52 protein-coding genes and 1 pseudogene (1 of these 53 cut by a window edge) are annotated in these 50,367 nt (G+C 38.2%); 31 read left to right on the top strand and 22 right to left on the bottom strand.

Going from position 1 to position 50,367, the window contains the following annotated elements:
- Window positions 1-147: 147 nt before the first annotated feature.
- The 5 genes from IQ247_RS04835 (at window position 148) to IQ247_RS04815 (ending at window position 6,955) form a co-directional block, all read left to right on the top strand.
- Window positions 148-1,395 (top strand): 50S ribosomal protein L11 methyltransferase, encoded by a 1,248-nt coding sequence (locus IQ247_RS04835; RefSeq protein WP_228059479.1) that lies wholly within the window; start codon window positions 148-150, stop codon window positions 1,393-1,395.
- A gap of 605 nt (window positions 1,396-2,000) precedes the next feature.
- Window positions 2,001-3,014, top strand: coding sequence for an ISL3 family transposase (locus IQ247_RS04830; protein WP_228059478.1), 1,014 nt, complete (start codon window positions 2,001-2,003; stop codon window positions 3,012-3,014).
- 1,370 nt (window positions 3,015-4,384) lie between these two features.
- Entirely contained in the window at window positions 4,385-4,690 is a 306-nt protein-coding gene (locus tag IQ247_RS04825) for a hypothetical protein (RefSeq protein WP_193917567.1), read from the top strand.
- 214 nt (window positions 4,691-4,904) lie between these two features.
- Window positions 4,905-6,680: a flavin monoamine oxidase family protein gene (locus tag IQ247_RS04820; protein ID WP_228059477.1), complete on the top strand. Its 1,776-nt coding sequence runs from the start codon at window positions 4,905-4,907 to the stop codon at window positions 6,678-6,680.
- A gap of 98 nt (window positions 6,681-6,778) precedes the next feature.
- Window positions 6,779-6,955: a DEAD/DEAH box helicase gene (locus tag IQ247_RS04815; protein WP_193917563.1), complete on the top strand. Its 177-nt coding sequence runs from the start codon at window positions 6,779-6,781 to the stop codon at window positions 6,953-6,955.
- A gap of 29 nt (window positions 6,956-6,984) precedes the next feature.
- On the opposite strand, the gene IQ247_RS04810 is transcribed toward IQ247_RS04815, so the two are convergent.
- From IQ247_RS04810 to IQ247_RS04770, 9 genes are all read right to left on the bottom strand, one after another.
- Window positions 6,985-7,242, bottom strand: a complete 258-nt coding sequence (locus tag IQ247_RS04810; RefSeq protein ID WP_228059476.1) for a hypothetical protein — start codon at window positions 7,240-7,242, stop codon at window positions 6,985-6,987.
- 373 nt (window positions 7,243-7,615) lie between these two features.
- Entirely contained in the window at window positions 7,616-8,929 is a 1,314-nt protein-coding gene (locus tag IQ247_RS04805; RefSeq protein WP_265579664.1) for a transposase, read from the bottom strand.
- A 158-nt stretch (window positions 8,930-9,087) separates the two neighbouring features.
- A complete protein-coding gene (locus IQ247_RS04800) occupies window positions 9,088-10,944 on the bottom strand; it encodes an asparagine synthetase B family protein (RefSeq protein ID WP_193917560.1) in 1,857 nt (618 codons plus the stop codon).
- A gap of 59 nt (window positions 10,945-11,003) precedes the next feature.
- On the bottom strand, window positions 11,004-11,330 hold the full coding sequence (locus IQ247_RS04795) for a PqqD family protein (RefSeq protein ID WP_193917558.1): 327 nt from the start codon (window positions 11,328-11,330) through the stop codon (window positions 11,004-11,006).
- Window positions 11,331-12,143: 813 nt separating this feature from the next.
- Complete coding sequence (locus IQ247_RS04790) at window positions 12,144-12,281, bottom strand: hypothetical protein (protein WP_193917556.1); 138 nt, start codon at window positions 12,279-12,281, stop codon at window positions 12,144-12,146.
- 224 nt (window positions 12,282-12,505) lie between these two features.
- Window positions 12,506-12,604, bottom strand: a complete 99-nt coding sequence (locus IQ247_RS33540; protein ID WP_375341212.1) for an AbrB/MazE/SpoVT family DNA-binding domain-containing protein — start codon at window positions 12,602-12,604, stop codon at window positions 12,506-12,508.
- 43 nt (window positions 12,605-12,647) lie between these two features.
- Window positions 12,648-12,932, bottom strand: coding sequence for a carbamoyltransferase C-terminal domain-containing protein (locus tag IQ247_RS04780; RefSeq protein ID WP_322745423.1), 285 nt, complete (start codon window positions 12,930-12,932; stop codon window positions 12,648-12,650).
- Window positions 12,933-12,951: 19 nt separating this feature from the next.
- Window positions 12,952-13,374, bottom strand: a complete 423-nt coding sequence (locus tag IQ247_RS04775; RefSeq protein ID WP_193917554.1) for a type II toxin-antitoxin system VapC family toxin — start codon at window positions 13,372-13,374, stop codon at window positions 12,952-12,954.
- On the bottom strand, window positions 13,374-13,595 hold the full coding sequence (locus IQ247_RS04770; RefSeq protein WP_193917552.1) for a hypothetical protein: 222 nt from the start codon (window positions 13,593-13,595) through the stop codon (window positions 13,374-13,376). Before IQ247_RS04770 ends, IQ247_RS04775 begins: the two co-directional genes overlap by 1 nt.
- Window positions 13,596-13,652: 57 nt before the next feature.
- On the opposite strand from IQ247_RS04770, the gene IQ247_RS04765 reads away from it, so the two are divergent.
- Window positions 13,653-13,829 carry a hypothetical protein gene (locus IQ247_RS04765; RefSeq protein ID WP_228059474.1) on the top strand — a complete coding sequence of 59 codons (177 nt, stop codon included), beginning with the start codon at window positions 13,653-13,655 and terminating at the stop codon, window positions 13,827-13,829.
- 259 nt (window positions 13,830-14,088) lie between these two features.
- Here IQ247_RS04765 and IQ247_RS04760 read toward each other — a convergent pair whose 3' ends face one another.
- Window positions 14,089-14,418 carry a carbamoyltransferase C-terminal domain-containing protein gene (locus IQ247_RS04760; protein ID WP_193917548.1) on the bottom strand — a complete coding sequence of 110 codons (330 nt, stop codon included), beginning with the start codon at window positions 14,416-14,418 and terminating at the stop codon, window positions 14,089-14,091.
- Window positions 14,419-14,509: 91 nt separating this feature from the next.
- On the opposite strand from IQ247_RS04760, the gene IQ247_RS04755 reads away from it, so the two are divergent.
- Together IQ247_RS04755 and IQ247_RS04750 are read left to right on the top strand one after the other, a co-directional pair.
- Window positions 14,510-14,752, top strand: a complete 243-nt coding sequence (locus IQ247_RS04755; RefSeq protein ID WP_193917547.1) for an antitoxin family protein — start codon at window positions 14,510-14,512, stop codon at window positions 14,750-14,752.
- Window positions 14,752-15,165 (top strand): type II toxin-antitoxin system VapC family toxin, encoded by a 414-nt coding sequence (locus tag IQ247_RS04750; RefSeq protein WP_193917545.1) that lies wholly within the window; start codon window positions 14,752-14,754, stop codon window positions 15,163-15,165. The genes IQ247_RS04755 and IQ247_RS04750 overlap by 1 nt, the downstream gene beginning before the upstream one ends.
- 58 nt (window positions 15,166-15,223) lie before the next feature.
- On the opposite strand, the gene IQ247_RS04745 is transcribed toward IQ247_RS04750, so the two are convergent.
- Window positions 15,224-15,478 (bottom strand): carbamoyltransferase C-terminal domain-containing protein, encoded by a 255-nt coding sequence (locus tag IQ247_RS04745; RefSeq protein ID WP_322745419.1) that lies wholly within the window; start codon window positions 15,476-15,478, stop codon window positions 15,224-15,226.
- A 254-nt stretch (window positions 15,479-15,732) separates the two neighbouring features.
- Between IQ247_RS04745 and IQ247_RS04740 the strand changes: the two genes are divergently transcribed.
- Window positions 15,733-16,623 carry a hypothetical protein gene (locus tag IQ247_RS04740; RefSeq protein ID WP_193917543.1) on the top strand — a complete coding sequence of 297 codons (891 nt, stop codon included), beginning with the start codon at window positions 15,733-15,735 and terminating at the stop codon, window positions 16,621-16,623.
- A gap of 140 nt (window positions 16,624-16,763) precedes the next feature.
- Here the strand turns inward: IQ247_RS04740 and IQ247_RS04735 are convergent, their stop codons facing one another.
- A complete protein-coding gene (locus IQ247_RS04735) occupies window positions 16,764-18,494 on the bottom strand; it encodes a lasso peptide biosynthesis B2 protein (protein ID WP_193917541.1) in 1,731 nt (576 codons plus the stop codon).
- Window positions 18,495-18,642: 148 nt separating this feature from the next.
- Here IQ247_RS04735 and IQ247_RS04730 point away from each other — a divergent pair, with 148 nt between their 5' ends.
- The 9 genes and pseudogenes from IQ247_RS04730 to IQ247_RS32355 form a co-directional block, all read left to right on the top strand.
- On the top strand, window positions 18,643-18,891 hold the full coding sequence (locus tag IQ247_RS04730; RefSeq protein WP_193917539.1) for an element excision factor XisH family protein: 249 nt from the start codon (window positions 18,643-18,645) through the stop codon (window positions 18,889-18,891).
- A gap of 223 nt (window positions 18,892-19,114) precedes the next feature.
- A complete protein-coding gene (locus tag IQ247_RS04725) occupies window positions 19,115-19,294 on the top strand; it encodes an element excision factor XisH family protein (protein ID WP_322745422.1) in 180 nt (59 codons plus the stop codon).
- A gap of 380 nt (window positions 19,295-19,674) precedes the next feature.
- Window positions 19,675-20,649, top strand: a complete 975-nt coding sequence (locus IQ247_RS04720; RefSeq protein ID WP_193917536.1) for an RNA polymerase sigma factor — start codon at window positions 19,675-19,677, stop codon at window positions 20,647-20,649.
- Window positions 20,650-21,183: 534 nt separating this feature from the next.
- The gene (locus tag IQ247_RS04715) at window positions 21,184-22,650 is read left to right on the top strand and encodes a hypothetical protein (protein ID WP_193917534.1); all 1,467 of its coding nucleotides are present in this window, start codon (window positions 21,184-21,186) and stop codon (window positions 22,648-22,650) included.
- Window positions 22,651-23,249: 599 nt separating this feature from the next.
- Complete coding sequence (locus IQ247_RS04710) at window positions 23,250-24,593, top strand: hypothetical protein (protein WP_228059473.1); 1,344 nt, start codon at window positions 23,250-23,252, stop codon at window positions 24,591-24,593.
- Between the two features lie 68 nt (window positions 24,594-24,661).
- Window positions 24,662-24,835, top strand: a complete 174-nt coding sequence (locus tag IQ247_RS04705) for a hypothetical protein (RefSeq protein ID WP_193917530.1) — start codon at window positions 24,662-24,664, stop codon at window positions 24,833-24,835.
- Window positions 24,836-24,964: 129 nt separating this feature from the next.
- Window positions 24,965-25,153 carry a DEAD/DEAH box helicase gene (locus IQ247_RS04700; protein ID WP_193917528.1) on the top strand — a complete coding sequence of 63 codons (189 nt, stop codon included), beginning with the start codon at window positions 24,965-24,967 and terminating at the stop codon, window positions 25,151-25,153.
- A 120-nt stretch (window positions 25,154-25,273) separates the two neighbouring features.
- Entirely contained in the window at window positions 25,274-25,999 is a 726-nt protein-coding gene (locus tag IQ247_RS04695; protein WP_193917526.1) for a hypothetical protein, read from the top strand.
- 64 nt (window positions 26,000-26,063) lie between these two features.
- A pseudogene (locus IQ247_RS32355) lies at window positions 26,064-26,271 on the top strand (IS4 family transposase); the annotation flags it as partial.
- Window positions 26,272-26,723: 452 nt separating this feature from the next.
- Here the strand turns inward: IQ247_RS32355 and IQ247_RS04690 are convergent.
- Window positions 26,724-28,610: an asparagine synthetase B family protein gene (locus IQ247_RS04690; protein ID WP_193917524.1), complete on the bottom strand. Its 1,887-nt coding sequence runs from the start codon at window positions 28,608-28,610 to the stop codon at window positions 26,724-26,726.
- A gap of 525 nt (window positions 28,611-29,135) precedes the next feature.
- Here IQ247_RS04690 and IQ247_RS04685 point away from each other — a divergent pair.
- Window positions 29,136-30,332, top strand: a complete 1,197-nt coding sequence (locus IQ247_RS04685) for a hypothetical protein (RefSeq protein WP_193917522.1) — start codon at window positions 29,136-29,138, stop codon at window positions 30,330-30,332.
- A gap of 223 nt (window positions 30,333-30,555) precedes the next feature.
- The gene (locus IQ247_RS04680) at window positions 30,556-30,954 is read left to right on the top strand and encodes a hypothetical protein (RefSeq protein WP_193917520.1); all 399 of its coding nucleotides are present in this window, start codon (window positions 30,556-30,558) and stop codon (window positions 30,952-30,954) included.
- Window positions 30,955-31,119: 165 nt separating this feature from the next.
- Here IQ247_RS04680 and IQ247_RS04675 read toward each other — a convergent pair whose 3' ends face one another.
- Window positions 31,120-32,802, bottom strand: a complete 1,683-nt coding sequence (locus tag IQ247_RS04675; RefSeq protein ID WP_193917518.1) for a lasso peptide biosynthesis B2 protein — start codon at window positions 32,800-32,802, stop codon at window positions 31,120-31,122.
- Between the two features lie 476 nt (window positions 32,803-33,278).
- Between IQ247_RS04675 and IQ247_RS04670 the strand changes: the two genes are divergently transcribed.
- From IQ247_RS04670 to IQ247_RS33535, 6 genes are all read left to right on the top strand, one after another.
- The gene (locus IQ247_RS04670) at window positions 33,279-34,712 is read left to right on the top strand and encodes an FG-GAP repeat domain-containing protein (protein ID WP_228059472.1); all 1,434 of its coding nucleotides are present in this window, start codon (window positions 33,279-33,281) and stop codon (window positions 34,710-34,712) included.
- Entirely contained in the window at window positions 34,684-35,388 is a 705-nt protein-coding gene (locus IQ247_RS04665; protein WP_193917516.1) for a hypothetical protein, read from the top strand. The genes IQ247_RS04670 and IQ247_RS04665 overlap by 29 nt, the downstream gene beginning before the upstream one ends.
- A gap of 133 nt (window positions 35,389-35,521) precedes the next feature.
- Entirely contained in the window at window positions 35,522-38,716 is a 3,195-nt protein-coding gene (locus IQ247_RS04660) for a TIM-barrel domain-containing protein (RefSeq protein ID WP_193917514.1), read from the top strand.
- A gap of 483 nt (window positions 38,717-39,199) precedes the next feature.
- On the top strand, window positions 39,200-39,385 hold the full coding sequence (locus IQ247_RS04655) for a hypothetical protein (RefSeq protein ID WP_193917512.1): 186 nt from the start codon (window positions 39,200-39,202) through the stop codon (window positions 39,383-39,385).
- 153 nt (window positions 39,386-39,538) lie between these two features.
- A complete protein-coding gene (locus IQ247_RS04650; RefSeq protein ID WP_193917510.1) occupies window positions 39,539-39,748 on the top strand; it encodes a hypothetical protein in 210 nt (69 codons plus the stop codon).
- An 87-nt stretch (window positions 39,749-39,835) separates the two neighbouring features.
- A complete protein-coding gene (locus IQ247_RS33535; RefSeq protein ID WP_193917588.1) occupies window positions 39,836-40,039 on the top strand; it encodes a type II toxin-antitoxin system VapC family toxin in 204 nt (67 codons plus the stop codon).
- Between the two features lie 140 nt (window positions 40,040-40,179).
- Here IQ247_RS33535 and IQ247_RS04640 read toward each other — a convergent pair whose 3' ends face one another.
- The 3 genes from IQ247_RS04640 to IQ247_RS33530 all read right to left on the bottom strand — a co-directional run bounded on the left by IQ247_RS04640 (window position 40,180) and on the right by IQ247_RS33530 (window position 41,250).
- Complete coding sequence (locus IQ247_RS04640) at window positions 40,180-40,449, bottom strand: Txe/YoeB family addiction module toxin (protein WP_193917508.1); 270 nt, start codon at window positions 40,447-40,449, stop codon at window positions 40,180-40,182.
- The gene (locus IQ247_RS04635; protein WP_193917506.1) at window positions 40,442-40,696 is read right to left on the bottom strand and encodes a type II toxin-antitoxin system Phd/YefM family antitoxin; all 255 of its coding nucleotides are present in this window, start codon (window positions 40,694-40,696) and stop codon (window positions 40,442-40,444) included. The genes IQ247_RS04640 and IQ247_RS04635 overlap by 8 nt, the downstream gene beginning before the upstream one ends.
- 467 nt (window positions 40,697-41,163) lie before the next feature.
- Window positions 41,164-41,250: a DUF4351 domain-containing protein gene (locus tag IQ247_RS33530; protein WP_193917586.1), complete on the bottom strand. Its 87-nt coding sequence runs from the start codon at window positions 41,248-41,250 to the stop codon at window positions 41,164-41,166.
- 368 nt (window positions 41,251-41,618) lie between these two features.
- Between IQ247_RS33530 and IQ247_RS04625 the strand changes: the two genes are divergently transcribed.
- Complete coding sequence (locus tag IQ247_RS04625) at window positions 41,619-41,846, top strand: type II toxin-antitoxin system Phd/YefM family antitoxin (RefSeq protein WP_193917504.1); 228 nt, start codon at window positions 41,619-41,621, stop codon at window positions 41,844-41,846.
- On the top strand, window positions 41,843-42,226 hold the full coding sequence (locus tag IQ247_RS04620) for a type II toxin-antitoxin system VapC family toxin (protein WP_193917502.1): 384 nt from the start codon (window positions 41,843-41,845) through the stop codon (window positions 42,224-42,226). Before IQ247_RS04625 ends, IQ247_RS04620 begins: the two co-directional genes overlap by 4 nt.
- Before the next feature lie 388 nt (window positions 42,227-42,614).
- On the opposite strand, the gene IQ247_RS04615 is transcribed toward IQ247_RS04620, so the two are convergent.
- The 5 genes from IQ247_RS04615 to IQ247_RS04595 form a co-directional block, all read right to left on the bottom strand.
- Window positions 42,615-42,938, bottom strand: coding sequence for a type II toxin-antitoxin system RelE/ParE family toxin (locus tag IQ247_RS04615; RefSeq protein ID WP_193917500.1), 324 nt, complete (start codon window positions 42,936-42,938; stop codon window positions 42,615-42,617).
- Complete coding sequence (locus tag IQ247_RS04610) at window positions 42,938-43,192, bottom strand: type II toxin-antitoxin system ParD family antitoxin (protein WP_193917498.1); 255 nt, start codon at window positions 43,190-43,192, stop codon at window positions 42,938-42,940. The genes IQ247_RS04615 and IQ247_RS04610 overlap by 1 nt, the downstream gene beginning before the upstream one ends.
- 223 nt (window positions 43,193-43,415) lie before the next feature.
- Entirely contained in the window at window positions 43,416-43,556 is a 141-nt protein-coding gene (locus IQ247_RS04605; RefSeq protein ID WP_193917496.1) for a hypothetical protein, read from the bottom strand.
- A 238-nt stretch (window positions 43,557-43,794) separates the two neighbouring features.
- Entirely contained in the window at window positions 43,795-46,041 is a 2,247-nt protein-coding gene (locus tag IQ247_RS04600; protein ID WP_193917494.1) for a GumC family protein, read from the bottom strand.
- A gap of 245 nt (window positions 46,042-46,286) precedes the next feature.
- Complete coding sequence (locus tag IQ247_RS04595) at window positions 46,287-46,997, bottom strand: metallophosphoesterase family protein (RefSeq protein WP_193917492.1); 711 nt, start codon at window positions 46,995-46,997, stop codon at window positions 46,287-46,289.
- A 174-nt stretch (window positions 46,998-47,171) separates the two neighbouring features.
- On the opposite strand from IQ247_RS04595, the gene IQ247_RS04590 reads away from it, so the two are divergent.
- The 3 genes from IQ247_RS04590 to IQ247_RS33325 all read left to right on the top strand — a co-directional run.
- Complete coding sequence (locus tag IQ247_RS04590; RefSeq protein WP_193917490.1) at window positions 47,172-47,957, top strand: class I SAM-dependent methyltransferase; 786 nt, start codon at window positions 47,172-47,174, stop codon at window positions 47,955-47,957.
- A 5-nt stretch (window positions 47,958-47,962) separates the two neighbouring features.
- Window positions 47,963-49,429, top strand: a complete 1,467-nt coding sequence (locus tag IQ247_RS04585) for a hypothetical protein (protein ID WP_193917488.1) — start codon at window positions 47,963-47,965, stop codon at window positions 49,427-49,429.
- Between the two features lie 280 nt (window positions 49,430-49,709).
- Window positions 49,710-50,367 carry the 5' portion of an O-antigen ligase family protein gene (locus IQ247_RS33325; RefSeq protein WP_193917486.1) on the top strand. 650 nt of this gene lie beyond the right edge of the window, so the window shows 658 of its 1,308 coding nt (coding positions 1-658); its start codon is at window positions 49,710-49,712; its stop codon lies off the right edge, out of view.

Raw genomic sequence — 50,367 nt, 5'->3', positions numbered from 1 at the left:
CGCTGACTCCCTCTCTATCAATCCTGCGGATTGAATTGGTCGGAGGTCGCGTTAATTTTAACCGCCTTATATCTCACCACTGAACGGAGTACCGTTTCAGTGGGAGGCTTACGGCAAAATAGCTAAATTAGAGAAACGCGCGTTATCATGAAGCCGAACAGGTGTATAGTACCAAGATTGATGAATCAACTTTCTCCCCATACCCTACTGCAACGAATTCCCGAAGTTCAAGTAAGGATCGATTCTAGCAATTACGCCCAGATTATCACAAAGGATAAAGTTATTGCTTGCGGCACGCACGGGTTAGCCGTTCTGAATATTTTTGCCCAACCGATTTCTATGAAGCAAGCCTTGTCCAAGTTAGAGGAGCTAATTCTTGGGGCGCAGGATTGGATGAATTTAACCAGTACAATTTTGCAGCTATATCGGGCGGGAATTTTGGTAGAAGAAGGAATAATATCACCGACGCTGAGAACAGATCCCTATGGATTTGACGCTCTTGGTATTCATATTGCCATGTTAAATGATCGCCAGCGCACAGCCACTTATTTAGCAGCGATTCGGGAAGTTGTGCGTCCTGGAGATGTAGTGGTAGATTTGGGAACGGGGACGGGTGTATTAGCCATTGCTGCTGCTTGTGCGGGTGCAAGCCGCGTTTATGCTATAGAAGCAAGTAAGATTGGGAAATCGGCTCAAGCAATCTTTGAGGCGAATGGCTTGGCAGATAAAATTACCTTAGTACAAGGTTGGTCTACCCAAGTTAGTTTACCAGAAAAGGCAGATGTGCTGATTAGTGAAATTATCGGTAACGAGCCGTTGGGAGAGCAAGTATTAGAATTCACCTTGGATGCTCGCCAGCGACTGCTCAAACCCAATGCCCGGTTGATACCCAGTCGATTAAAAATTTACAGTTTGGCTGTCACCATTCCTGAAGCCGAGTTGCAGAAGCGGAAAGTCACCAGGAGCGCATTGTCAAATTGGCAGTCATGGTATGGAATTGATTTTAGTTTCTTAGAGACAGTTGCCCAAATTTCCCCCTATGCGTTTCATCTAAAACCCTATTTAGCTAAAAACTGGGAAACGTTAAGCGAACCTATAATGCTGGCTGAAATTGATTTGCAGCTTGTAAGTAGTTTGGCAATTGATACCACCACAACTGTAACAGCTAGCGCTGACGGGCGATTGGATGGGATTCTGGTTTACTTTGAATTAGAACTAGGTCCCACAACTATTCTTTCAACGGCTCCCACTCAAGCAAGTGAAGATGGTCACTGGCGCAGTCCGGTTTGGTTATTAGCGCCATCGCGTAATCTAGAGAAGGGAGAATTGTTTAGCGTCAGTTATAGAAACAGGGTAGCTGGAAGTCCGAATCAAGTTAGTGTAGAGTTTCCATAGACGGGAGCATCCAGTTCCTCTCAGCTAGAGACTAACGGGTAGGAAAAAGCTAACTTTAAGCAATCTACCTTTTCTGGTACGCCAATTTCGCCTTCTCAGTTGCTCTAACCAACGCAGGAACCCAACTAATAACTACTGTTATCATCCCTATTTTCAATCCTTTGCCAAAAGGGCGATGATTCTTGAGGTTGCTTTCGTAGGATGCAAGTAGTTGGAAAAATTAAATTCATCGATGGGGGGAACAGAGAATGGGGAACAAGAAAATAATTTGTGTAAATAATTTTGTTGAGGTAATTATTGAGCTATAAAAAAGCCTCTAACTCGATAAATTGGCTCTTCCGTACTTAGTGGGCTAAAATATTAAATAATAACCAAAAGATAAGTAATATTTCATAAATTATGAAGAGTTTAATGACTAAGTTATTAAATTTACCGCTTAATCATAGTAGAAGATAATAAAGAAATAGAAGGAACATTAATCTTATCCGTAAAAGTGGAGAACAAGACAGCACTTTGCCCACGATGTGGTAAGAGTAGTCATCATCTTCATGAAAATAAAAGATATTTAGTAAAAGATTTATCAATGAGTAATAAACAAGTCCTGTTTGAGAGTAAATCGACGCAGATTTAAGTGTAAAAATTGCAGAAAACCTTTTAGTGAAATCTTAGATTTTGTAGGGAATAAGAAAAATTTTACTCACAGATATGCAGAAGCTATTACTCAACAAGTTATTCATAGTGATATTAAAAATGTTGCTAAAAATAATAAGTTAGCGGCAGAGGAAGTCGAATCAATGCTCAAAAATATAGCAGAAAAAATTCTACCTATTCATGTAAATAAATTGCGTATATTAGGAATAGATGAAATTAGTTTGGTTAAAGGGCAAGGAAAATTTATCGTCGTTTTAGTAGACTTAGAAACTCATAAATTAATCGCGTTAGTTTCAGAGAGAAAACAGTCACAGGTCGAGAAAGTGATGCGAACATGGGGGGAAAAAGTTTTATCTCAGATAGAAGAAGTAAGTATGGATATGACTGGTAACTATAAATCATTAGTGAAAAAACTCTGTCCGAATGCTGAGGTAACAGTAGACAGATTTCACGTTACAAAAATGATTCATGAAGAGTTAAATCAGGCAAGAATTGAGCAAAAGACAGCAGCTAAATCACTAAACGAATCGGAAAGAGTTAAATTATTTGATAGTTTAAAAGGCAGCAAATATACATTGTTAAAAGCAGAAGACAAGCTATCTAACCGACAAAAAGAAAAATTAGAAAAAGTTAAAGAAGCTTCTCCACTGGTGAGAATTATGCACTCCTTAAAAGAAGAGTTCCATGTCGTTTTTGAGAATAGCAAAAATTGGGCAGAAGGGACATTAAAATTAATTGATTGGTTAAGAAAAGCATCACCTTACTATCCCAAAAGTGTCGCAACAATTAAACGGTGGTTTGCTGAGATAGTAGGATACTTTGAAAGAAGAACAACTAACGGGATAGTTGAAGGGATTAATAACAAATTAAAGCTACTTAAACGCTGCGGATTTGGGTTTAGAAATTTTAATAATTTTGAAATCCGGGCTTTGCTATTTTGGCATTTTCCTAAAAATTTAGCCCACTAAGTACGCTAGAGCCATTTCTCCTTGTTAATTTTGCGCCAATAAGCTCTACCTTGTCGTAAGTATAATTTCGGAGAGCGATGGGTTCGTAAATAATGTCCAAAGACCTGGAATATTTTTCTACGCAAACCATGTTTCCACCACTCCAGCCAATAAAACTCGCCAAATCGCAAACCAGGGTCGCCACCAAATCCTGTTATTCATGATTGTTTCCTAATTAACTAAATTTTTCAATTGTGAAGTCATGATTGAATGACAAAAGCGTCTGAGGAAGGCTGTCACTTCCTTATGAATGTAAAGAAACATTCTGTTTCTTAGAAGAGGGATAGAGATAATCTTGATATTGGTGCCATTGCAGCCAAAAATCTTTGCAACCTCGCCGTTCGGAGATTGGAACTATTTGATTACCCACCATAAACCTCAAAGTAATGAACCGTATCTATTGTTATACGTAAGGGGCGCGAGTGCTTTCTTAGCTTGTAACAGCTGCGCTTAGTTTACAGCTTATAATCTATGAAGAGCTTTCGCTATGACCCTAGATGTCTGTCTGATAGATACATATGACAGCACGGCAGTTAGTGCTATTTCAGCAGAGTTGTCAGTACATCAACCATCACATATGAATTTTAAATCAAGCTACTTGCTAGATACCTCAGTATTATTACTCCAATTACATAATAAGGGACTTCCAGGAAATAAAATATCCAAAATTAATAATAATAATCATTCGCAAGGGAAGAAAGGCTGCCCCCTTCCTCCCCTTTTTATAGTTAGTAGGTTGGGTTGAGCTTCCAACACTTTGCTTCATCATTGGAAATAAAAGATGCGAAATTTATTGCTTTGAGGCAAAAGGTCGCGTAACAATTCGATTATTAACCCAAGTTGCGGGTTATCAAATACAAATTTACTATGCTTGTGCGATAGCGAAGCGCTGCTGCAAGCAGAACGCCCACCATCAAACTGTGTTTGCGCGTAGCGCAAACACAGTTTTAGCTGATCTAAGAATCAACACTTCTGCTTAAAAGTATACAGCTTATTAAGAAAATATGTACTAGACCGACTTATTATAAACTAGTAAATATATTCTTGCGAAATAAATATATATTTACTTAGCCTCAGTAAAAATACTGAAGCAGCAAGCAAGTTGATAGGTTTAAATTAATTAACTGAAGGGGAATGAGTCTTATTAATTTGTTGGCACATGCCCAATAACCACAGCCAATTTGGACAGATGTAAATAATTACTAAGAAAATTCCTCAAAAATTCAGGAATTGACGGCTCGAATCGTCTTAAAGATCGAGAGGAAAAAGGGAAAAATAAATCCTATTTTCTCTAGCTACCAAATTATAACTTGACACATCAGGAGAAAATTATGTCAGAAGCAACCTTAGAAAAGTCATTATCCGGAGGATGGACTTCTTTTAGTGGTCAAATAACTAAAGAAGCATTTCAAGTATTTGAAGCAGCTTTTAAAGGTTTTGTTGGTATATCATACAGTCCAGTAGCATTTGCTACTCAAGTTGTTTCGGGAACCAACTATAGCTTTTTTGCTAATGCAAAAGCTGCATATCCTAATGCCCCTAATCAAGCAGCAATAGTTGATATATATCAGCCACTAGATGGACCTGTTCATATTACGGGAATCAGAATAATTAATGATGGGATTTCCCAAAAATAAATCATCCCATACATAATAGTGACAACAGTATCTATTAGAGTGAAGGGACAGCCTAATAGCTCCTCTTTCACTCCCTTTTGTAGTAGTTTGAATAATGACTGCGGCAAATGGTGTCATAGTATTAATTTATCTACAAATTCAAAAATTGACGACTCGAATCGTCTTAATTTTGACAAGGTACATTTGCCCTACTATTTACTGAAACTAGAGCTTTATGGTCAACAATTCGTCATCACAACTTACTACCGAAGATTTTGCTCAGTACCAAAAACACGCGCTCATCATGGCTAATGTTATACCTGAGCGTTCACATTTTAATACTCAAACTAAATTTCGCACTGTAACTGAAGAGGCGCCTGAAGAATCAGTTCCGTTGCGAACTTTATACAATGGGATTATTAAAGATGGTTTAAATTCACTATCATCAACTAAGCCTGAACCCGCTCGCGTTATTGTAATTGGCGCAGGTACTTCTGGTCTTTCTGCGGCTTATGAACTAAATCGTGCTGGGATGCATGTTACTGTGTTAGAAGCCTCACAACGGGTTGGAGGACGTGTAAAAACTTTCCGCGAACCATTTGCTCCAGGTCTTCATGCAGAGGGAGGAGCTATGCGTATACCGAGTAACCACTTCCTTGTCCATGCTTATCTTGAACACTTTGGCATGGCAGACCAGCTAGAGCCATTCGAGCAACAAAATAAAATTATTTATCTTTCTGGTTATGGTTCGTCACTAACCTACAATGACTTTAACGAATTACTGAAAAACCAAGATACAAAGTTGTTAAGCCTTTTCCCAAATTTGAAAGAAAATGAAAAGGGCAAAACTATTGATGAACTGTGGAACAAAGCAGTTCAGGTTGTTTACAATGAATTTTATAAAATATACATCCCAAATCCAAATGACCCAGACCATATTAAAAGTATCGGTTTAGCATACGAGCATGTTACTAAACTTTATGATAAGTATACGCTACGTACTTTTCTTGAAGAAGTTGCTGGCTGGTCACAAGACTGTATTTCTCTCTACGATCTTGGTTCTGCCCACGTTGTATTTGGAAATGGCTTTATTGAGTCTTGGAAAGATTCGTTTTTGTCAAGTAATCAACAAGGTGAAAGCGCAGGGATGCAACAACTTAAGAACGGTATGGATTCCATTGCACTGGCTTTTATCAATGCCCAATCTAAGTACTCATTGCAAAATAAAATTCGTTATGGCTCAAGAGTAATTGAGGTGCGAAAGCATGAAACTCCAGAACCAGGGAAAGGAGTGGAAGTAAAATATGAACTTGTTGGTGGTATGCAAACTAGCGAGTTTGCAGATTATATTGTTTTTGCCATTCCTTATACTGCGCTGCGGTTAATAAAAATTGAGCCAGTATTTGATATAGAGAAAATGAGAGCAATTCGTGAACTTCGTTACGTTGAAGTTACAAAAATCCTTTTGCAATTCAAAAAACGGTGGTGGGAAAAGTATCTCGCACATCTCGAACAAGAAGGAAAATATGGTGGTGGTGGTATGGTAACTGATCTTCCTATTCGCTACCTAATATTTCCAGTAAAAGATGCAGCACAATTTCAAGACGGGCAGCAACGTGGTGTAGTTATGGCGAGCTATACCTTTGAACAAGATGCTACAGAACTCGGCTCAATGCAACCACAACACCGACTTCGGCTAGCCATTGAAAACATGGCGCAAATCTTTGGAAAGGAACATATTTACTCAAATATTGAGACTGGAGCCTCACAAATTTGGCCTGCTGATGAAATGGCAGGGGGATCTGCTTTTGCCTACTTTAGTCCAGAACAAAAAAGTCAACTATATAAATCTATTATTCAACCTAGTTGGAATGGAATTGCCCATTTTGCGGGAGAACATGCAAGCTATACACATGGTTGGATTCAGGGAGCCTTTGAAGCTGGTATCCGTTCAGCTTACGAAATTTATCAACTACAGCTAGACAAATCAACAGCAATAAAGTATTCGTAGATGTTGCCTCCATTAAATTAAGTAGGTAGGCACCGAAAAATGCAGAAATCGCTCTCTGGAATAGTCTTCAAAGTGTAACAATTAGGAGGAATTAAATTATGCCTGAAGAAACTCAAGATAACAAAGAGAATCAATCCGAAAAAGAGGATAATCGACTTCCCTATGAAAAACCTAAATTACGCAAGCATGGCCAAGTAAATGATACTACTTTGTCAATTCCTATTATAGGCCCTAGGTTCGATAGAATTTTTGGAAGTCCTAGAGCTTTTTCTTAGTAGTTTTTCACTCTCCCCAGTCAAAAGAGTTAGAGAGAAACAGGAATAGGAGGATGTTTTATACCTCTACGAACTAGAGTAATAAACATCGCAATATAACCCCAAGAGTCAATTTTTCTCGGACGACAAGTTTCAATCACGCTTAAAACTGAGTAATGAGCTAAACTGCCCTCAGTAGAGCGAGTCCCATAGCTGATAAATAGAGCAATAACAGCATGTCGTAAAGCCCTTTCTGCTTTATTAAGTTGCTGGCAATTGCGGATTATAAAAACACGCAACCACAGCATCCCAATCAGCTAAAATCTCGTTTGCCAAAGCCTCTAGATTCCTTGTCTACAAAGGGTTTTAGATTTTAGCAACAAAACTAAACAATTGACGAAAGCTATGTCCAGTAAACGTTATAAAAATAAGATGCGTTTGCCCTACTAAGGCACCTTTCTTGAGAGGTGTGGTAAACATGATAATTGCTTATGCCTCATCGGTTTGGAGAGACGCCTTCTATCTTTATCAGTATAGCGCTATTTCGGTATAAAAAATTACACATATGGTCTGTTATACTGCTGTGTCTTAAGTTCAACGGCCGTATCCAGCTCTATCTCCAGTTGTTCAAAGACCGACTCAATTTAAAAGTCGGTCTTTCATATCAATACCTTCGCCAATTTATGAGGCTTGGGAATAGGGTTTAGTAGGGTGAATACGTCCCAAACTAGTGAGCTTACGAAAAATTTTGGCGAATATTATAGGGTCAGGTTTTTGCGGAAGCATTTTTATAGTTTCGTAGACGTATTGAAAACCCCGGCAGTAGGCTTTGAGATCGACGATGCCGCAGTTAGGATTAGAGGTACGGAAATCAGTCAGAAGATGATGGGACAAATTGACCATAAAGAAGGAAAGATTAGCCGCATTAGTCACTGCTGTCTGAGTTAGGTTCATAAAATCTTCTAGACCCCAAAATTGCTTAGCATCACGGAAATTAAACTCAATTTGAAAGCGTAATTTGTAGTAATCAATCAATTTATCGTAAGATAACTCCAAGTCGCTCGAAAACAAAATCACATGAGAACAAGCTTGGGTGTTAAGATTAGTTTTGACCAAAATCACTACGTTCAAGGGGCAGGAAAATTCTTTGTGGAGTAATTGAATTTGATAAATTTTAGTCTGAATATTTTCATTAATACTGTTAGAACATAGGTGTTTAGCAGAAATGTTTTTATAGTTAAGTTTGTCACCATATTTTCGACGAGAGCGGCGTTCTGGGTTAGGGTTTTGGTAGGGTAAGTATAATGCTGAATCACAACGCAACTTAGAAATTAGATGTAAGCTCGTTTGTCTTGCCATCTGTAAAGCATTATGGTTACCAAAATGACCATCAAGCACCAAGTAAGTTAAGTTCATTTTGCCCGCCAGTAATTGGAATAACCCAATAACCATGCTCTTAATCCGCAACAATTCTGGTGTTAAAGTTACTTCAGCTTTATTTTTGTTTTTGCTACCTTTAGGTCGTCCACGACCACGTTTTTGTTTTGATTTTGAAGACTTCTGTTGAGTATTTTCAGCTTCAGTTTTGATTACCTGCTCAATCCGAATTGGATAAGAATGTCGTCGTTGAACGCTCACTAATGACAATGTAAAAAATGATAACCCTGATACTGGTTTATTGTACAAGCTCGAAAAGAACCGCTCCAACCCATAAGTTTGTTTTCCTGCTTTCGTCACTACCACCTCATCTCCCGCCAACAAATACGCCTCCGAATCACGAAATAAATGTTCACGGAAGAACAACCAAAATACTGTTGCCCAAGGAATCACAGTGTGAAATAATCGATACACTGTACGATAACTACCACCAATATCTATCCAACGAGAGATGCCCAGCATTGTCACTCTTCCATTCATCGCTAACATAGCTATGATTATCCGATTTAATTGCCGCATCGTAGTTACACTTATGAACGGCAGCAAACATTGTAACAGTGCGCTTTTTGTTGAACATGGGCTGTTTGTAGTAATCAAGTTGTAGTTGTCGAAGACAACAACTTTACTACATCAGCCCTCTCTTTTCATATTCTTTTTTTTTGGCGAAGGTATTGTCATATATAAGCTTAAAAAACCGTTTGGTACTTATACAAACTTTAACAAGATACTGCTTCAAGTTTTACTTTATTCGATGAAACAACTTGAGAATTCCGCAACCAATAAGCAACCGCCAAAGTTTTTTCTAATTCCAAAAATTTTCCTGTATCAATTTCGGATGACTGTAAAAACCGACTTAACCCGGTTGTATCTACATAATCTTCTAAAAGGGGGGTATTTTTTAATAAATCGCCAATCCACGACCCCACCATTTCCTGCATTACCTTGGTATATCCGCCAGGCACCTCAAAAACAATTTTTTTCCGGTTGCGGATAGCTTCTGGTAATCTACCCTTCATCGATTCCCGCAAGATATTTTTATTGACTAACCAAGGTATGGGGGGAATTGAAACAAGAAAGTTGACCAAGCGCAAATCGAAAAAAGGATAGTAATGTTTAACTGCTACCCCGGTATAACCTGGGTCGAACTGTTCAAACAAATTTGACCAAAATGGAGAATTCGCCATGCCGTAGCGAGAGATATAATCTATCATTTCGGCATTCATTTTCTGGTATCGTTCTTGTAGATTTAGTTGCTTGACAAAATTAGAATTAAACCAAGTCGGAAGTTCTAATTTCTCCTTGTTAATTTTGCGCCAATAAGCCCAACCTTGGCGTAAGTAAAATTTCGGTCGGCGGTAGGTACGTAGATAGTGCGATTGCACTGCTAACCACTCTTTACCCAAACCATGTTTCCACCACTCCAACCAATAAAACTCCCCAAACCGCAAAGCAGGGTCGCCACCAAATCCTGTTAATACTACCCGTGCGTGGTCTGCATAGCACCTAGTAAAATCATTACTAGGATTGCGTGCGGGAATACCAATTGGTTCGGGTAATGGCGTAGAGGGGTTTTCTTCTGGAACATTGCAGAAATAGCTTTCGCAGTTCATCTCATTTAAAGGAATACCAGTATAATGCGCTACCATGCTGGCATAAGAATCTTCTTCTGGCATCATCAGGCGATCGCGCATCGTAAGCGCTTGAAAATTAAAGGGTTTTCCTCTTTCTAACAGTACCTTTTGCGCTGTCGCAGCAATGCTAGTAGAGTCCATTCCCCCACTGATATGAGTTGCAATTCGATTCGTGCGTAATCTGTCGCTAACCGCTTGCTCAAATAGTTGAGAAAAATGCTCTACATATTCTTGGGGTTGCTTGTAGAATATTAATGGTCGAGTGCGGGGTAATTGCCAATACCTCTGTATCTTTAATTCTCCTGCTTGCCAAGTCAAAGTATGAGCAGCAGGAAGACGATGAATATCATTAAAAATAGTCGTAGACCATTCCATATTCATCCCCCACACCAAGAAATCTGCCATCGCTAGGTCGTTCAACTTAGTTGATATGTGGGGATGCAAGCGGATGCAGTTGAGGGTATTACTGCAAATCAATGTATTGTTAACTTGAGCATAGTAAAACGGCACAATCCCAAACTGATCGCGTCCGCAAAACAATCTTTGTTGTCTTTCATCCCAGATAATAAAGGCAAAATCCCCCATTAAATGGTCCACACAAGCGGTATCCCAAACATGATAAGCGTGTAAAACTAACTCAACATCGGGTGCCTCCTCAGTAATTACCCTACCCCGCGCCTGCAAAGCCACAGCTAATTCTTTGCGTCCATCCAAGCGAACATCGGCAACAATCCATACCCGTTCATCTAAAGTCAAAGGTTGTCGTTCGCGTTCCTGTTCGGAAGTTGTTCGTAACAGAGTATGTCCCAACCCGATGTTATCTTGATGCCATGTTTGTTGAGCGTCGGTACCGCGAAATGCCATGTAATCGGTCATCGCGTGTAGAAAAGACTGATTGATGGGTTGATTATTGTGATTAATAATGCTAACTATACCGCTCATAGAACCTCGATTGTAGGAGACAGGGAATTTTATCAGTTCAAAGATAACTTCTTGGAGGATTAGCTCACGTCCTTAATTAACAAATCTTCCTCTACTAACTCTTCAACCAATGCAGTTACATCCTGACGCAACCTTGTTTCATCTACAAAAAAAACTCGTAACAACTGCTTTATTGTCCCTTCCAAGTCTCCTGATTGAGTCAACATTTGCCACATCCGACTTCCCACAGCATTCAAACTATAGTAAGACTCCGAATCCATATGTAATAAAACTACTTCACTATTAATTTCTTGTGCAAGAACGCTTTCTGGTATCGAAAAATTAGATGAGGATATAGAAATAGTGGATTTCGCTTTATCGATAGTTGCTTGTTGTTTTTCAGACATTTTTGGTGATATGGAGAGAATTTGGTAATAGGTACGGCTAATACTTTGTATAGATTATGACAATAGTGGGCGGAATCCCAATAACTTCTACACGTTAGTAATCTCGCAACTTTTATAAACTAATATTTTTGATGATGTTGGTATAAGTGGGTATGCCTTCATTATTTGTGTCATTGTTCACTGCGTGGATCTTTCCCAAACGCTTGCGATGAACCGCACCCTACGGGTGAATGCTTCGTTTCGCTATGTCCCTCCGGGACACGCTGCGCTAACGCTGCACTCGCAATGACAATACACAATTAATTTTGGATGAGTTCGCGTCTCTTTCAATTCATACCATGATTCAGCAACGCCCAAATTTTCATGTCTAAAAATTAAGCCATAAATCTTGTAGATATAAGATATGTAACGACTACATAGTAGGCAATAAAATAATTAACTTTCTTCGCATTAGTGTTTAAAAATACAATACTTCTCGCTACATAATATGACCCGAAAATCAAAACGTCAATGTTTTTTCTCAGAAATTTAATTGCTTTTTAACTACACTCTTCGGAGAAATTGCCAAAAATATACCCGATGTGGAGTTAGTTATATCTTCTATTATCTAGTAGCGAACCAAGTCATCCTATGTATGGGGATGCTTCAAATGCGATTAATATTCTTTTAAAACCAAGGGGAACAGGTTTGCATCGTTCTTCAAAATTTGATTGAATTTTGGAATGTGTGTACCTGACCTATAGATGGTTGACAATCGAACAACCATAGATAATTTCATTAAGAGTGTTCCAACTAAGAAAATGATCCAAAATTTTAGTCACTTCGACAAAAGATTTCAACGAACCATTTTTTCAAAGTTGGTAAGCAGTAAATCTGCTCTTCGATTTCCGCCATTGCTTGTTGTGTAAGTTTAACTTCTGTATGGTAAATTTTCTCAACCAAAGTAAGCATTAAATTTTAGAGTTCGTTGTGCTTATATACCTTAATGGCTTACTTGCTATCTGAGCTTAATATTTTTAAAAAAGCTCGCAATTTCTTATTTTTACATTAATCACATTGTTAATAAAGTTACTAAAACTTACGCACGCTCTCAAATGAATTTTCTTGTATTTCAACGTGAAATCTTGCTACCGAGGATACTCCCTAGTAGCAAAGTTTCACATAAATACGTCTTTTCATGCTTTTACAAACAATCCTTTTTCATCTATGACAAAATCAACCTTACTTCCTGTATCCAAATTCCAATAATCCCGAATTTCTTTAGGTATAGTCACCGCTTAAAAAAAGAAAGCTTGCCGATGTATGATCGACATCTAATTAACTCAAGCTAAAAATAGAATAACTAACTTCCTCAGAACTAGTGCTTAACATTTTCATGCTTCTTGCTACATAGTACGAACCCAAAACTAAAACATCAATTTGCGTTCTTAAGAAACACTCAATTGCTTCCTCTAGTGTACAAACAATAGGTTCGTTTTCATTAAACGAAGTATTCAGCAGCATCGGAATACCCGTGCGTTTTCCAAAAGTATTAATCAAATCCCAATAAAGCGGATTTGTCTTGCGGCTGACTGTCTGCAAGTGTCCAGTACCATCAACAATGAGTCGAAAAGAGAAGTTACTAGGTTGATTTACTATCTAATGTTCGATTTAATTCTCCAGGTAACATGACTGGAATTTCCGCATCTACAAATCCAGAAGCATCGCGAGTTACAATTACTTCCACTCCATACGCCATTCCAGAAGCATACTGTACTGCATCCTCAAAATCTCTAAAATTTAGTGCTAGTGCCTGTTCTAATACACTTCTGTCAACTGTACAAATGTGTAAATCAGTCAATATTTGAGCAATTGTATCTTGAGCTGCTTGCACACCTGCGGCTCTGCGAACGATATAATAAATATTGGTGATTGTTGTTGCTGCGATAAATCCTTCAATCTCACCAGTGTCAACCCTCTCAAAAAGCCTTACTGCATCTTTTATGAAAGGTTGCCTTTCTTGTATGAAATCAAGAACTATAGTTGTATCAATTAAGACTCTCATTATTGATATTTATCGGTGAGATAAGTTACATAATCTGTTTCAGTATCTTCATGATTTGATACTGCTGCACTTTTAGCAATACCTCGTAACCGAGATAAATTTCCTTTTTTCCGCACTGAATGAGTTTCTTGTTTTAATGATTCAAGTAAGGATTGCACCAACTGCCAACGTTTATCAATTGGTAATTGCAATGCTTGTTTTTGCACTTCTTGCAATGTCATTAGCTTTTTCCTACTTATGTTTACTCTAGATTGATTGTAAATCTTTCTATGGAGACCGTGGCTTCTCGAAAAGAAAATTTATCACTCAAGTACCAGCTTGTTAGTTGGTTTGAATATGCAAATTATCTTTTGGGAGATTTATTAATGTGGTTAGCCATAGAAGGTATGTACGCACCAAAACAGCAACATCAGAGTTTACACTCTCCTCCCTGCACTATGGCTAATCTGCTGTAAAGGCTTATTCGTTGCGGCTTATCAAAGACCGTTACATACCTAAAAACAGAGTCCGGATTATAAGCAACGCAATTATTCTACCACACTACCATTTCATAACTCTAGGCACATCCTTCAAATCCGCTTGTCAAGAGCATTTGAGATGCGCTTACCCTGCGTTAGATATTACATAATCAATATCTTTAGCTTTAGTATTTAATGACACAATAATTTTTTCTACATAATACGATCCCAAAACTAAAACATCCATATCGGTTCTTCAAAAATATGCGTTGGCGTTAGCCACTCTACGGAGTATCGCTTCGGATGGTGTACAAAGAATAAGTTCGTTTTCATTAAACGAAGTATTCAGCAGCATCGGAATACCCGTGCGTTGTCCAAAAGTATTAATCAAATCCCAATACAACGGATTCGTCTCGCGGCTGAGTGTCTGCAAGCGTCCAGTACCATCAACATGGGTGACTGCGGGAATGCGCGATCGCTTTTCTGGACGAATGGTAAATACAAAGCCGGACGACGATAAATTAATAAAGAATGCAGCTGCACCCTTATATGCATCTTCATATAAACACGGTATAAGCAGCTTCACTACTGCTTTCTAATACCAGTTAAACGTTTTGCTATGCGATCGCTCTTCATGCTTTAGAATAAGAAAATTAGGGACACAGCAAGCGCAAGTTATGAATAAAAGGATAACGGCTGTATTTGATGGAAATGTTTTGCATCCAGACGCACCCTTGGATTTACCACCGAACACGCGCTATGTAATTACAATTCAAGAGTCGATTTCACCACCTGTAGCTGGTGATGCTTGGGATGTGTTGGAGGCGATGACGGGAACAATAGAAGCACCGATAGACTGGTCTAGCGAACACGATCATTACTTGTATGGCACGCCCAAGGACGAGACGGAAGGTACTTGATGAGTGATGAACGCTTATTTCTGGATACGGTGTTTATCCAGGCTTTATTAAATAAACGCGACCAGTATTATGTTCAAGCTAGAGTGTTTCTGCCAAGAATGCGAGTAGCCGCATCCGTTTGGGTGACGGAGGCGGTATTGGTGGAAGTGGGTAATGCCTTGAGCGCTGTCAATCGCCCTGCGGCGGTACAGTTTATCCAGCAATGTTACAATACGGCTAATTTGCAGGTGGTAGCAGTGGATACGCTATTGCTCAACCGCGCGTTACAGCTTTACAGTGAGCGTCCTGATAAAACTTGGGGTTTGACCGACTGCATTTCTTTTATTGTCATGTGGGATCGAGGTTTGACTGATGCAGTAACGGCTGATATGCATTTTGTTCAAGCTGGGTTTCGAGCTTTGTTGCGGGAATAGGGAGAATTATGAACTTTGCATCAAGAAAATATAACCTGTCGGGAGTTTTTCAGGCTTGCTATACATTCTTTTTAGTCAAATAGTAGCGACCCAAAACTAAAACATCCATATCGGTTCTTAAAAAATATGCGAGCGTTTCCTCTGGTGTACAAACAATAATTTCGTTTTCATTAAACGAAGTATTCAGCGGCATCGGAATACCCGTGCATTGTCCAAAAGTATTAATCAAATCCCAATAAAGCGGATTTGTCTTGCGGCTGACTAGTACCATACCCCCGTGAACAGCCGTCAGAATGCGGTTGTGTTCATCCACACCGCCTCAACCGCCTCCCCTACAAGAAAATTGTGCCAGTAAATTTCGGGAGAAAAAAGCCGTTAGAAAAATTCAGAAATTGAAGGCTTGAATCGTCTTAAGAATCTGGATAGGTAGCCGTAACCGTGACTTATTCCCTACTCCCTATCAAATAGTTGATGTTTCCGGATATTCGAGCCATAACTGTATAAGTTTAATCGTATATCTACGTGTGAGATATAAAGTTGTTCTAAAATAGCACAAATAAATTCACTGTGATTCCCATAAATCAGCTAAATTATTTTTTACACTACCGGAAATTTTCTCTAATTCTTACGCTTGCTATTACCACACTTGCACAAATCAATCCGGTTCGAGCTACAGAATTTAGAGAAGATGCCAATACGCTAAAAACTCTGAAGTTAAATAACGTGAAATCTGAAAGTATTAGCACTGATGCTTTATCTCAAAACAAAAAACCTCTGAAAAAAGAATTATCAGATATTGCCCAATGGGTAAATGATTCAGATTCTGAGGAATTATTCGATAATCTTCAACAAGCTAATCTGATTAAACGACTCAAAGCTAGTAAGCGGATTGAAAAATCTACCAAGAATTATTTTTCTGAGTTTACGAATCAAGCTCAAACCACAATTCCAGATTCTCAAAATATCTCAGAGCCGGAATTTTTAGCAACAGATAATCTCGCAGACATTAACCGTGAAAATTCCGAAATAATCCCAACTGATAATAAGTTACTACAAGCACAGAATACATCGGAACAAGATGTAGAAAACATACTCAACCAGCTAGATGCGGTAAAAGATATTGAAATTCCCTCATTCTTTTACTCACCGGGTTTTAGCATATACGTTCCCACTGGTTTCGGTGGCGATCACAATACTGGTTTTGTCAGCGCTAGCTACCAAGAAAGAGGTCGTTTTTCTAACGATGATGATTTGGGTTTAGGTGTCGGTGTTGGTTTGGGGGATTCCCGCAAATCTGTAGGTGTCGAACTTTCTTACACTTTGGCTAGTTTTGGACGCAACCGCGACTTTGGTAGCGGTGGGTTTAACGTTAAGGTGCATCGTCAGTTACCGAATGATTGGGGTGTAGCTGTCGGTTGGAACGGTTTTTTGAACATCGGCGATGAAAATAACTTTTGAGCAATATTAATCAACAAGTAGAAGCAGTTGGAAATAGTCAAGGTAGTCGGGCTTGGTAAAAGGTTGCAAGTTATAAAAGTATCCGGCGAATATAATTCGCTGCTACACAGGCAAAGTCCACCTCCGTGGACTAATTATTCTTAAACCCGCCTTACTGCGGGTGCCGGTTTGTGTAGCAGCGGTAACAAAGCGCCAGATACTTTTTGAGACGGATTCAAAAACTTCAACCCCAAACGGATCGGTCTAACTAAATAATATAAAATATATAATAATCCAGGAAGCGAAACATATTTTAAATCATTTGAATTTGGTTTAAATATATAACTAATTAAATGTCCAATTAAATATCTATTATGCTTCCCCCAAAACTTGGAATGCTCCAGTAACATCAAAGCCCGTAAGAAAAATCCATATATTCCATATATAAATCCCTGACGGAAGATTCCAAATAGTTGATGTTGTTGATCTTCTTTAGCAAATAACTGTTCCACAACACTATCTAAATATAAATTAACTATCAAATCATCTTCTATCTTCTGCTGTAATTCTTCCGGCATTTCTACTTGTAAAAGCCTATTAGCTATACCAAAACCAAACAAAAGTAATCTTTCACTACCCAAATCTCTAGCTCGTTGAATTACTAATTTCCAATTCAATTCACTATTATTTATAAGTTGGGCAATATCGTAGACTTGCTTGAGCTTTTCTTGACGGAAGTGAGCATCTTTAACGATTTGCAGGCAGAGAATTAATAGCGAATCTTCGGTGGAAAGATTAATTACTTGTTGATTTAAAATAGATACGGTTTCGCAACGCTGCCAAAGTTGCTCAAAATCAACTTGGTAAGGAAAGCACGAAGGAGCTAATTGCCACTGAATGTCAATATGAATGCTATCATCTTTATTGCTAAAATCTTGTCCCCAAGGTTGTGATTCGCTACGGGGTTGATAACCTTGAGAAATTAATATATCTTGAACTTTGGGAAAGTCTTCTTGTTTGATAATTAAATCAATATCGCAGAATTCCCGTTTCGTTAAATTTTGATAAGCAGAAGCAGCGAGAACAGCACCTTTAAAGGGAATTGCTTTGATATTATCCTTCTCGAATAGTTCGAGAATTTGACAAAGTTTTTTGCCCAGAAAAAGATTGCGAGCAGTTTTAATTTGACAATATGCTTGTAACTGAGGCTGGATTTCTTTGGGAATGCTTTCGGGGTAATATTTAACCAAATTTTGATACAACAGAAGAAAAACTCCGTGGTGACAAGCTTGTTGTAGGAGATAATTCCAATCAATATCTTTTTGAAGTAAGCTTTCTATGCGCTCGGATGCAGTTGTGTCGGTGTGGATATTAGTACAGCACAACAATATTTCTATTTCTGGCTTATATGTAGGAAGTTGGTTACTGAGATTAAAATTTAGATTCTCGAAGCTTGCAAAATACTGTTTTACTTGAGGGCGATCGCCAACCACATACCCTTGATATTCTACCCAAGCATGAGCCTGAAACTCTCTTTTATCAAACCTTGTACCAATTTGCAATTCGGTTGCTATTCCCTGACGGTGTAATAAAAACCATAGCGCTAGGGATTTTCTCAAACAGGTTGCCCATTTGTAGTATTTTGCTGCTATTTTCACCATATTTACTGTGGTGAGTATTTGGCAAGAAATCAAATTTTCATCTTTTACTATTCCCCATTCCCTCTTCCCTATATTCCTCAAAAGGGAATAAGTACGTTTGAATTCCCAAAGATTTAAAGATAAATGAATCAAGGGAAGTAATATTAATGCTTGGAGAAGAAGATAACGTTCCTGGAGGGAAAATTTTCTCCAAGTGTGGGTTTTTTGAATTATTGCAGTTAATGCGGTCATTTGTATATTTTTGATTGTAGTTGGGTATCAATTATGTAATCTTGAACCTACTCCTCTGCTTCAACCTGTAACTGCTAGAATTGAGTATCAACAGGTTTTTCTGGCTTGTTATGCTCTCAAATAATAGGCATAATCTGTTTAGATTGTCATGTTAGTGACTCAATGGCTGGCATATGTTTTTCATTATGCAGTTAGAAAAGGCTTAGAAAAAGAGGGTTGGCTAATTACAGATGATCCACTCAGGATTCAAGCTGGTGGTGCTGATATGGAAATTGACTTGGGAGCAGAAAAAATCATCGCAGCCGAATGTGGTGAAGAAAAAATCGCCGTTGAAATTAAAAGTTTTATTGGCACATCAAATAGGGTGCATCCCAGTTTTTATTATTCACTAAAATAATAATTCTGTCATTGCGTTCACAAAGTGTTCCCTCTTAGGGAAGGAGGAACGACGTTAGCGCAGCGTGTCTGTCAGGACATAGCAATCGCATAGATTCGTTCTTAGTGAGAGATTTTGCGATTGTTTCACTTCACTTCGTTGCGCTCGCAATGACGTACTAAAAAAGTGGGATGCTCCCCATCAAATATTTGGGACTTTCATACTGCGGTAGGGCAATTTATTAATTATCGAGTACATGAAGGAAGAACGGCAACCCGAACGTATTTTATATTTAGCAGTTCCAGTTAGCGTATATGGAAAGTTTTTTATGCTTCCCTTTGTCCAAACGGTAATTAAACGTTTTCAAATTATATTAATTATTTACGATCCAGTCGGCGAGGTACTTTTAGAATGGAAAAACTAGAACGCTATCGCACTTATAGGAATCCGGGAGGTAGCAGCCCTATATACTTTCTATTCCCTGTTCCCCATTCCTATATCGAGCAAATTATTACTAAATGTTAACTATTTAAAAACCTTATAATTACTTAAGCAATTACACTGATGATTTACTTGTAAAACATCAGCCATCATAGTATTTGTTGACTCAATTAGCAAGCAAGTAACTTGATATTACACGCATTAAATAGCTGATAGATTGACATATGTTTTGAAATAAATCAACTATTCCGGCGTTGATACGTATTTAAGAGTCGCCAAAGCAAAGCATTCACTATGGAATAAATTTGCGCTGATTACATAAAATAATTGATACATACAGTTCCATCACTTACTAAGATTATTATGAGTAATCAAATAGCTGCAATCTCCCAACAGAAGGATTGCGCTGATTTTTGGCTGCTATGGCAAGAACATCAAAATTATCTTTATCATCGCTGTCTGGGGTGGATGGGTGGAAACCCCACCGAAGCTGAAGACGCTTTGAGTCGAGCAATGCTCAAAGCTTCGGAGAAGGTACAAGAGTATGCGGGGAAAATTACTAATTATAAGGGGTGGTTGACAAGATTAACTCATAATTTATGCGTGGATATTCATCGTCAACACAGTCGCAGCGCAAATCAAGTTGAGGATATAGAAGCAATAGGGGATGAACAAGCGCTGGTTTGCTCTGAGGATACACCAGAAATAATTTTAGAGACACAAGAGAAAAATATTCAAATTCGCCGCGCAATTGAGAATTTACCATCTCGGTTGCGCGAAACTTTTGCTTTACACTTTTATCAACAATTGTCTTATCGAGAGATTGCTCAACAGCAGGAGATTTCTTACGATAACGTCTGCAAGCGTATTTCTCAAGCACGGAAGATTTTACGAGAGGAGTTGAGGGAATATTTTATTGGGGAAGATGAGAGGGATAGGGATTTATACACTGATAATTTAAGTACAGTCATTGCGACGGCAGGAAGTAATCTCAAACTATTGGAAATTGATAATAAGTCTGAAAGTCCCACAGATTCATCGGTTCTACAAGCTGCAACGGAGTCGGTAAGTGAGGAAGTGTCTCAGGAGAGTGGGGGAGTTACCGAGTATGTGGTTTCTGTTGCGGTGGAGGAATCGCAGGAGGAATCGGTTGCTATTGTGGAGGGTTTTGAGGAGAAGATGCGTGAATTTTTGACCGTGGCGATTTTGGTTTTGATGGAATTTGATGAGACTGGGGTGCTGGTGCAAGAGCAGTATTTTGAAGCGGAATTTGTGAGAGTGTGTAGTGACTCCCTTGGAGTATGGTGTCACGCTCCTCCCGATCAAATGATGTGTTGATTTTGGGAAAAGCAAGATTGTCGAAAAAAAAATTCAGGAATTGATGAGTGAAATCGTCTTAAAGGTGGAGAGACAAAAGGAAAAATAAATCCAATTTCGTCTCCCCACCAAATCACTACGTTAGCAGTAAATCTCAAAAACGGAGGAATTAATTATCGCTGAAGAAAACAAAGAACAGAGTGAATTTCCACAAGAAAATCATTCCGAAAAACAAGATAATCGGCTCCCTTATGAACCACCTACATTAAGGAAGCACGGCAAAATCAACAATACAACTAAGATTGTATTTTTGGATGGCGGTTTTGACGGAGATATATTTTTCTCAGATTTTAGTTAGAGAAAAGTGTTCTCGAAAAATTCAGGAATTGGCGATTGGAATCGTCTTAAAGATGGACAAGCACAAGGAGAATATCCAATCTTGTCTAAAATCAAATTAAGTTGCTATGTGAAATTTACAATATAACTAAATAATTGTGAAATATTTTTTGCATCGCTACTTAATGTTCAATTTTGCAAACGAACAAGGTAAAATCCATGACAACTTTTGAATCTAATTTCTACAAGAAACTTGCAGAGAAAGCAAATCAGGCAGTCACAAGCACACCCGACAGCAGTGATGCCATTATCCCCATTCAGTTTGGAGAAAAAGGTGACTTTAACTTTTACTGGGAAGTTCAATCTGGTACTTTTAATAGCTTAACCTTAGACTATATCAATAGTCTTGCCACGCCAGGTGGAGAAAATTCTCTCAAAGTACATGATTCTTTTTCAGATGCTTACGTAAGGTTACTGGATTCCATCAGCTACAGTCTCGACAGCAAGGATAAGGAGAAACTCAGTCAAGCTACATCGGATACTAACTCAGAAGCAAACGCCCTTGTCACTCAATATAAAACAACCGTCGCACCAATTACTGATACCGATAAAAAGGAGGCTAAAGATGCTGGGTTAGACATTTATACTGATGTTGACTATGTGATCAATTACAAATTTTTATACCTTTGGAGCGGTTGTAAAACGCAGAAAAAACTTCCACTAAGCTTAGACGAGCTGAATAAAGCCCGCGATCTGAATTCTCAGTTTCCAATGATACCGGCTTCAGCAAAACCTCTTGTAAACCTTTTAGCCAAGTGGCTCAATGTTAACTCGGAAGTTTTGTCGCTTCAGGACTCAGTGAACAGAAATAACTGGATTCTCACTCAGTTGAAGAATTATACAGAAAAACCAAGCAAAGATAATGGAGGAATAGAAACACTTTTGAAAGATGGAACCAAAAAAGAGCGTATTGGTTACAAAATCAATTTAGCTGGTAACGAGATTGTTAACGAAATCAAGAATACATCGCAAAAAATCAATATTAGTATGTCAGCTAAGAAGCTCAGCGAAGATGCGATGAATGTCAGTGTCGAAGGTTCGGGTGAGGTAAATATTCCGATTGTTGACTTTTTCTCAATATCTGGTTCTGGTAAAGCTAAGTATGATATGTTTTCTGCCAATGGTACTTCTGAGGGAGCAAATATAGAAATTACTTATCCCGGATTTGTTCGGATACCAATCTCTCCTGTTGAATTTCAACAGGATGCACTTAAGGGTTGGTATTATCCAAAAATAATACAGGAAGCGAAAAAAAATACGGATAAAGACGTAAGTGGCTTTAAGTTCAGTCCGAAATCCCCATATAACCTCGACAAAAACGGTGAATTTGGACGACTTACTAACTTACTCATTAGCAACTATCCAACAATCAAAATCACATATTACAAAGGCGACTATAACAAATTCAAAGAAAGTCTTAGTCAATCTTCTGAATGGAATGTAAAGTTCCTTTGCTTTCCTCTCGGTCGAGCCAGTGAAAGTATTTATAGTACTAAATTGGAAGAGAATAGCCAGGATGGTTCTTTCTCTGTGACTTTCAGCCCTCCCACAAATAACTTAACTGTTCCGGATCTCGAAAAAGTAGCATATGTGATTGGTGGCGCTGTTGAATATCCGGCATCCTAAACAGATATGACACAATATTGGTTCTGATAACAGCTTCTTAAGTGTTCTTGGAGTGGTTAAGAGGAAGATTTTTCTATCTTAATCACTCTAAAAAACTTTGGTATATTTTTTAAGTAAGAATTGAAAAAAAATTGGCTCTTCAGTTGTTAGTATGCCAAATTGCACCATGAAAATAGTTAAAATACTTGCTGCATAAGGATTTTATGTTCTTTATGTTTAACTTTTAATAATTTTAATCTGTTTTTTCCCTACTGCCGACTGCCGACTGCCCAAAAACGACTATTTTAATAGCATACTAAGTACTGAAGAACCAAAAAATTTAATTGAGCATCGTTTAAAAACTTGATTTACCTATACTGACAATCAGTAAACCATGAGTTTAAACTACTTGCTATTAATTAACTTAAGGAGAAAAAGAAATATTATTCACTAACCTGTTCCTAATTTTTAATCATCGCTTCTGAAAAATTGGATAAATTGAAAAAATCAATCAAGTGAAACTTAGACTAAATCTTAGAATTGTCGCCATAGCGATGTTGACTTTTATCCTTATAACTGCAAAACCTACTTTCGCATACAACCTCAGTAGCATAAAATCATTGTTTCAAGATTTAGTCAAAACTAGTTCTGTAGGTGATGTACAATTCAACACTAAGGCTGATATTAAGCTACTAACAAAAGAGTCTGTTTGTTCTTCTTCTCAAAGATACCAAATTCCAATAGATTCCAAACCTAACATATTTAGCTGCCTCACTCAATACCTAATCTTAGGTAATGAAACTGTGATGAAAGCAATGCAATCTGTTGGCAGAAGTAAAAAAGTTGTTTCTATTGAGCCTGGAAACCAAGGCAAATTTAACTTTGATTGGGAAGTTAGATCTTCCACCTTTAATGCTTTTACATTTGACTATATCAATAGCCTAGCTAGTTCAAATAAAGAAAATAACTTTCTTGAATTGTCCGCTTCTTTCTCTGATGCCTATGCCGACCTGCTAGATATTATCATTTATACCTTATCAAGCTTAGATAAAAGTAAGCTCGAACAAGCAACATCAGACCAATCAAGGCAAGCAAATACACTCGTTACTCAATATGAAGCATATGTGGCACCTATCACGGATGAGGTTCTAAGAATTGCGAAAAAAGAACTGCCCAGTATAAACAACAAAGTGGACTATGTAATCGACTACCAGTTCTGCTATATTTGGAGTGGAAGAAAAATGCAAGAAAAGCCACCTCTGAGTCTTAGAGAACTAGCTGGCAAACGTTATCTTTCTACTCAATTTCCCTTCATACCAGCTTCTGCACAACCTTTGATTAATCGTCTTGCTAGGTGGCTAGAGGTAAATTCATCCGTTCTCCCACTCCTAGATTCAGTAAACAAGAGCAACTATATTCTTAGCATTGTTAAACAAAATACTAGATTTCCTAAACAAGAAAATGGTGGAATGTCTGTACTTCTTAGGGATGGAAATACCCAGTATCGCATCGGCTACCGTATTAATATGTCAAGCAATGACATTTTGAACCATCTCAACAATAATAAGCAAAAGCTCACAATCCATACGTCAACTAAAACTACTAAAATAGATATTACTTATTCTGGTTTTACTTTAATATCAATTTCTCCTATATATTTTAATCAAGATACCAGAAAAGGATGGTACAACCCAACTTTAATTGCCCAGGCTTATAAAAATAAGCAAAAGGATGTGAGTGGTTACAAATTTGTGAGGGCACCTGCGATTAACTTAGATGAAAGCGGTGATTTTGGGCGGCTCTCAGCTTTATTGATTAGCAAGTATCCGACAATCCAGGTGACTAAAAAAGATTCTTATACCGTTAATATAACCCCTGCTATGGATAATAACACTGTCGCTGACTACGATCGTTTGGCATATGTCATCGGTGGCGTTGTTGAATATCCGACTGTAAAAAATTAGATGTATGTTTCCCTTGTGTTACGTGCTACTGCGATGGCGCTTTTGGGGTTAGCAGTCAGTAGGTTGGGTTGAGCTTTACTAACTTTGCTTCATCATTAGAAATATGTGGTAAATCTCAACCCAACAACCTCTTCGGTAAAACTAATATGTATCAAAGCGCAAAACGTATTTTTGTAGGGGAGGCAAAATGCGGTGTAGATTTTCTTCCCGCATTATTGCCATTGCGCGACGGCTACAATTAATTATTAACAATAACGAAAAATGTGAATATTGCTGTCACGCACCATATTTTGAGGAAAAAATAAATCCAATTTCGTCTCCCCACCAAATAACAAAATCAGCAATCAATCTCAAAAACCGAGGAACTAACTATGACTGAAGAAGCTAAAGAGAAAAGCGAATCCCAAGAAGAAAATCAATCTGAAAAAGTGGATAATCGCCTTCCCTATTCGCCACCTACATTACGAAAGCATGGCAAAATCAATAATGCAACGAATAATGCAGCTGTTCCGGGATTTGCTGATTTATTTGACCCATTCTCCCTTGCCGATATTAGCTAATTTCAGGTTTATTTTGCGAAGCACCTAAATCGAGTAATTAGGAAACAACTTTCTAACTCAAAAAAATCAGAAATTGACGATTGGAATCGTCTTAAAAGTAATTGAATCAAATATTTATAATTGAGGTTAACTCCTATGCCAGTTAATAATTGGTACGCAGGAAATAATGATAACGTTACCGATGATGGAAACGTCAATGGCTGGTCAGATTTGTCAAATCAAGCTTTTGGAAACAATATCGCAGGTGGTTTCTCTTATAGATTTGGACCTGTTATCAACAACTATGGAACTTGGGGACAGCTTATCTATGCGACTCAAAATGACTTAAGATCTGCGGATTTCTCTAATCCTTCAGGACTTAATGGACATATGCCAAATAGCCCAGGACCAGACGATTCTAATTGGGTACAAGGACATTTGGTTAATGGTGAGTGCGGAGGTCGTGGGGATGAAGCCGCTTATCTGACTCCGATTACGCACAATTTGAATAAGTTGCATAGGGGGTATGAAGCTGTCTTACAACGTCTTGTCAATCGGGGTGCGACATCAGGATTGCCAACTATGAGTTTTAATCCGAATAATATACCCAATTCGCGTCTAATCTATCGAACACATGGGTTTAATCCTCCTGCGCCTGGATTTCCGAATGTACCTAGAGCTATATGTGTAAGTCTTGGAATAGTTATTGAGGGAACTATGCAGTCTGAAAATAATGTTTTAAATGAATTTAGTACTGGAGTTGGAGTAAACAGATGGTTTGCTGACAGGTACTATAATTCTCAGGGGACAAATGATAGAAACAAGATAATAGAAATGATAGGAGGGGTGGAATTAGCCTACCCGTAGTCATCCCCAGGGCATGAGCTAGGTGTGATGTAGCTGCACCAGCGCGAGCAAGTGCTAAAAATCAACCTATTATCTTCTGTCCCATTTTCGTCAAGATAATCCCTACTCTGGACTTGTTGATCTCAAGGCTTATTGTCGGGGTTTTCGATATGTTCGTGAAATGTTAAAAATGCTTGCCAATAAACCTGAGCCAATAAAATAGGCTCAGGTTTATTGGCAAGCTTACTTCTGTAGGTTGTATACATAATGTTTCTACATCCATTCAACCCTGATAAATTGGCGAAGGTATTGTTATTGAGAGCTTTTTTAAACTAGCTAAACGCCGTTTCTGTTTAGATAATTTTGGTCAAAATACTTTACTGGGTGTTTACAGATGGTTCGTGTTTTCTTTTATCGCTTACTTTTTAGCACACTTAGCATCTCTATGGTCAGGAAATACTGTTCTTCCCGATTGGGGTGAACTATAGCGCTTTTCACTTGGATGCAATACAGAAAGGATTGATGGAATTCGGACGGGCAAGGATGCCCATCCCACAAGAATGTATTCTACTCAACCGAAAACCGCTATATCTAAGTTAGCATTACTCACTTTATTTCCAAACCTTGTAGTACTGCTGGTTATTATTGAAATTAAGCAGTTACATTGTTTAGTTCGCAAACTCAGTCTGTATATAAGTTTCGCTAGTTGGCGGTACGGTTAATTGAGAATGGTGCAAGATATCAGTTAACCCACCCCACAAAGAACCCTATCACCAAAATCAACACCATCAAACCGCGTATCTTCCTGCAAACTCTGCAACCAATAAGCAACGGTTAAAGTTTTCTCTAACCCCATCAATTTCTGAGTATCAATTTCCTCAGACTCCAAACACTCCAATAACTCATCAATATTTACATAATCTGACAAACCAGGAGTATTCCTCAACAAATCCCCAGCCCATAACCCGACACTTTCCCGCATCCCCTGAATATATTCTTCCGGTGCTTTAAAGACAATTTTCGGACGTGTACGAACAGCTTCTGGTAACTTACCTTTCATAGAATAGCGGAGGATATTTTTATTAACTAACCAAGGAATCGGGGGAATTGACACCATAAAGTTAACCAAGCGCAAATCGAAGAAGGGATAATAAGACTTGATGGGAATTCCCGTAGAACCGGGGTCAGCTTTTTCAAAGATATTTGACCAAAATGGAGTATTAGCCATTCCGTAGCGAGCGATATAATCTATGCATTCAGCGTTAATTTGCTCGTCTCGTTGCTGTAAATCCAGTTGTTTGACGAAATCGGTATTAAACCAAGTGGGAAATTCAACTTTCTGCTTGGTAATTTTTCGCCAATAAGCTCTCCCTTGTCGTAAGTATAATTTCCCAGAGCGATGGGTTCGTAAATGATGTCCCAGCACCTGGAATATCTCCCGACGCAAACCGTGTTTCCACCACACCAAAAAGTCGAATTCACCAAATCGCAAACCGGGGTCGCCACCAAATCCGGTTAAGACAACCCGCGCATAGTCAGCACAGCGTTGGGTTAAATCGCTACCACCACTGCGTCCGGGAATACCACCGGGTTCGGGTAGTGGGGATTGAAGTTTTGCTGTTGGTGCGTTGCAAACCTTACCTTCGGCATTGACTACATTTAAGGGAATACCGATATAATGAGCTACCATGCTCGCAAAGGAATCTTCCTCTGGCATCATTAAACGGTCTCTCACGGTAAATGCTTGAAAATCACAGGGTTTTCCTCTTTCTAAGAGTACCTGATTTGCCATCGCCGCAATACTCGTAGAATCCATTCCCCCGCTAACATGGGTAGCAATGCGATTTGTCCGCAATCTGTCGCTAACTGCTTGCTCGAAGAGTTCGGAAAAATGCTCTACATATTCTTGGGGTTTCTTGTAGAAGATTAAAGGTTGAATGCGGGGTAATTGCCAATATTTTTGTATGGTTAATTCTTGCGGGTTTGATTGTCCTGCTTGCCAAGTTAAAGTGTGAGCGGGGGGAAGCCTTTTTATATCATTGAAAATAGTCGTATCCCATTCCATATTCATTCCCCTGGTGAGGAAATCCCCTACAGCTTGCTGGTTTAAATCCGTCGATATTTGGGGATGTAAGCGAATACAGTTGAGAGTATTACTGCAAATCAGATTATTGTTAACTTGAGCATAGTAAAACGGCAATATACCAAACTGGTCGCGTCCGCAAAACAGTCTTTGCTGTCTTTCATCCCAGATAATAAAAACAAAATCTCCCTGTAGATGGTTTACACAATCTGTATCCCAAACGTGATAAGCGTGTAAAAGTAACTCCACATCGGGCGATTTTTCATCAATAACTCTACCCCTTGCTTGTAAAGCCACCACTAGCTCTTTGCGTCCATCCAAACGGACATCGGCAACAATCCATACTCGCTCATCTAAAGTAAAAGGCTGTCGTTCGTGTTCTTGCTCCGAGGTTGTCCGCAATAAAGTATGTCCCAACCCGATGTTATCTTTGTGCCATGTTTGACGAGCATCGGGTCCGCGAAACGCCATATAGTCGGTCATTCCACGGAGGAGGGATTGGTTAACGGGTTGGTTGTTGAGATTGATTAGACTGATAATACCGCTCATAGGATTTTTTTTAGAAGGGAATAGGGAATGGGGAATGGGGAATAAAGGGATATCTGTTTTTTACAGAAAGTATCCGTTGTGGAAATTGTAGTTATTGGTATAACTTTAATAAGTTATAACTTGCTTTATGGTAAAAATTGTTATATGTGCGGTTTCTGTTATAACTGTTTTTACTGACTTTGGCGAGTTATTGATTAAGTTTTTAATTAAACAGAAGTCATAACTACAGCAATTTTTCAGTAAAAAAAGGTCTTTGACCGGAAAAACTCAGAAATTGAAATCTTAAATACCCCTCTCTTTTATAAGGAGAGGGGAAGGGGTGAGGTTACTGCCTCCAACCCTATTCCCCATTCCCCATTCCCTATTCCCTACATAAAAGTTGATATTTCCGGATATCCAAGCCATAACTGTATAAGTTTAATCATATCTCTTGGTGTGAGATATGGATTCGTCCAAAATAGCATAAATAAATTAACCGTGATTCCTATAAGTCAGCTAAATTATTTTTTACAATATCGAAAATCATTGTTTATTCCAACTATTGCACTTGCTGTTACCGCAGTTGCTCAAATCACTCCAGTAAAAGCTACGGAGTTTAAGGAAAATATTGATACATTAGAAACTCTAAAGTTAAATAACGTCAAACCACAAAGCATCAACACCGATGTTTTCTATCTAAACAAAAAACCTCTGAAAAAAGAATTATCAGATATTACCCAATTGGTAAATCATTCAGAATCTGATGAATTATTTGATAATCTTCAACAAGCTAATTTGATTAAACGACTCAAAGCTAGCAAACGGATTGCAAAATCCACCAAGAATTATTTTTCTGAGTCCACGAATCAAGTTCAAACCACAATTCTAGATTCTCAAAATATCTCAGAGCCGGAATTTTTAGCAACGGATAATCTTACAGATATCAACCGAGAAAACACTGAAATAAATTCAACGGATAATAAGTTAATTCAAGCACAGAATACATCTCCACAAGATGTAGAAAACATACTCAACCAGCTAGATGCGGTAAAAGATATTGAAATTCCCTCATTCTTTTATTCACCGGGTTTTAGCATATACGTTCCGACTGGTTTCGGTGGCGATCGCAATACTGGTTTTGTCAGCGCTAGCTACCAAGAAAGAGGTCGTTTTTCTAACGATGATGATTTGGGTTTAGGCGTCGGTGTTGGTTTGGGGGATTCGCGTAAATCCGTAGGTGTGGAACTTTCTTACACCTTAGCTAGTTTTGGACGCAACCGCGACTTTGGTAGCGGTGGTTTTAACGTTAAAGTACATCGTCAGTTACCGGGTGATGTGGGTGTAGCGGTTGGTTGGAATGGTTTTCTCAATATTGGAGACGAAAACAACTTTGAACAATCCCTCTACGGAGTTGCTACTAAAATTATCCGTACCCAAGAAAAACTCGACTCACCTTTTAGCCGAGTTGCTGTGACTCTTGGTGTGGGTGGAGGACAATTTCGGACTGAAGAAGCAGTTTTTGATGGTGACGATGAAATAAGCGTATTTGGTAGCGTTGCAGTTCGAGCAGTCAAATCAGCCAGCATCATAGCAGAATGGACTGGACAAGATTTGGGTGTAGGAGTCAGCGTAGCACCATTTCCCAATATTCCCTTAGTTATTACCCCAGCTTTACGAGATATAACTGGTGCTGGTGATGGTACACGCTTTGTTATTGGTACTGGCTTTTCCTTTAAATTTTGAGGAAAATAAAAAGATAGAGAATTTGGGAGTTATAGTCATTTCTGTGGAATTCACAGACAGTTAGTAATGCGTTAGCAAAACGTGTCCGTAAGGATATGCGTCTCGCTCGCTATTTACAACCAGGGAGCAAGATGCTCCCACTACGCAAATTAATTGTAACGATTGTATTAAAACTCCAGATTCTCTATGAAAAATTAACACACTTTAAAAGGATTATAATTTCATGCAAAAGAATATATCGCTTAATTTAATTGCAGGTGCAACTGTTGCTGTGATTGGCTTAATTTCTATTCCCGCTCATGCTCAAAACAATCAGTCAGATGTTACGGGAAATAATGTTTTTAATAATCCTGTTCCAGTGAATAATCAATCGGATGTTTCCGGGAATAATGTATTTAATCACAATCTGCCTAATTCATTTGAAGGGAATACAGTTAGTAAAGAAACCGCAGAGCAAGCCGAACAACTTTCCCAAAAATTAAGAGATGCTTATCGCAATTGTAACGCTGGTGAAGGTTGCGTGGAGTTTAATAATTTGCTGCAAGAATCTAATACATTTTTGAGCAATATTAATCAACAAGTAGAAGCAGTTGGAAATAGTCAAGGTAGTCGGGCTTGGTAAAAGGTTGCAAGTTATAAAAGTATCCGGCGAATATACAGCGGTTTTCACTTGTATGTAATACAGTTATGACCTCTCTCCAAACCTCTCTCCTACGAGGAGAGAGGCTTTGATTCTTACTCCCCTTCCCTGGCAGGGAAGGGGCTGGGGGTTAGGTCTTTATTGGACTCAATGATAATTTATTTTTAAACGCGGATTCAAAAACTTCAACCCCAAACGGATCGGTCTAACTAAATAATATAAAATATATAATAATCCAGGAAGCGAAACATATTTTAAATCATTTGAATTTGGGTTAAATATATAGCTAAATAAATGCCCAATCAAATATCTATTATGCTTTCCTATCAACTTTGAATTATCTAGCAAAATAAAAGCCCTTAAAATAAATCCATATATTCCATATATAAATCCCTGACGAAAGATTCCGAATAGTTGATGTTGTTTATCTTCTTTAGCAAATAACTGTTCCACAACACTATCTAAATATAAATTAACTATCAAATCATCTTCTATCTTCTGCTGTAATTCTTCCGGCATTTCTACTTGTAAAAGCCTATTAGCTATACCTAAGCCAAACAAAAGTAATCTTTCACTACCCAAATCTCTAGCACGTTGAATTACTAATTTCCAATTCAATTTACTATTATTTATAAGTTGGGCAATATCGTAGACTTGCTTGAGCTTTTCTTGACGGAAGTGAGCATCTTTAACGATTTGTAGGCACAAAATTAATAACAAATCTTCCATTGAAAGATTAATTACTTGTTGATTTAAAATTGATACGGTTTCGCAACGCTGCCAAAGTTGTTCAAAATCAACTCGGTAAGGAAAGCACGAAGGAGCTAATTGCCAGTGAATATCAATATGAATGCTATCATCTTTATTCTTAAAATCCTGTCCCCAAGGTTGTAGTTGGCTACGGGGTTGATAATTTTGAGAAGTTAATATATCTTGAACTTTGGAAAAGTCTTCTTGTTTGATGATTAAATCAATATCGCAAAACTCCCGTTTCGTTAAATTTTGATAAGCCGAAGCAGCGAGAACAGCACCTTTAAAGGGAATTGCTTTGATGTTATTCTTCTCGAATAGTTCGAGAATTTGACAAAGTTTTTTGCTCAGAAAAAGATTGCGGGCAGTTTTAATTTGACAATATGCTTGTAACTGAGGCTGGATTTCTTTGGGAATGCTTTCGGGGTAATATTTAACCAAATTTTGATACAACAGAAGAAAAACTCCGTGGTGACAAGCTTGTTGTAGGAGATAATTCCAATCAATATCTTTTTGAAGTAAGCTTTCTATGCGCTCGGATGCAGTTGTGTCGGTGTGGATATTAGTACAGCACAACAATATTTCTATTTCTGGCTTATATGTAGGAAGTTGGTTACTGAGATTAAAATTTAGATTCTCGAAGCTTGCAAAATACTGTTTTACTTGAGGGCGATCGCCAACCACATACCCTTGATATTCTACCCAAGCATGAGCCTGAAACTCTTCTTTATCAAACCTCGTACCAATTTGCAATTCGGTTGGGATTCCCTGACGACGTAGTAAAAACCATAGCGCTAAGGATTTTCTCAAGCAGGTAGCCCAATTGTAGTATTTCGCTGCTATTTTCACCATATTTACTGTGGTGAGTATTTGGCAAGAAATCAAATTTTCATCTTTTACTATTCCCCATTCCTTCTTCCCTATATTCCTCAAAAGGGAATAAGTGCGTTTGAATTCCCAAAGATTTAAAGATAAATGAATCAAGGGAAGTAATATCAATGCTTGGAGAAGAAGGTAACGTTCCTGGAGGGAAAATTTTCTCCAAGTGTGGGTTTTTTGAATTATTGAAGTTAATACCATGAATTTCCTACTGGTAAGAAGAATATGACTAGTGAAAACCACTGTATTTCCTTATCGTGTAAACCTAGATTAAACTAAATATCAAAAAATTTAGGAATTTACTCTCATAATCGACTTTGATATGTAAAGACACAAAAGCTACAAGATTAATTTAAGTAATTACACTGATGTGGTGCTGATAAAACATCAGCCACTATTAGTATTTGTTGGCTTGAATTAGCAGGCAAGTAGCTTGATGCTAAGCGAAGCGTATAAAAAATAGCAATAGTTGATTTGATTAGTCAGTCTCAAAAATAATTAGGAAGAATTAATTATGGCTGAAAAAGTCAAAGATAAGAGCGAATTTCAAGATGAGAATAGTTAGAGAAAAAGTTTCTAACTCAACAAATTCAGGAATTGATGAGTGGAATCGTCTTAAAAGTGGAGAGGCGAAAGAGAAAAATATATTCAACTTCGTCTAACCAGCAAGTTACAAATTGACACTTTTACTAATCAGTCTTAAAACGATTATGGACAAATTTCCGATCCCTAAATTCAGACGGCAGCTTGTTGAAGATTTTCGTCAAGACGGTTACTGGATTGAAGCAGTCAACATTAATGGTGACTCGAAACCAGATATCATAGGATATGGACTTGGACAAGGTGAAGTAAATTGGTATCGAAACAATGATTGGAAAAAGACACTAATTGCCAAATATCTTGGCCCGGTTGGGATGCATCATACCGATGTTAACGGTGATGGACGTAACGATATCGTCATTTGTTACCAATACGGACAAACAATGGTGAATTGCGATCCCGAAGGTGGGAAAATTGTCTGGCTTGAAAATCCAGGTAATTGTGAACCTTATTGGAAAAGTCACTACATTGGCAGAGCCACTTCGATGCACCGTTTGAAGGTAGGCTATTTTACACAGTCAAGCAAACTTCAAGTTCTGGCATTGCCGATTGTTGGCAGACCAAATGATGTCCACTCTATTACACCGACAGTACTATTTACTCAGCCGGATGACCTCTACGGAGCTAAAGAGTGGAAAGAGGAAAGACTTAAAATCTATGACAAAAAATACTACGATGAACATAAGAAAAAGCCAAATCCTAATGATGGAGATGGGCGTTTAATTTACTTCCATGTGATTCACGGTGTATCCATCAAGAAGTATGGCAACAAATTCGGCTCTAATCTTGATTCTGCTCTGATTGCTTCTGAAGAAGGGATTACCTGGATTTATTTCAGTCCCGAGGATAACGTATGGTATGGCGAGTCCCTCGGTACGGGCGAGATGAGCCAAGTGAATAAAACAGGTTTTAAAGGTAGTGGTAATGTTGATGTAGGCAAAGTAGGAGACGATGCTTTTGCTTACATTCCAACGGTGGAACCGTTTCATGGCAACACAGTGGCCGTTTACTATAAAAGAGAAGAAACTAACGAGAGTAAAAATTCTCTAACGGGTTGTCAATGGGAAAGAGTCGTACTCGATGTCTACGACAATCCCAATCCGATTGGAGAAGGTCCAGGACATTTCGTGATTTGTGCAGATTTTGATAACGATGGAGACGATGAGTTTCTCGTTGCTCTCCGAGGTCCCATGCCTTGGCAAGGTGTTTTTTACTACAAAGCTATAGACGTAAAAAATGGTGTCTTTGCAAAATGGCGTGTCTCATCCGATTCTGCGGCTCGTATAGCTGTTGCTGATTTTAATGGTGATGGGCGCTTGGATTTTGCCACTATCGGTTATTCTGTTGCCGGATATTATACTGCGGAAAATCCATCTATTGTTGTTTATTACAACGACTTTGCTCCGTATAAGGATGTCAAAGACAGCGATAGCTTAAGTTGGGACTTAGTTAATCAATCCTTTAATTCCCCCTCAAAAATTAATGCAAACCAACCAAGTCAAACAGCTTAACTTTTCTGGTGCCTACATAGATGCAAAGTACGTTGAAAATGTCGAAAACTATTTCATTCACAACGGTACTATCGCCATAAACCCCCAAAATTCAGATGCTTACCTCAAGGAAGCTCATACCAGCATTATTCCCGCTTTCTCATCTACCATTCTTAAAGACACCATCATCAAAGAAGCAGAATCCTTGCTTTTGCTTGAGGTGGTAGAGACTAATAATATCGGCAAGATCATCTTTGAGCAAAACTGGGGTTTATTAGGTAATCTTATTGATAACTTTCCTAAAGATATACCTTTATGGCGTTCTCCTCAAGTTGAAGCGGGAATTGTAGAAATCGATCCGTATTTGATGACAAGACAATTGAGCAAGCCCCTTCAAAAAGAAAAATTCTGTGTCAAAGTCAACTTATGGTTTGCCCCTTCCCATACCGACTGTGCTATCCACAACCAACATGACTTTATAGAGATACATACCCAGGTTTTTGGGCAGGGAAGAATGCAGAAATTCAAAGAGGATGATTTTGGGACTCTCTATGAAGATGTATTGATGAGTCCTGGATACACCACTTTTCTTCCTTTTTGTCAAGTTCGCGATCGCCAGCAGTATAACTATCCCTGGCACCAGTATTACTCCGATACAGATTGTATTTGGATGGCGATTGAATATCACCCGATTTAAACCACCTATTAAGGTGTGATGAAAAATTTCTCTTACTTAATATGCCCAGATATTTTTCTCTTAGATATTAAGTAGTGGAATATGAGTAAGTACATTTCTGTTTTTTATCTCGATTTATAGTTTGGAGATTTCCATGACTGATTCACTTAAGACTAACGAAATTTCTATTTCTAAGCAGCATTCCTATCGATTTGTTAAAGTTGAAGAATACTTTGCTGATTACAAAAAGTGGCAAAAACTTGAGCAAGTTGTTTCTGCATCCTTCGATTCTGAAAACAAGACTTTAAGCATCGAGTTTGATAATGCAGAAGCACAAATATCTTGCTCTATGCTTGTTCATTTTCTTCATAAAGATATTTTCAGAACTCGCTTTAACCCCTTCAAAAGCGCTGAAGATTACTCTCGGAAAAATACCCGTTCTGTTGTTCACGACGAACTTAAACACTTAAGAACTACTTTAGAAAAGCAAGAGCCATTCTCAATAGAGTCAAAAGATAATCAAGATGGAATTGAGTTAGTCACCAAATACGATCAATTTGGAGATGGAAATCTCAAACAGGCAATGAAGGTAGTTGTTACTTACAATCCCTTCAAAATTGAAGTCTTCAACTACACAAACAAGCATAATCCTGCCTCGCAAGAAGTTTTTAAAGTGTGGGAAACCGCAGATAGCGGAATTTACTACACTTTCAACGGCTCCGAAAAAGAAGATTACGCCATTATTCAGGCGATTGAAAAACCAGCAACCGCTAAATATATTGGGTTTGGGGAACAAGGGGGAAAATCCCTGTCTAAAAATACAGAGCAAGTCAACTATTTCAATTTTGACAATATGCGCTATCGACAGGTTTATAATGTCGGACCTTTGGATAATCGAGAACCCCTTTACCATTCCGATCCTTTCTTCCTGGAATTTAACGGCGTTCCTAACGAAGATAGCGTCTACGGCATTTACATTGACAACCCCGCTCAAGTATTGGTTGATATCGGCTACGCTAATTCTGGTCGATATATGTTTGGAACTCGCTTCGGCGATCTTGACTATTACTTCTTCCTGGGCAATACTGCTGCTGAAATTTTAGATGGCTTTACTTCGATTGTAGGTCGCTCTCGCTTAAAACCCCGCTATTCCTTGGGATACCATCAAGGATGTTATGGGTATGAAAAACGCAGCGATCTCGAATGGGTTGTTCAGAAGTATCGGAATTACGGCATACCACTCGACGGTTTGCACATAGATGTAGACGTACAAAACAATTATCAAACCTTCACGATTAACGAACAGAAATTCCCCGATCCTAAACGTATGTTTGCTTGGTTAAAAGAAAAGGGAATTAAATGTAGCACAAATATCACACCCATCATTAGTAATAAAGATCCAAATTACCAAACCTATAAAGAGGGATTGGAAAACAATCATTTTGTTCTCGATAAGCGCCATAACGCAGAACAAACTGCATCATGGTGGTATCAAGATTACAGCGGCGGTGGCGAATATTTTAATCCACCGAACCGTCCGAACTATAATGACGGTAAACCTTATACCGGGGAAGTCTTTTATGGCAATCCCCAAGGATTCGATTTGGGTACACCAGGTCATTACCCAGACTTAGGGCGCTCAGAAGTACGCGAATGGTGGGGTAAACAATACAAGTATCTCTTTGAGATGGGTTTAGAGTTTGTCTGGCAGGATATGACGACACCAGCTATCCGTCCTACCCGAGGAGATATGCGGAGTTTTCCTTTCCGACTGCTAGTGACTGATGATTTTCTTTCGGACGAACCTTCCAAGCAGACCCCATTTATAAAAATGTGGAATTTGTATTCTTACAACCTCCACAAAGCCACATATCACGGATTAAACTGTCTCGCCGAGAATTTTCCTGATACCCTTGGAGAGCGAAAAAACAAACGCAATTTTATTGTCGGACGCGGTAGTTTTACTGGAATGCACCGCTTCGCAGCATTGTGGACGGGGGACAACAGTTCGAGTTGGGATTTCCTCAAGATGAATGTAGCGCAAGTTATTTCCTTGGGAATGTGCGGAATGTCAATCTGCGGTCAGGATATCGGTGGCTTCGAGGCTGAGAATGACTCGCAACATTGGGCAGGCCCAGAATTACTAATGCGATGGACGGCGGTAGGTGCTTTCCTTCCTTGGTTCCGCAATCACTATATGCGGAAAGGGCGGAAGGAATTTCAAGAGCCGTTTATGTACGAAGAATGGTTTAACCAATATAAAGGTGGCAACCTACCCGAACCGCAAGAGCAATATCGCATGGTTCTTCCTGTTAGCAAATACTACATTGAATTGCGGTATCGACTTCTCCAGTTATTCTACGATGCGATGTTCGAGAATTGCCTTAATGGAAAGCCAATCTGCCGCCCCATGTTCCTCAACGATCCACAAGATAAGTCACTCTACAATGACAAGATTGAATTTTTAGACGATCAGTTCTTTGTCGGTCGAGATTTGCTTGTAGCTCCCATACTCGATCAAGAGAACAACTGTCGCGGCAAACGAGATATTTATCTCCCTACAAACAGTAATTGGTATTGCTTTAAAAATAACCGACAGCCACTGGATAATGCAGTAGAAGGCGGTACTACCATCCGTGAGTTCGATGCTCATCTAAGTAATAACCCCAACCACATTAACTTCATTGTACCGATGTACGTGCGTGCGGGAGCAATTATTCCTACCATTGAGATCGAACAGTATGTTGGTGAACGTCAAGAACATCCAGAACTCTACCCAGATGGAAATCCAATTACCATTAATATCTATCCTGGCGAGTCCACAAATGTTGCTGACGACGAGGTGGGTAAAAAATTTGCTGTCCAAGCGACTTACACTATGTACTTAGATGACGGAGTAAGCCGTTCTTCCGCACCACCAAGAGAAAAATTACCCGGAAGTGACAAAATGGGTAAGGGAGAATATCGCGAAGTAGTTATCACGCATAGTGGCTACCCTGACCCAAGTTTGGACAATAAAACCGACAAGAAAACACGCATCATTGACATCGGGCGCGTGCATGACAATTACACGCCACCTGAGAAATATTTCTTTGTTGCGATAATGCACGACCCATCTGAATTACCTACAAGGGACCTAAATAACAGAAGAAATTCATCTCCATTGAGGAGCATTAGCATAGACGATCGAGAAATTCCATTAATTACAAACGGGAATGCCGAAGAGCGAGCTAACCAACTTAGCAATTCACAAAAGAATGCCTGGTATTACAACGAGAACATCGATATTAGTTTCATCAAAGTATTTGATAACAGCCCGTCGCTTTCTATAAGCGCAGAATATTTCTAAGAAAATGGCGATCGCGTTTTAAGTTAGATTTGCTTGCGCTAAATCATCATCGAGATAAATAATTGACTTACCCATGGCCCTCTTTTACTAAGGGGGTTATGGTGATTATAGAACTTAGATACTTATTTTTTTACGGTTGCTCCCGTTCTAAAATAGTAGCGATCGCACTAGATAACAGGCGATTTGCGAGTAGGTTTCTTTTATACTTTTATATGCGATCGCTTACGGAGAAAAATGACGATTGTGGAAATAGAAAATTGCTCCCTGATAAAAACATAATTAACAAAGGTAGCAGACGAGAGTGAAAATTGACCGCACTTTAAGCGAAAGCAAATACTATCTTCAAGATGACGGGATTACGAAATCGCGCTTCCATAGTCAGGAATCATTGTTCAAGGCTGAAGTAGCCCAAAACAATCTGCTCCGAATGACATTCGTGACGATTGAAAACGAAATTAACTTTGTATATTGAGGAATTAAATTATGGCTGAAGAAGCTAAAGATAAAAACGAATCTCAACAAGAGAATCATTCCGAAAAACAAGATAATAATCGGCTTCCTTATCAACCACCTACATTAAGGAAGCACGGCAAAATCAACAATACAACTAAGTCAACGGTTATTGCTATCGATATCGACGGATTCTTTAATTTCACAGATTTAAGTTAGATAAAAGTGTTCTAACTCGAAAAATTCAGGAATTGACGATTGGAATCGTCTTAAAGATGTAGAGAGGCGAAAGTGGAAAAATCAATTCAATTTCGTCTCTACGTTCAAATAGTCTAATTCTCAATATTAAATAAAGAAAACAAGGAGAAAATTATGGGTTGGTTCAATAGTATTGTTAGTATTGTGAAAATAGCAAATACTGCAACAGGATTTTATTTAAATAATTTTGCAGATGATGGACAAGGGATATCAACAAATACTCCGAATCAAGCAGTTACAACTATAGGCGATTTATCTTTCATTTATGGCGCGATTTGCAGGTTGAGGCTGTTGTTTGGGAAATTGCTACCAAATATCGTATAGGGAAACTTTCCCGAAGTTTACCAAAACGTTTTTGAATAGTTAGTAGGTTGGATTACGACGCACAATAAACTGTAAACTCAACTAACAATCAACCTAATTGATACCCATATTCTTTTATGGTGGCTCTTTGACGACCCAAAACTCGGTACTAATTGCCGAGAAATAATTCGCAACCGAGATAATCGCATCATTGTCAGTAGTGCTTCCGCTTGGGAAATTGCTACTAAATATCGCGTTGGTAAACTACCCGAAGCCAAACAACTTGTTGAGGAATATTCCCAGATAAGCTGATGTGCAGCTAAATTGGATAATACAAAAATCTGAAAAGATGGTAGTGCGTTGGCGCAGCCTGCCCGGAGGGCTTACATCTTGCGATCTTGTACTATACAAATTAAATGCGTAGCAGCTTATTGCACCACTTAGTACACTCACTACGGCTGATAATGATAGCGACAAGAAATAATTGTAAAGTAATCATCATCTACAGCATAGACAAGACGATGGGTGTCATCGATACGACGCGACCAAAACCCGGATAAATTTTCTTTCAAATGTTCAGGTTTTCCAATTCCCTCGAAAGGGAGGTTTTTAGCAACTTTTATCAGTTTATTAATTCTTTTTAAAGTCTTTTTATCTTGACTTTGCCAATAGATATAATCTTTCCAAGCCTCATTAGTCCAGGCTAATTTGCGATTACTCATCTAGTAGGCTTTTCTCTACTACCTGACCTTGCTTGTACTGAGCAATGGAACGCTCTAAATGAGCTGCATTCGCCGGAGACTTTAATAAATAAACTGTTTCAAGCAAGCTATTAAAATACTCAAGAGACATAACTACAGCGTCGTTGGCATCTCGCCTAGTAATTATAGTGTAATCCGCGTCATTTACAACTTGATCTAATATGGCTTTGAGTTTGTTTCTTGCTTCGCTAAAGGTTATTACTCTCATTTGCTGTACTTGTCTGCTTACTTGTACAAGTATAGCACGGTAAGATGTGTTAGTTAGAGCAAATTCTATTAGGAATTGCCGCAACTGGCACATTTTTCCGGTTCTGGGTGTGTGACTAGTTGGTAGGGTGTGTGACGGCTACGAGAAATTATTAATAACAACGAAAAATGTTAACATTGCCGTCACGCACCATTCTTTTATTCCGAATTATTCAAAAAATCAAACTAATTTAAATCAACCATTATCCGGTGATTGAGAATCAATAAATTGTTGAAAATCTTCCGGAGAATTAACGTGCTATTGTTTCCACAACCAAACTTTCCATAACCACAACATCATCAATTTAATTAATATTTTCCACCAAACTTTCCCGAAGTTTACCAAAACGTTTTTGGGTAGTTAGTAGGTTGGATTACGACATACAAAAAACTGTAAACTCAACTAACAATCAACCTACCTTAAATGACCTAACGACTTACATTTTCCTCAAGCCAAACTTGTAAATCAGCCATACTAGAAAAATCAAGCAACGCTTCCCCTGATTGAGAATCAATAAGTTAGTAGGTTGGGTTGTTAGCGTCAGCGTTGCGAAGCAATACGGATTGTAAGCGTTACTCTAACGAGTCAGCAAGCTGTTGCTTGCGTCGCCTGTTAGCGGAACGTGTCCTATCGGACATAGGGCGGCGATACACCCGAAGGGTGCGGCTCAGCTTTGTCGTAGAGTAACCCCGCAGCCGTGTTGGGTTGCGCTAACGCTTAACCCAACCTACTAACTAACGCTTAACCCAACCTACCTACTATCTGCTACTTACTTGCCATCGCTAAGAATTTTTAAATCAAACGAAATAATTTTCATACCTTCGATAGGCAACGCCTATATTATGATGTAATAGTAGACTAATTTATTTAATATTGAGTTGATATGCATCAAGTCGATATATCTCAAGCTACAAATTCTCCTGAAATTTTGTTTCAAACAGTGCTTGATGGTAACGAAGTTGTGATTACTCAGGACAATGAGCCGATTTTAAAAATAGTTCGTGTAAATCAACCAAAAAAACGACGGCAATCGGGGAGCGCTAAAGGACTGATTTGGATGTCTGATGATTTTGATGCACCTTTAGAAGAACTTCGTGAGTATATGGAATGAGGTTTCTTATTGATACTCACACATTTTTGTGGTTTATTCATGATAGTCCGAAGTTGAGCGCTAATGCCAAGAGCTTGTTGGAATCAGATAACGACTTATGGGTAAGCATTGTTAATCTATGGGAGATAGCGATTAAAGTTAATATTGGTAAACTTACGCTCCCAAATAACTACGAGAATTTTATCCCCGAACAACTTGCGCTTAATGATATTGAAATTTTGCCGATTAAAATAGCAAATTTAGCTATTTACACTACATTGCCACTACATCATCGTGACCCATATGATAGATTACTTATTGCACAAGCAATGACAGAGAAAGTTTCAATTATTAGTGCAGACGTTGGATTTGATAGCTACTTTGTAAGTAGAATTTGGTAGTCAAGGGATTTACGAGAGCAGGTAGCCCATTTGTAATATTTAGCCGCTATTTTCATCATAGTTAGTAGGGTGCGTGACGGCTACGAAAAATTATTAATCATAATAAAAAAGATTAATATTGCCGTCACGCACCATTTTATTATTCCTAACTATTCAAAAAAGAAAACTAATTATATCAACCATTTTCTGGAGATTTTATAAACTTTGAATTGATGTTAGTACGCCTATTACATTCTCTAATCTCGAATATAACAAAAATGCAATAATTATTTTAAACTGCGCCTATATTAGGCTATTTCATAACGACTTTGTTGGATTGAGGAACAAAACCCAACAAGCAGAAACTTAATATTGTTGGGTTTCACTAGCGTTTAACCCAACTTACTAACTAAGATTCTTCTTCTCCCAAGATAGTTGGAATATCTCGGCTAGCATGAATAATACGTACTATAGTTAGTAATTCTTCTGACACCATATAAAAAATTAGATACTTTTCAAAGCCTTTAATACCCCATTTACGCAAACCTTGTAAACGAGAATTATTTATATTATAAAGACTTCCTAAACCAGGATTTTTAGCTAACTTGGCAATAGTATTTCGGGCTGCATCAAAAAACTTTAAAGCCGCATCAGTATTGTTCTGAGCAATGTAGTTAAACAAATTATCAATATCAATATTTGCCTTGGGAGTAATAAAAATCCGTAGTGTCATTATTTTTCTTGACGCAAACGCTCTCGTAATTCCTTCCTTTTCTTCTCCCACCATTCATCGCTAATTTCGATTTTTTCACCACTGTCTAAACCTTCAAGCAACAGTGTTTCTAAACGCTTGTTTTCTAGATTTTCTTGCTCAGTACGAATCAAATGGCGAATATATTCACTAGCAGTGCTGTAACCCTTTTGTTTAACTTGTTCTTCTATAAATGCCCGCATTGGTTCGGGTAAAGAAATGTTCATTGTACTCATAGTAACCAAAAAAAATAGGGGTGTTTCAATAAAACTATTTTGACATTATTTGCCAAATTTTGCCAAAAATATTCTACCGCATTTTACTATTACTCTTTCAACTGGGCAACATCATCCAAAATGCCATAGCGTAGCTGCTTCCCTTCGGGAAGAACACACACCTTTCCTAACGCAGCTAAATTATCCTCTCAGTGTAAATGTCGCATTGCTATGTCAACGATAATCACATCCGACTTCCCACGGGATTTAAGCTGTAGTAAGTCTCCGAGTCTATATTTAAGATGACTATCTCACCATTAACTTCTTGCGCGAAGACGTTTTCTGGGATAGATATTTGGTTAATAATAGAAGTTACTTGATTCATTAGCTGACTCCGGTTTACATAAAATAGGTTCATTCTTGTTAAAAGAAGTATTTAACAATATTGGAATAAAAAGCGTTAATTCCGAGAATATTCACAATTATTTCATAGTATTTTGATCCCCCCTAGCCCCCTTAGAAAGAGGGGGGAATAGGATTCAAAGTCCCCCAAATTAGCGGGGGATTTAGGGGGATCGAACGAGATGTGTGTACACCGTAGCTTTTTTAGGCAGAGAGGCTTTTTATTTCTCCTCCCTTCCCACACCCTGCTCTTTGCTACTAACCGCAGCAATCAATTCATAACGCTCGTTAGCATCTTTACCCTTGTTATAGTAATAATCGTAATAACCCGAATAACTGGGCTTATAACCTTTGACACCGTTAGCAACAATTCCTAATAAATTAATATGCGAAAGCTCCAAGTCTTTTAACACCTGTCTGACTGCTGGTTTTTCTGTTTTATCCAAACCAACTACCATCATTAAGCCATCAGCTTGACTTACCACATATTTAGCATCCGCAAAACCATGTAATGGCGGGGTGTCAATAATTACTAAATCATACTTGCTTTGAAAATCTAAGAGCAAATCTTTCATCTTACTAGAAGCAAGTAAACGCGCTGGATTGGGAGGAGTTTGTCCTGCTGTGAGTACGGATAAATTTTCTTCTTCGGGTAAAGTCTGAATTAAATCTTGGGCTTCTGCAACACCGGAAATAGCGTTAGATAAACCCCACGTATTCGTCAAATCAATGTAGCGGTGAATGGTTGGATTACGCAAGTCGGCATCTATGAGCAGAACTCGCTTACCCATCGCTGCTGCAATTTTAGCTAAGTATAAAGAAATAGTTGATTTACCTTCTCCTGGTAAAGCCGAACTGATAACTAAAGATTTCAACGGTTTGTCAGGTTCGAGAAAATCTAAATTCGTCTGTAGGGATATATAAGCTTCCCAATAAGCAGAATTAGACAAAGTTCCATTACGAGATAGTTGAGTTGGGGCTGTTTTTAACTGTTTGTGATAAGGAATTGTCCCTAAAAAGGTCTGTCCCGTATCGTTTTGCAGTTCTTCGGGGGAATGATATTTATTATCTAGCTTTCCCACAATAATCGCAACTCCCACCCCAGCTAATACACCAGCGATTCCACCTAAAACCAAATCGCGGGGAATATTGGGTGATATTGGTTGTTTTGGTGCTTCAATTTGAGAAATTACTTGCCAAGGGGAAACTTTGCGAGCGGTTTCAATCTGGAGGTTTTCTTTAGCGGTGAGAAATCGACTTAAACTTTCGTTGCCAATTTCTAACTTTCGATTCAAGTCAGTATACTGACGAATAACTGCTGCAAACTGTTGTAAATCTTTACGAGTCTGGTTTTCGATTGCAGCCAAATATTTGAGTCTGGTTTGCAATCCCTGTAATTGAGTGGCTGTTTCAATTAACTTCTGTGTAAGTAGCAAGCGACTCGATTGTTGAGCAGAAATTGCTGGAAGTTGCTTGAGTTCTGTAATATTGAGTTCTCTAAGAGTTTCAATACCTAAAACAGCTACAACTTCTTGTCTAATCAAAGATAATATACGCTGCCTTTTTTCCAGCAAATCGCTAATTGCAGGATGACTACTTGTTAACCTGGTTGAGTCAGTTGCAAGTTTATTCTCAAGCTCTTGAAGTTGTTGTTGCAGAGCTAAATAACGAGGTGCATCACTTAAGATCGAAATTACCCGCGCTTGTTTAATATCTATTCCCAACTCCCCCTGTAAGCTGTCAAAAGCAGATTGAGTCTCCCCTAGCAGGGTTAAAGCTTCTTGTTTTTGCTGTAAAGCATTTGCCAAACGTTCGCTTAATATTTGACTTTGCTGTTGGGGATCTACAAGATTATATTTACGTCGAAATATCTGTAGTTCTCCTTGGAGTCTGTCTACACGCTTTTTCAAATCGGGTAATTGAGTGTCAACTAGCTTTTGTGCCTGAGTAGTACTGCTTTTTAATTTATTTAAGGAATAATCAGTATAAGCCTGTTTGAGCTGGTTTAAAATAAATTTAATTTTTTCTGGATCGGTATCCTGATAACTAACTTCTATAATTGCAGTTTCTTGTAAATGCTTCAACTTCAGGTTTTTGACAAGCTTGTCATAATTTAAATCGGCATAGCGGCTTTGAATTTTCGGTAACAGTGGAGAGATTACCTTATAACTCGTCAACACCTCCATTTCCGTCTTAAAATCTCGAAACTGCGGTGGGATAAATGATGTCTGTCTTTGTTCCGAGAGCAGGTTGAAACCACCTTCGGCTGTTGAGTCGAGAAATAATTGGAATTTTTGGCTGTATATCGGTGTCTGTAGCCATCCCCTGTACATCACCCCACCAGTTATAACTAAAGCAATAGGGATAATTAAAAATAAACGACGACGCAGCACCGAAAATAGCTGACGAAGTTCCCAGGAGTCAACTCTTGATTGTTGGGAAGGACTTTTTTCTAAATATTCAGTCATGCGATCGCACTTTTAAAATTACATTTAATTAAAGTTATGTTCCAGAAAGCATATTCATTAGTGATAGATGACTGCTCTGAGATTAAGCGTACTTAGGGAACCCAAATCTTATAAATAGTCGGTATTAGTCTAAATAAAACGATTGCTTACAGGCTTCAGTGTTTGCACGTAAAAAAGAATTAACTTATTGAAAATTTAACGTAAAAATACTTATAAAAGGGAATAGGCTAATAAGACTGGGGAATTTAACCAATTTCTTCTACAATCTCTGACAAAGCTGAAACGCGAGTTTTTCTACTAAACACGTTAGCTTGATAAACTATGCTGTTTGTCATATCCAAAGCAGTTAACCAACCGCTTCTGCGATCGTAAGCACCCGTATCGATATCCAACCAACCTTTTCCTTGTACCAGTTTTCCCGGAATAACACCCCCAATTTTGAAAGTTGGTGTATGACCGACAATAATTAACTTATCGGGGAAATATGGTTTACTCATGCTATGAAAAGGCTGACGAATCCAACAAAATTCCTTTTGGCTTTGTTTATCCAAAGCAAGTTGAGGATTAACACCCCCATGAACCGCCCAAATGTCTCCCAAATCTAGATATAGTGGTAAATTAGAAAACCATTCCAGGTGAACGGGTAGCAAAGAGATGTCCGATTTAAGATAGCTATCGATGGTTTCTTTATAGGTACAAGAAGCTTTTTCAATAGTTTTGTTAATAACTTGTTTATCTTGGAAGTAATCTAAAAGCATTTGCTCGTGATTGCCCAATACGCAATAATACGGACTTTTACGGACAAATTCTACTACTTGAGCGCTTTTGGGACCCCTGTTAATCAAATCTCCTAAAAAATAAACTCGATCATCGCGATCGGGTGATATTACATTCAACAAAAGCATCAAACCATCGTAATGACCGTGGACATCACCAATAAAAATTCTTCTACACATGGGTTCATTTTATCTTTTTTCTAAAGGAAACCACATCCATCGTAATAGGGGTTTAGCACTGCTAAACCCCTACATATGACTAATAAAAAAACTCTCAACGTATAATTACCAATATCTTTCCAAAAATGTTACAACAAAATAGATTATAAATGTAAAATAAATTACAACAATTCTATGACTAACTTAATCCGCAATCGCTTAGAAATTGATGACGCTGTAGAAAGAATTATTCCAGAAGAGGAACCAGATGGAATTTTATCTATCCATCTCAAGCGTTATCAGTTTGCTGCTAATTACTGTCAAGATAAAAAGGTACTTGATGCTGCTACCGGGGTTGGTTATGGTGCAGATTATTTAACTCAAGTCGCGAATCAGGTTATTGGAATTGATCTCGACCCCGTTGCAATTTCTTACGGACAAGGTAAATATAGTAACAGTCGTCTCCAGCTTCAAATTGCAGATGTCGCTAATACAGATTTTGCTGATTCCGAGTTTGACGTAATTTGTTCTTTTGAAACCATCGAGCATTTACCCAATATTCCAGCTTACTTACAAGAAACTGTACGTTTGCTTGCTACTGACGGAATCTATATTGTCTCCACACCACAAGTACCTCAAACTAATCATAATCCTCAAAATCCTTATCACACTGTAGAATTGTGCCGTCATGACTTTGAAGCTTTACTAAAAGATTATTTTGGAGAAGTAGAGATGTACGCTCAACGTCGTCGTCAGTCAGAATTGCACTACTGGTTGACAAAGATTGCAGATTTCACTGGTATGAGAAAATACTTGGCAAAATTAAGTAAATTGCGGCAATCTACTAATAAAATATTACAAACTACTACCTTCGAGGATATGTCCCTTGACGATATTTTAATAACTAAAGTAAAAATAGAACGGGCTGATGAAAATGTTGCTGTATGTAGATATCCATTGAAGAAGCGGGGAGACAAGTAAATTTAATGAATCAGAAAATCCAGGGTAGAAAAATCATTTTTTTTGAATTAAACGAAGTTCCTTGGCACATAATTGATTACTACACTCAAAAGTATCCTGATTCAGCTTTAGCTCAAAAGCTACCTCAATGTTACCAATATGAAACTCATGCAGTAGATTCGGTATTATCTCCTTGGATAACCTGGGCTACATTGCATCGAGGTGTTGCATCTACTCACCATAGGATTCACCATTTCAATCAGAATCTAACTAAAATTAATCAAGAATTTCCTCCTATTTGGCAGATACTATCGGAGAATGGCATTAAAACAGGGCTTTTTGGCTCTCTGCACAGCTACCCTCTACCTAACAATTTAGATAACTATACTTTCTATGTACCGGATAGCTTTGCAACTAACAGCCAATGCTTTCCAGCAAAACTTTCTGTCTTCCAAGAGTTCAATCTATCAATGGCAAGAAATTCCGCTCGTAATGTTTCTACTAAATTTCCGATACAAGCTACATTAAAATTGTTAACTCATCTTCCTGCTCTCGGTTTGAGAGTTGCAACTTTAGTTGATACAGCAAACCAATTATTAACAGAACAGTTTAAACCTTGGCGGAAAAATCGCAGACGTACTTATCAAGCTGTTCTTGCTTTTGATTTATTTCTCAAACAACTTAAAACCACTAAACCTGATTTCGCTACCTTTTTCACCAATCATGTAGCTTCATCTATGCATCGTTACTGGGCTGCACTATTTCCCCAAGATTACAAAAAATTCGGCTATAACAGTGAGTGGGTTTCTAGATATAAAGATGAGATTGATTTTGCGATGAGTAAATTTGAGCAATCTGTTACTCAATTAATACGCTTTGTAGATAGTAATCCCGAATATACACTTTGGATAGCATCTAGTATGGGACAGAGTGCAACTACTGCTTGGATGGTAAAGACTCAATTAAATTTAGCCGATGCAGCAAAGTTGATGTCTGCTTTGGGTATTCCCGATGATGCTTGGTGTCAAACTCCTGCGATGTTCCCTGAATTTGGCATTGTTGTCAAAGAAGAATGGGTTGAGCAGTTTCGGAATCAGCTAGGTAAGTTATCTATCGAAGGAAGATTAGTAGAATTTGCTCAAAAAGAAGATGGTTTATTTGCTGTATTTTTTGGTCAGGTAAATTTACCTCAAAAAAGAATTACAAATGCGTTATTCAAAGGACGTTTGGTGCCTTTGGAAAACCTTGGTTTAGAAAATATTTTAATTGAAGATGAAACTAATACAAATGCTTATCATATAAAAGAAGGTTCTTTATTAATTTATGACCCTCAAGATACAACGTTTAAGAAAAGTAGAAAACAGATTTCTTGCTTAGAAATAGCTCCGATGCTTTTACAAAATTTCTCAGTTCATATTCCTCAGTATATGAGTAAAGGAATCCATATAAATAGTAATTTAGATGATTTTTATAAATATAAAGTTACTATATGAATTATTTTTTCTATCATAAGATTACCGAATTTAAAAAACCGCAGAGACGCAGCGAAAAGTGTGGTCTTGGGGGTTTCCCCCATGAACAACTTTTCAAGACAGAGGACGCAGAGGAAAGAGATTGAGAGAGATGAACCGCACTCTACGGGTGAAAGGTAATTTTAGAGCGGGAGGGAGTAGTTTTTCCAAACGATATTTTTATTAATATCAACCTAATTACGTGTCCGTAGGACAAATGTAAAATAAACTAAACACATTCGTTGTTAAAATCCAAAATTCTGTGACTCAAACCTATCAACAAGTTTATAATCCAACTCAAACAAATCAATGGTTAACTTGGCTACCCATCTTTGGGTGGCTTCCTTTTGCTTTAGCAATTAATAGTTTTATTATTCCTCCAGGAACAGCACTGGCTTATTGGGGAAGATGGACGGGATTAGCTGTTTTAACTATTTATGGTTTCTTTAATGTATTTATTTCTGGAAAATGGCAGCGCAATAATTTTGATCGCTTCGCATTTTTGGTATTTACAGTAATTATAATTAGTACGGCTTATGCTGATTTGAATGGTGTACTCTATGCGGCAGATTTTTACGAAACAGGTATTTTTAAAGCTGTTTCTTTTCTACTAGCTTATTTATTCCTAACGTGGGGGGTGCAAAGCGTACTTAATTCTTTTGAAGATGCTACAGCAATTATTAAAAATTTAGTTTACAGTGCTACTGTTATTTATACAGTAGGATTAATCGGAAATGCACTTAGAGTAATTCCGGTTTTGATGGGCGCTCCTAGCGGTATATTTTTTAATCCAAATGCCACCGCAGCCCTTGGCATTATTATTTTACCTTTATCTATCTGGTTTTCATCCAGACATAAACATTGGGGAATATTCAGATTTTTTCCAACATTAATTATATTTACTGCAATAATTATCAGCG

This window comes from Plectonema cf. radiosum LEGE 06105, from assembly GCF_015207665.1.
Classification (GTDB): Bacteria; Cyanobacteriota; Cyanobacteriia; order Cyanobacteriales; family Nostocaceae; genus Rivularia; species Rivularia radiosa_A.
This window is presented reverse-complemented; position numbering and strand designations above follow the sequence as displayed.

Excerpts from the sequence above, each read along its gene's own strand:
- IQ247_RS04835 (WP_228059479.1), top strand. The coding sequence starts at position 148 with ATGAAGCCGAACAGGTGTATAGTACCAAGATTGATGAATCAACTTTCT.
- IQ247_RS04825 (WP_193917567.1), top strand. The coding sequence starts at position 4,385 with ATGTCAGAAGCAACCTTAGAAAAGTCATTATCCGGAGGATGGACTTCT.
- IQ247_RS04820 (WP_228059477.1), top strand. The coding sequence starts at position 4,905 with ATGGTCAACAATTCGTCATCACAACTTACTACCGAAGATTTTGCTCAG.
- IQ247_RS04815 (WP_193917563.1), top strand. The coding sequence starts at position 6,779 with ATGCCTGAAGAAACTCAAGATAACAAAGAGAATCAATCCGAAAAAGAG.
- IQ247_RS04810 (WP_228059476.1), bottom strand. The coding sequence starts at position 7,242 with ATGCTGTGGTTGCGTGTTTTTATAATCCGCAATTGCCAGCAACTTAAT.
- IQ247_RS04800 (WP_193917560.1), bottom strand. The coding sequence starts at position 10,944 with ATGAGCGGTATAGTTAGCATTATTAATCACAATAATCAACCCATCAAT.
- IQ247_RS04795 (WP_193917558.1), bottom strand. The coding sequence starts at position 11,330 with ATGTCTGAAAAACAACAAGCAACTATCGATAAAGCGAAATCCACTATT.
- IQ247_RS04790 (WP_193917556.1), bottom strand. The coding sequence starts at position 12,281 with ATGCTTACTTTGGTTGAGAAAATTTACCATACAGAAGTTAAACTTACA.
- IQ247_RS04775 (WP_193917554.1), bottom strand. The coding sequence starts at position 13,374 with ATGAGAGTCTTAATTGATACAACTATAGTTCTTGATTTCATACAAGAA.
- IQ247_RS04770 (WP_193917552.1), bottom strand. The coding sequence starts at position 13,595 with ATGACATTGCAAGAAGTGCAAAAACAAGCATTGCAATTACCAATTGAT.
- IQ247_RS04755 (WP_193917547.1), top strand. The coding sequence starts at position 14,510 with ATGAATAAAAGGATAACGGCTGTATTTGATGGAAATGTTTTGCATCCA.
- IQ247_RS04750 (WP_193917545.1), top strand. The coding sequence starts at position 14,752 with ATGAGTGATGAACGCTTATTTCTGGATACGGTGTTTATCCAGGCTTTA.
- IQ247_RS04735 (WP_193917541.1), bottom strand. The coding sequence starts at position 18,494 with ATGACCGCATTAACTGCAATAATTCAAAAAACCCACACTTGGAGAAAA.
- IQ247_RS04730 (WP_193917539.1), top strand. The coding sequence starts at position 18,643 with ATGTTAGTGACTCAATGGCTGGCATATGTTTTTCATTATGCAGTTAGA.
- IQ247_RS04720 (WP_193917536.1), top strand. The coding sequence starts at position 19,675 with ATGAGTAATCAAATAGCTGCAATCTCCCAACAGAAGGATTGCGCTGAT.
- IQ247_RS04715 (WP_193917534.1), top strand. The coding sequence starts at position 21,184 with ATGACAACTTTTGAATCTAATTTCTACAAGAAACTTGCAGAGAAAGCA.
- IQ247_RS04700 (WP_193917528.1), top strand. The coding sequence starts at position 24,965 with ATGACTGAAGAAGCTAAAGAGAAAAGCGAATCCCAAGAAGAAAATCAA.
- IQ247_RS04690 (WP_193917524.1), bottom strand. The coding sequence starts at position 28,610 with ATGAGCGGTATTATCAGTCTAATCAATCTCAACAACCAACCCGTTAAC.
- IQ247_RS04680 (WP_193917520.1), top strand. The coding sequence starts at position 30,556 with ATGCAAAAGAATATATCGCTTAATTTAATTGCAGGTGCAACTGTTGCT.
- IQ247_RS04675 (WP_193917518.1), bottom strand. The coding sequence starts at position 32,802 with ATGGTATTAACTTCAATAATTCAAAAAACCCACACTTGGAGAAAATTT.
- IQ247_RS04665 (WP_193917516.1), top strand. The coding sequence starts at position 34,684 with ATGCAAACCAACCAAGTCAAACAGCTTAACTTTTCTGGTGCCTACATA.
- IQ247_RS04660 (WP_193917514.1), top strand. The coding sequence starts at position 35,522 with ATGACTGATTCACTTAAGACTAACGAAATTTCTATTTCTAAGCAGCAT.
- IQ247_RS04655 (WP_193917512.1), top strand. The coding sequence starts at position 39,200 with ATGGCTGAAGAAGCTAAAGATAAAAACGAATCTCAACAAGAGAATCAT.
- IQ247_RS04650 (WP_193917510.1), top strand. The coding sequence starts at position 39,539 with ATGGGTTGGTTCAATAGTATTGTTAGTATTGTGAAAATAGCAAATACT.
- IQ247_RS04640 (WP_193917508.1), bottom strand. The coding sequence starts at position 40,449 with ATGAGTAATCGCAAATTAGCCTGGACTAATGAGGCTTGGAAAGATTAT.
- IQ247_RS04635 (WP_193917506.1), bottom strand. The coding sequence starts at position 40,696 with ATGAGAGTAATAACCTTTAGCGAAGCAAGAAACAAACTCAAAGCCATA.
- IQ247_RS04625 (WP_193917504.1), top strand. The coding sequence starts at position 41,619 with ATGCATCAAGTCGATATATCTCAAGCTACAAATTCTCCTGAAATTTTG.
- IQ247_RS04620 (WP_193917502.1), top strand. The coding sequence starts at position 41,843 with ATGAGGTTTCTTATTGATACTCACACATTTTTGTGGTTTATTCATGAT.
- IQ247_RS04615 (WP_193917500.1), bottom strand. The coding sequence starts at position 42,938 with ATGACACTACGGATTTTTATTACTCCCAAGGCAAATATTGATATTGAT.
- IQ247_RS04610 (WP_193917498.1), bottom strand. The coding sequence starts at position 43,192 with ATGAGTACAATGAACATTTCTTTACCCGAACCAATGCGGGCATTTATA.
- IQ247_RS04605 (WP_193917496.1), bottom strand. The coding sequence starts at position 43,556 with ATGAATCAAGTAACTTCTATTATTAACCAAATATCTATCCCAGAAAAC.
- IQ247_RS04600 (WP_193917494.1), bottom strand. The coding sequence starts at position 46,041 with ATGACTGAATATTTAGAAAAAAGTCCTTCCCAACAATCAAGAGTTGAC.
- IQ247_RS04595 (WP_193917492.1), bottom strand. The coding sequence starts at position 46,997 with ATGTGTAGAAGAATTTTTATTGGTGATGTCCACGGTCATTACGATGGT.
- IQ247_RS04590 (WP_193917490.1), top strand. The coding sequence starts at position 47,172 with ATGACTAACTTAATCCGCAATCGCTTAGAAATTGATGACGCTGTAGAA.
- IQ247_RS04585 (WP_193917488.1), top strand. The coding sequence starts at position 47,963 with ATGAATCAGAAAATCCAGGGTAGAAAAATCATTTTTTTTGAATTAAAC.